This is a genomic window from Kutzneria kofuensis, assembly GCF_014203355.1.
In the GTDB taxonomy this organism is placed as follows: Bacteria; Actinomycetota; Actinomycetes; order Mycobacteriales; family Pseudonocardiaceae; genus Kutzneria; species Kutzneria kofuensis.
Window position 1 is genome coordinate 6,062,292 of record NZ_JACHIR010000001.1, and the last position, 56,989, is coordinate 6,119,280.

Below are 56,989 nucleotides of genomic sequence, written 5' to 3' on the forward strand. Positions count from 1 at the left end.
CGCTTCGGCGGCGAGGAGTTCAGCATCCTGGTGCCCGGCGTGCACAGCCAGACCTCGTTGCTGCACACCGGCGATCGCATCCGCCGCACGCTGGAACGCCTGACGGTGGCCATCACTGCCGACGAGGGCGATCCCGCTGTCGTCGGCGTGACCGCGTCGGTGGGCGCGGCCCTGTTCCCGGACCACGCGGTGAACCTGGACGACCTCCTGCGCACCGCGGACACGGCGCTGTACGCGGCCAAGCGCGGCGGACGGAACCGGACGTGTCTGGCGGGGCAGCTGGACGTGCGACCGGCGTGAGGATCGAGATCGGCCGGCCTACGGCCCGATCGCCTTCCCCGAGATAGGGCGAGACCCCCGTCCCAGAGGGGGGAGGTGGACGGGGGTCTCGCTAAACCCGCTACCGGGGGGAGGAGTAGCGGGGTGTCTGTGGTTGTCGGTGCTGCGTCCTTCTGGCAACAAGGTTAGAGCAAGATCGTTGTTACTAGAACCGCACCGTTTACGACTCTACGTTACTTGGCCGCCGGCTGAAAGCCCAACCGCCGAAAGTGTTGCGACTTGTTGCCCACGCCCACGTTCTGACCAGGCGATTCCGTCGGGGTATGAGTCACGTTTCGCTCGGATGGCTGTTGAATGTGAACGTCCGTCGCGCCCCTCACACCGCCACCTTGCTGCCCGTGTTGTCACGCTGTCGGGGGAGTGCCCGTTCCTGCTCGGCCGTGACCACCCCGTTCCACGCCAGCATCGCCCGCGCCGCGAGGCGTCCCGGCGTGGCGTCCACGGGCAGCCGGGCCAGCAGCTGGCCGGCGACGGGCTCGCCGTCGGCGTCGCGCAGCGGGAAATGGTGCGGGTCGGGCAGCATCTCCTCGAACACCAGGCCGGATTCCGGGTCGTCGGCAAGGAGTTTGTCCAGCGCCCGCACCGCGGACAGGCAGTCGAGGTCCACCGGCCGCGGCTGGTGGCCGCCCTGCGAGCGGGCGAAGACCCAGCGCGGGATGCCGGTGCCGATGCGCAGCGCGGCGATGGCGCGGATCCGTTCGCCGGGCGGCAGGTCCGCCGCCGGCAACTGGTCACGGGCGATCCGCCACTGCGCGCCGGACAGCACCAGCCCGCCGGCGAGAACCAAGCGGGGCAATCGATTGCGGCCGGGCAGCGCGGCCACCGGGTTGCCCAGCGCCACCGGCCCGGCCAGGCGTCGCACGGGCGACGCGGCGGTCAGCAGGGTCACGAGTAAGCCCCACGGCGCGAGCGGTGCTCGCGCGGAGTGGTACATCGGCCACAGGGCAAGGCCGTCCGGCCCGTCGGAGTCCTCGGCGACGATCCGGTCCCCGACGCGGCGCACGGTGATCCGGTCCAGCGCCAGGTACCGCCCGCCGGCCGGCTGGTACGCGGACGAATCGGCGTCGCCGGTCCACATCGGACAATACCGGGGCCGACGCACCGCGCCCGCGGCCTGCGGATCCTGCGGCGGCACCAGGATCTCCACCGTCTCGGCCCCACAGCGCCGGCCGAGCTCGTCCAGAAACGCCCGATACGCCGTCACGTGGGGAAGTTCGCCGTGCAGATGTCGAAGCGCTTCGACGAACCGGGCGTCCACCACGCCCGCCGGCGCGGCGCCCTCCAGCACGGCCCCGTGACCGCCGCCGACGCCGATCGGTCGCACCAGGCAGTCCACCGGCCACGCCGGGGTGGTCGCCGGCGGCGCGCCGATCTCGTCCAACAGTTGCGGCGTCAACGTGACCTGGTCGGCGTCCGTGTCCAGCAGCGCCAGCAGCCGTCCGTACGGGGTGTCCACATCGGACGGCGGCGCCGGCCAGCCGGGCCGCTGCCGGGGCAGGCCGCTGTCCCACTCCTGCAGCGCCGGGTCGCGGGAGTCCTCGTGCTTGCCGAGGAACTCCGCCAGCACCTCGGTCACGGGCCGCGGCTGTGGGCCGACGAGCGCAAGGATGGGGTGTTCCGGGGCGGGCATCGCGGCGCTCGCCAGCACAGCGCCGACCCGGCCGGCCTGCGCCAGCAGGTCCTGCAGCCGTGAGGCGGCTTCGGTCGCCATGGTGCCGCCGGCCTTGCGGTACACGTCGACGAAGCCGGGCTTCGGCGGCGCGGCGGCGGTCGGCCCCCATCCGGTCAGCTCGCTGCTCGGTGGCGCGGACACGACCAGCACGCCGAGCGCGGCCAGGTGTCGCAGATAGCCGCGCAGCACGTCCGGGGCGTCCGGCGACAGCCGCATCACCAGTTCGTCCGCCTCGTACGCACCGGTCGAGAGGGTGCGTCGAATCGCGTCCAACGCGGGCGTGCGACGAACCTTCACCCGGCGCATCGTGCCGCTGTCGACGGCGTCCACCACCCAGCAGCACAGGTGGTCGCCGTCGACCCAGTTCAGCCCGGTCATGGCCACGGTCGCGCCGACGAGGTCCGGCAGCGCACGGTCACCACGCACCGCGGCGACGCGGTTGGCCGCGGACTCGCCGACAGTCGTCCATGCGCCGGCCCGTCGCCCGACGCCGAGCAGCGCCACGTGCCCGAGCCAGTCCCGCGGCGTCGGCTTCGCCGCGCCACGGGCGAGGACCCGCAGCAGGTAGTCGGACCGGTGTCGCAAACGCTTGCTGTCCCAGGTTTCGCCGAACGACAGGCGGCGCTTGATGTCCTCCACCATGCCCGGCGCCGCCTCGGTGACGGCGCGCATGGCGAACTCCGACGAGTTCACCAGTCGCCACGGCAGATCGGACAGGCGCTCACGTTCCGCCACCAGCGCCCGCTCCGCCTCCTCCTGGCGCGCCACCATCGCGGTCGACCAGTCGCCGGCGTGCGTGAGGTCGTCGGCCAGCTCGGGGGACAGGCCGACCACCGCGCCGGCCACCCGGTAGCAGTCCTCCTCCGGCACCGGCTCGCCGCGGTGCAGCAGCCGGCGCAACGCCAGCAGCTCCGCCCGTTCCTCGGGTTCGAGGTACGGGTGCGGCACCAGCTCCGCGCCCAGTCGCCCGGCGAGCGTGTCCGCGAACCGTGCGTACGAGGACTGCTCACACTCCCGCTCCCGCAGCAGGGTGAACAGCTCGGGATTGCCGGCCGCGGTCCACAGCCGGGCGGGCAGGCCGGCGATGCGCAACAGGCCGCCGGCGCCGATCGTCAGGATCTCATCCGGCACGGCGACCGACCAGTGCGTCCAGGATCCGCGCCTGCCGCGCCGACCCGAGCCTCGCTCGGTTCCAGTGCTGCACCACGTGGTACGCCGCCGCCTCGCGCGGCCCGACTCGGGCCTGGTCGGTGGCGAAGTACTCGGCGCGCCACCGCTCCAGCACCGGCGCGACCCGCTCCCGGTGCTGTTCCAGCAGCTCACGGGTCGGCTCGGGCAGCCGGCCCAGCAGCTCGTCGTCGCCGGTCCACCAGCCGGCCAGTTCCTCCGACGCCGGCCCGGGCTGGCCGCCGGTGATCTCCCGCACCCGCGCCCACACGTCGCGGTCCTCCCAACCGGTGATCTGCAGGCCGTCGAACACGGCCCGCAGCATGCGCAGCGACACCACCCAAGCCGGTGTGTTGTCCCCGAGGGACCCACAGGAATTGGCACTGTGGTGACGCAGCCAGATCACCGAGTCGACGGTGAACAGCTGATAGGCGTGCCGCATCGAATCCGGACCACCGAACAGGTGCGCCTCCGGCTCGTACACGCCGGGTACCGCCTCGGCCACGAGCCCGTGCCGCCGCCAGCGCGCGGCCAGCCGGCGCACCTCGGCCCGCACCTGGGTGGCCCGGCCCGGGGCGGCGGCGAACCGCACCCGCATGCCCGGCGCCCCGTGCGTGAACAGGAAGTCGGTGATCTCGCCGTCGGCGAGCAGCTGCTCGACCGCGTCCCGCAGCGCCGGGTACAGCCCGGCGGCGATGCCGGCCAGGCCGACCTGCGTCCAGCGCGGCGCGCCCGCGGTGCGCAGCGCGTCGAGCCCGCCGGCCAGGAAGGTCAGCCGGGCCGCGACCAGCTCCTCGTCCCCGGCGGGGTCGAGGCAGTCGGCCAGGAACTCGGCCAGCGGAACGCGCCGGCCGGCCACCGATACCATGGGTTCGATCGACCCCACCCGCACATCACCTTTCTCGTCACCCCGTGATGACGGTAAGTGATGTTCGCTGGATGGAGACGGTCCGTCAGTCGAAAGAGTTGCCGGGCACCCACTCCGGGGGTGACCCGTACTCCGTCATGTCCCCGGTTATTCGTCCGGTTCCCGGCGACGGCGGCGCTGATCCCGCAGGCGGGCGGCCTGTTCCACGGTCACCCCGTTGGCCCGGTGCCCGGCTGCCTCGTCCGGTCCGAGCCCCGCGCCCAGCCAGTCGGCGACCTCCTCGAACGGGATGCCGACCCGCCACCATTCGCGCAGCTCCGTCACCGGCCGGCGGCCGGCGCGGGCCAGCTCGCCGCCCTCGGCCGGGGTCAGGCCCAGCTCGCGCCAGCCCATCGCGTCGGCCGCGTCCACGCCCTGCCGGGCCCACTCCAGCGCCTGCTCGTCCAGCCACTGCCGCAGCAGGTACGAGCTGAGCACCGGCCCCGCCACGCCCGCCTCGCGGAACCGCTGCACCACCTCGACGTCCGCCGGGTTGTCGGTGCCGTGGGTGCGCTGCGACCACGCCTGCTCCGGCGTGATCCCGCGCGACCGGAACTCGGCCGCGGCCCGCAGGCCCACGCCGAACTCGTGCCAGCGCACCGCGTCCGCCGGGCTGATGCCCGCGTCCCGCCAGCCCGCCACCGAGCTCGGCGTGACGCCCGCGATCGCCCACTGCGCCGCCGTCAGCCCCGTCGTCACGCCGGCCGATATCCAGGCCCGCGCCGTCGCCACCGTGAACCCCCAGCGGCGCCAGACAGCCGCCTCCCCCCGGGCGAATCCCGCGTCCACCCAGGCGTTGAGGTCTTCCGGTCGAGGCTCCACAGCGGTCCCATCATCCCCCAGGGGCGGTCACGGGTTCTGCCGTTTGATCGTTGCGATGGCCGATGTCGCAACGTTTTCCGCCGAATGGCAGGCGTTGTCACCCCTTGTCTCGGCCATCAGCCGCTGGTGGTCCGCGACGACCACCCAAACGGTGCAGTCCTTCGGCCCGGGCCTCTCGAGCGCCGGATAACCGGCCACCTTCGTGTGGTCGTCGGTCTTCGGGGCCGTCGCCCTGGTCTCCAGGTGCACGATGGCGCCGAAGGCGCCGGGGTCCTTCGCGGACAGCACACACACGCTCAGGTTCGGCTGCTCGGGGCGCTCGACCGGCCGGGTCAGGCCCAGATCGGACAGCTGGTCGGCGTCGAACAGCGAGCACGGTTTGCCCATGTACGGCGTCAGGTCCAGGTCGTCCAGCTTGACCGGCGCCGGGGTGGGGGCAGGCGCCGAGCAGCCCGCGAGCACAAGCGCCGCCAGCCCGACCAGCGGCAGCCCTCTCACGCCCGCCACACCGCCGCCGGCTCGCCGGTGGCCAGCTGCTCGCCGGTCAGCACGCGGACCCGCCACGGGTCCAGCCGGAGCACGGAGAACGCGGGTGAGGAGGGGCCGTCCCAGCCCGGGACGCCGATGCCGCCGGGGTCGTAGCCGAGCGGCTCGGGGGCGTCGGCGAACAGGTTCCACACCCGCTCCTTGACCGCCGGATCCTGCTCCCAGCTCGCGCGGCATTCAGCCAGACAGGTGTCATGGCTCTGGGCCCAGTAGTTGCACGCCGTGAACGGGCTGTGCTCGAGGTGAGCCTTCTTCGGTCCCGTCTGCATGGTGGCGATCCAGCCGGTCAGCCGCTCCCCGTCCCATTCCCAGAACGGGTGCAGCACGCGGGAGCGGGGGCGGTTGGCACCGTCCACGGTCGACACCGTGCACCACACGATCCGGTGAGCCATCTCCACGAATGCGGGTGCGATCTCACTGAGCGCAAGCATGCCGACGAGTATCGCAGCTCACTCCGGCGATCCGGTGACCGTCCGCAAGGGCAGCGTGTGTCGAGGATGACAATGGATCGTGATATTCCGACGTGACGCGGGGCACGCGGCCCAATAGAGTCGGTTGCCGTGGGCAACCAAGCAGGTGGGACGGCGATTTCCGACCGACACGATGCCGACGTGGCGGCGCTGCGGGCGCAGTACGCCGCGCTGCCGCCGGGCACGCCGGTGCGGCTGGCCAAGCCGACCACGAACCTGTTCCGGTTCCGCGACGCCAACGCGCACCCCGGCCTCGACGTCAGCCGGTTCAACCGGGTGCTGAGCGTCGACCCGGCCACGCGCACCGCGCAGGTCGGCGGCATGACCACGTACGAGGACCTGGCCGACGCCACCCTCGAGCACGGCCTGATGCCGCACGTGGTGCCCCAGCTGAAGACCATCACCCTCGGCGGCGCGGTGTCCGGCCTGGGCATCGAGTCCTCGTCGTTCCGCAACGGCCTGCCGCACGAGTCCGTCCGCGAGATGGAGATCCTCACCGGCGACGGCCGGGTCGTCGTCGCCCGCGCCGACAACGAGCACGCCGAGCTGTTCGCCGGCTTCCCCAACTCCTACGGCACGCTCGGCTACTCGCTGCGGCTGGAGATCGACCTGCAGCCGGTCAAGCCGTACGTGCGGCTGCGGCACGTCCGCTTCGGCAACGCCCGCGACTGCGCCGCCGCGATCGCCGAGATCTGCGCCGACCGGTCCTACGCCGGCGAGCCCGTCGACTTCATCGACGGCACCGTGTTCAGCCGCGGCGCGATGTTCCTGACGCTCGGCGACTTCGTCGACACCGCGCCGCACACCAGCGACTACACCGGCCAGCGGATCTACTACAAGTCGATCCCGTTCACCGAGGTCGACTACCTGACCGTGCGGGACTACCTGTGGCGCTGGGACACCGACTGGTTCTGGTGCTCCAAGGCGCTGGGCGTGCAGGACCCGTGGGTGCGCCGGCTGTGGCCGCGCAAGTACCTGCGCTCCGACGTCTACCGCCGGATCGTCGCGATGGACCGCCGCTACGGCCTGAGCCGGCGTGTGGAAACCCTGCTGCACGGGTATCCGAGCGAGCCGGTGATCCAGGACATCGAGGTGCCCGTCGACCGGCTGCCCGAGTTCCTGGAGTTCTTCGACAAGGAGATCGGCATCAGCCCGGTGTGGCTGTGCCCGCTCCAGGTCACCGACGACCGGCCGTGGCCGCTGTACCCGCTGGACCCGAAGACGCTGTACGTCAACGTAGGGTTCTGGTCCGCCGTGCGGCTCGGTTTCGGCGAGGAGGAGGGCGTCTACAACCGACGCATCGAGCGGGTGGTCGCCGAGCTGGGCGGACACAAGTCGCTGTACTCCGACTCGTACTACCCGCCGGAGGAGTTCTGGCGGTTCTACAACGGGGACGCGTACCGGCGGCTCAAGCGGGACTACGACCCCGCCGGCCGCCTGCCCGACCTGTACGACAAGTGTGTCCGAGGGCGCTAGCACCCGGGGGCGTGGAAGAGAGGGGTCGCGCATGCGGCTAGCGGAGCTGTTCAGCCGGACGCTCAAGGCGGACGGGCAGATCGAGTTCGTCGCCTACGACGGCAGCCGGTCCGGGCCGGCCGACGCCGAGGTCCGCATCGAGATCAGGTCCCCGTTCGCGCTGTCCTACCTGGCCTCGGCGCCCGGCGAGCTGGGGCTGGCGCGGGCGTACGTGACCGGGCACCTGGAGGTGGTCGGCGACCTGTACCGCACCTTCCACCTGCTCGGCGACATCGAGCTGGGCAAGCTGGACGCCAAGACCACGCTGGACCTGGTCGGGCTGCTGGCCAAGCACCGGTTCTGGTGGCCGGTCAGCCCGCCGCCGCACGAGGCGCGGCCCAAGGGCTGGCGGCACTCCAAGCGCCGGGACGCGCAGGCCATCTCGCATCACTACGACGTGTCCAACCGGTTCTACGAGTGGGTGCTCGGGCCGTCCATGGCCTACACCTGCGCGGTGTACCCGACCGACGACGCGTCGCTGGAGACCGCGCAGTTCACCAAGCACGACCTCGTCGCCCGCAAGCTCGGGCTGACCGAGGGCATGCGGCTGCTCGACGTCGGCTGCGGCTGGGGCGGCATGGTCATGCACGCCGCCGAGCACTACGGCGTCAAGGCGCTCGGTGTGACGCTGTCCCGGTCGCAGGCCGAGTGGGCGCAGAAGGCCATTGTGGAGCGTGGCCTGCAGGACCTGGCCGAGGTCCGGTTCATGGACTACCGCGACGTGCCCGAGAACGGCTTCGACGCGATCAGCTCCATCGGCCTCACCGAGCACATCGGCGGCGCCAACCTGCCCTCGTACTTCTCGTCGCTGTACTCGAAGCTGCGGGACGGCGGCCGGCTGCTCAACCACTGCATCACCCGGCCCGACGACAACTTCCCGTTCAAGGCCGGCGGCTTCATCACCCGCTACATCTTCCCGGACGGGGAGCTGGAGGGGCCCGGCTACCTGATGTCCCGGATGAACGACGCGGGCTTCGAGATCCGGCACTCCGAGAACCTGCGGGAGCACTACGCCAAGACCCTCGGCGGCTGGTGCGCCAACCTCGAGGAGCACTGGGACGAGGCCGTCGAGGAGGTCGGGCTGCCCAAGGCCCGCATCTGGCGTCTCTACCTGGCCGCGTGCCAGTGGGGTTTCGACATCAACAACATCCAGCTGCACCAGATCCTCGGCGTCAAGCTGGACGGCACCAACTCGCACATGCCGCTGCGCCCGAACTGGGAGCCGCCGCAGGCGTGAGCCGTTTTCAGCAGCCCCCAATCAAGCCTAGCCCCGCGAACCTGGCAGCCGAGGTCGCCGCGCATCGGGCCACCCCGGCCTGCCAGGTTCACCTGGTTGGATTGATTCGGGGGCTGCTCATTTCGATCATGTTCCGGAGGGGGCCATGTCGCTGATCCACCGCACCACGCTGACACCGTCGAAACTGGAGCTGCTGACCGACTGGCTGCCCGGCCAGCCCTGGTACCGCGGCGCCGGCGCGCCGGAGTTGGCCAAGGCCGGCGGGTTCCGCCTGGACGACCCGGCCAACGTGGTGGGCATCGAGTTCGCCGCGGTCGCCGATGGCGACGTGACCTATCACGTGCCGATGACCTACCGCTCGGAGCCGCTCGAGGACGGCGAGCAGGCGCTCATCGGTGTCACCCAGCACGGCGTGCTGGGCCGCCGGCTGGTCTACGACGGCGTGCACGACCCCGTGCTGGTGCGCACCCTCGTCGCGCTGTTCAACGGCGAGGTGCGGCCGCAGATGCAGAGCGTCAACCACACCGTGGACGAGACCGTGACGGCGACCGGTGGCCCGATCGAGCCCGAGACGTGGACCGTCACCGCGAACACCGCCGACGGCACGGACCTGCGCTTGCGGCCCGACCTGGTGCTGCGGATCCGCCGCTGCCTGGCCGATCCGCTGCCCGCGCACGTCGGCGGGGTGACCGCGACGGTCCTGGACTCCGCCCGCGACGAGACACAGGCGCCGCTGATCCTGCTGCTCGGCTAGTTGCCGGTGACCGCGTTCCGTGGGGTCTCGTCGACGTGCAGGCTGAAGACGTCCGGGCGGGCGTAGTGGCCGACAGCGTCGAAGTCGAAGCGGGCCCGGGCCAGGTCGTCGAGGTCCAGCGTGGCGGCGAGGATGCCCTCGCCGTCGCGCAGCGGCCCGGCCAGCACCTCGCCCAGCGGTGACACGATCACCGAGCCACCGCCGATCAGCACCGTCTCCGGGGCGTCGCCCTGCACCGGGCGCAGGTCGGCCGGCAGTGCGTCGCGGCGCAGGAACTGGTTGGCGCTCAATACGAAGCATCGGCCCTCCAGGGCGATGTGGCGCATGCTCGCCTGCCACTGGTCGCGATCGTCCACGGTGGGCGCGCACCACAGGTCGACGCCCTTGGCGTACATGGCCGTGCGGAACAGCGGCATGTAGTTCTCCCAGCAGATGGCCGCGCCGATCCGCGCTGAACCCGTGTCGATCACTGGGAGCGTGGAGCCGTCGCCCTGGCCCCACAGGAAACGCTCGGCCGCCGTGGGCATCAGCTTGCGGTGCAGTCCCAAGTAGCCGGTCGGCCCGAAGAACAACGCCACGCAGTACAGCGTTCCCCGCTGGCGCTCGACCGCCCCCACCACCGCGTGGCAACGCAGCTCCTGGGTCAGCGCCGCCAGCGCGTCCACTTCCGGACCGGGCACTTCGATCGCCGACGCGTGGTAGCGGCGGAACAGGTCGCGGCCCGCGTCGGTGCGGCGGCCCACCGTGATGTCGAAGTCCAGGCCCTTCGGGTAGCCGCCCAGGAACGCCTCCGGCAACACCACGATGTCGGCGCGCGCCTCCCGGATCAGCATCTTCGCCTTGGACAGCGCCGCCGGCGTGTTGAACAGCGGCGCGGCGGCCTGGACGACGGCGGCATTCACGGTAGCCATGCCCGCGACGCTAGGAGCTCAAGGTCGTTGTGGCAATCTAGTGTCGGAACACATGATCGACGTACCGAAGGCTTTTGCCCACGCGACGGCTCTCCGCGAAGGCGACGCGGGCCGGGCCTGGCTCAGCGAGCTGCCGGCCATCGCGGACGAACTGCTGCAACGCTGGGACTGTGTGCCGGACGGGCCGGTTTCGCACGGTGCCGTCGGGATCGTGCTGCCGGTGCGGCGTTCCGACCTGCCGTCCGCGGCGATCAAGATGTCCTTTCCGCACCCTGGCAATGTTCACGAACCCGACGCGTTCGCCGCCTGGAACGGCCGCGGCGCGGTGCGTCTGTTCGACCGTGACGACGCGCGGTTCGCGATGCTGCTGGAACGTGCGGGTCCCGGCACGCTCGCCGACGTCACCGACAACGACCAGGCCGTCGGCGTTCTTGGCGAGTTGTCCCGGCGCCTGGCCGTCGAGGCGCCGGCCGGCCTGCCGCGGCTGCGCGACCAGGTCGCCGGCTGGGAGGCCGAGATGCTCGCCGACTCGGCCGAACTCGGGCATCCGCTGCCCCGGCGGGTGCTGGACGCGGCCACCGCCGCCATGCGGGAGCTCGACCATCCCGAAACTCTGGTCCACGGCGACTTGCACGACGCCAACGTGCTGGCCGGCGACCGCGAACCCTGGTTGGCCATCGATCCCAAGGGCGTCGTCGGCGATCCCGCCTACGACGCCTTCACCGTGATCCACAGCCCGCGGCTGCTGCTCACCTCCGAGCACGAGCGCTCGCTGGAAGTCTTCTGCGAGGCGGCCGGCATCGACCGCGAGCGGGCTCGCCGCTGGGCCCTGGTCCGCGCGGTGCGATCCGCGCTGTGGGACCGTCTGCACGACGCACCGAACTGGCTGGTCCAGGGCACTGAACGCCTCATCGACACGCTCGGCGAATGATCCCGCAGGCGGGACACTCCGCCGACATCGGCCGGCTGGCCTTCTGATCCGTCAACCGGACCAGGCTCGCCGCAGGCTCTCGCCGACGTGCAGCGGCGTGGGCCAGAGCGCGCCGGCTCTCGCCGACGGGTCGACTGAGCGGCCGGAACAGCAAAGCCCCCGTTTCAATCCAACCACACGAACCTGGCAACGCGGCCCCGGCGACGCTCGCTGCGCCGGGGCTCCCAGCTTCACCTGGTTGGATTGATTCGGGGGCTGCTCATTTCGATCATGGACCGCGACGTGTCGGCGCTAGGCGGTAGGCCGGATTTGGGGGCTGCTCAACCTGATCATGTTCCACGACAGCGCCGGCAGCTCGGCGGTCAGCTCACCGTCCACAACGGACGCGCCGTCGACCCGCCGCGGCAGCACCCGGTCGGGCTCGGCGACGGTGTTGGTCAGGGTCCGGTCGTCCGAGGCCAACACCACGTGCTCCACCACCGACAACCCCGGCAGCGCACGGACATTCGCGGTCAACGCCAACGAATCCTCCACCGACCGGTTCACGGCGAACAGAACCACCTCGTCCCCGTCCTGGGTGGCCACGGCCTCCAGCAAAGGCACGTCGCCGAACCGGGCGGTGTCGTAGCGCGGCGAGTCCGGCTCGACGCGCAGCACCCGCCCCCGCGCATGCCGGGCGGCATGGGCGAACGGGAAGAAAATGGTCTGCCGGCACGAACCGCCGCCCGGCTCGGTGAGGATGGGTGCGATGACGTTGGCCAGCTGCGCCTGGCAAGCCACGCCGACACGATCGGCGTGCCGCAGCAAGGTGATCAACAACGAGCCGACCACCACGGCGTCGGCCACGTGGTAGTTGTCCTCGATCAGGCGCGGCACCCGCTCCGCGGCGAGGTTCTTCTCGCCCACGAAACGGCCCATGTACCAGACGTTCCACTCGTCGAACGACAGCCGGATCCGCTTGCGGTTGCGGAGTTTCGCGCCGACGTGGTCGCAGGTGGCCACCACGGAGCCGATGAAATGATCCATGTCGACGGCGCTGGCCAGGAAGCTGCCGAGGTCGCCGTCGTGCTCCTCGTAATACGCGTGCAGCGACACGTAGTCGACGTTGTCGTACGTGTGCTCGAGCACGGTCGCCTCCCACGACCCGAACGTCGGCATCCCGCTGTTCGAGCTCCCGCATGCCACCAGCTCGATGCTGGGGTCGACCATGCGCATCGCCTTCGCGGTCTCGTTGGCGAGCCGGCCGTACTCGTGCGCCGTCTTGTGCCCGGTCTGCCACGGGCCGTCCAACTCGTTTCCCAAACACCACAACGAGACCCCGTGCGGCTCCGGATGGCCGTGCTTGGCCCGCAGGTCGGAAAGCGCGGTGCCGCCGGGGAAATTGCAGTACTCCACCAGGTCCGCCGCCTCGCGCACGCCGCGCGTCCCGAGGTTGACGGCCATCATCGGCGCCACGCCGGCCTTGCGCGACCACGTCATGAACTCGTTCAGCCCGAACTCGTTCGTCTCGATCTGCCGCCAGGCCAGGTCGAACCGGCTCGGCCGCTCGCCGCGCGGCCCGACCCCGTCCTCCCACCGGTAGCCCGACACGAAATTGCCGCCGGGATAGCGGACCACCGTCACGCCCAGCTCCCGCACCAGCTCCAGCACGTCGGCGCGGAAGCCGTCCTCGTCGGCGGCCGGGTGGCCCGGCTCGTAGATGCCGGTGTACACGCAGCGGCCCATGTGCTCGACGAACGAGCCGAACAGCCGCGGGTCCACCTCGCCGACGGCGAAGCCGGGGTCGAGCGTCAGTCGTGCCTGTCGCACCGTGTTCTCATCCTTTGATCGCGGTCACCAGCTGCCGCTGGAACGCCAGGAACAGGGCCACCAACGGCAGCCCGCCCAGCAGTGCGGCGGCCAGCACCTGGGCGTACCGGACTCCGTAGGAACTCTGCACGGTCGCCAGCCCCACCGGGAAGGTCATCAGATGCGGGTCGCTGACGGCCACGAACGGCCACAGGAAGTTGTTCCACGTGGTGACGAAGGTGAAGATGGCGACGGCGGCCAGCGCCGGCCGGGCCAGCGGCAGCATCAGGCTCCAGTACACCCGCAGCCGTCCCGCGCCGTCGATCACCGCCGCCTCCTCCAGCTCCCTGGGCACACCGTCGAAGAACTTCTTCAACACGTACACCATCGCCGGCAACACCACCTGCGGCAGCACCAGCGCCCAGTACGTGTCGGCGATCCCGAGGCCCACCATCTCGGCGAACAGCGGCACGATCAGCACCTGCGGCGGCACCACGACGCCGGCGACCAGTAGCGCCAGCACGAACGAGCGGCCGCGGAACCGGGTCCGGGACAGGCCGAAGGCGGCCAGGCTGGTCACGGCGACGGTCAGCACCGTGACGGCGACGCCGACCAGCAGGCTGTTGCCGAGCCAGGCCAGCACCTCCCCGTCGCCGAACACCCGCCCGAACGCGTCCAGGCTCATGCCCGGCACGAACCAGCTCACCGGGATCCGCGTGGTCTCCGACTCCGGCTTCAACGCCGTGTCCAGCGTCCACGCCAGCGGCACCAGCCAGATCACCGCCAGCACGGCGGCCAGTGCCCTCATCGCTTCTCCGCCGTGAGCCGGAAGTGCACCAGCGCGATCACAGCGATCAGCGCGAAGAACACATACGAGATCGCCGAGGCGTATCCGACGCGGAACCGGGTGAAGCCGCTCTCGTAGATGTACTGCACGATGCTGCGCACGCCCGGGATGCCGCCCTGGCCGCTGAGCAGGTAGATCTGGTCGAACACCTTCAGCGACGCCAGGATCTGCAGCACGATCACCAGTTGGTGGGTGCGGGACAGCAGCGGCATGGTGATCCGGCGCAGCTGCTGCAACGGCGTCGCACCGTCCAGCGCCGAGGCTTCATAGAGCTGCCGGGGGATCTCCTGCAGCGCCGCCAGATAGAGCAGGAATCCGAAGCCGGCGGTCCACCACACCGTGGTGATCACGATCGAGGTCATCGCCATGCCGTCGGTGGACAGCCAGCCGACCTCACCCAGTCCCAGTCGGGTCAGCAGGTCGTTGATCAGGCCGAAACCGGGCTGGTAGAGCCAGTTCCAGATCAGCACCACCACGGACACCGGCAGCAGGTACGGCGCGAAGAACGCCAGCCGGTACAGCCAGCGCTCCGGCACCGCGCGGTTGGCCAGCAACGCCATGCCCAGCCCGACGAGCACGATCGCCGGCGTGCTGGTCACCGTGAAGATCAGTGTGTGCCACAGCGAGCTCCACACGGCCGGGTCCCGGAACAGCTCCAGGTAGTTGGCCCCGCCGACGAACTTGGCGTGGCCGGTGATGCCCTGGTCGGTGACGCTCGCGCCCAGGCCGACCAGCATCGGCACGACCAGGAAGGCGACGTAGAGCACCAGGAACGGCGCCACGAACCAGAACCCCGACCGTTTCATGCCGGCTTCGGCGTGTTCCGGAGGCGTACCAAGGTCGCCTTGAGTTCACCCAGCGCCACCTCGGGCGACTTCGTGCCGCCCAACACGGCCCCGATCGTCGCGCCGGCTGCGCTCTGCAGGTCCGACGCCGCTCCGGCGAACCACACCGGCGGATCCAGTTCGACCTCCGCCGCCGCTGACCGGTAATTGGCCTGCGGTAACAGCTTGAGGTACGCCTGCGAGGCGGCGACCGGCTGATAGGCCGGGATGTGGCCGCCACGGGCCCAGGTCAGGCTCTGGCCGATGAGCTCGGCCACGGCGGAAATCGTTTGCGCCGTTAGCTGCGGATCCCTGCTTCGCTGGTGCGGCAGCACGAACGCATGCGAGTCGGCGTGCACCGCCGGCCGGTCGTAGACCTGCGGGAACGGGGCCACGTCGAACGGCGTGTGCTGGGTCTGGAAGGTCGGCAGCTCCCATTCACCGTTCCAGAAGAATCCGGCCTGGCCGCTGCCGAACAACGCGACCGCCGCGTTGTTGTCGGTGAATCTCGTGGTGGCGCCGATCTTCCCGAGTAATCGCAGGGCCGTCAGCGCCTTGGCGTCGTCGAGCAGGCCCTGGCCGTTCTGCTGGCGGTACAGCGTCCAGAACAGCCGCCACGGGTTCACGTCCCGCGCCGCCGCGAGCGCGAGCCCGGCCTTGTCGAACGCCGCCAACAGCTGCTCGGGGCCGCGGATCGGCCTCAGGCGGCCGTTTTCCAGCAGGCCGGCCTTGCCGCACAGTTCCGTGTTGTAGAAGAGCACCAGTGGATGCGTGTCCAGCGGCACGGCGTAGGTCCGGCCGTCGGAGCGCGCACGGTTCCAGACCGCCGGTGGGAAGCGGTCCTGGGTGAGGCCGTGCGCCGCGAGCAGGTCGTCGTCGAACGGGTCGAGCAGGCCCATCGGCGCGAAGCCGGGCAACCGGGACAGGTGCAGGATCGCCAGGTCCGGGGCGCGACCGCCGGCCGCCGCCATGGCCAGCTTCGTGTAGTACGGCGTGCCCCAGGCCAGCGTGACCGCGTCGAGCCGGGTGCCGATCGCCCCGACCATGTCCATCATGCGGCTGCCGTCGCCGCCGCTGAACAGGTCCCAGTAGGCCAGGCCCGCCGGCCCCGAGCAGGCCGCTGTCGCCAGCGCCGTGCCGGCCAGGATGAACGTGCGACGGTCCACGGGCGGCCTCCTCGGTTTGCAACGTTGTAAACCCGCCCCTGACGAGGGTAGCCGTACAGTCGGGCACAGGGAAGATGACCTCGGTGCGAGGAGGTGCGGGTGGGCGCCAGCCTGAAGGACGTGGCCAGACTGGCCGGGGTCTCGGTGAAAACCGTCTCCAACGTGGTCAACGACTACCGGCACGTCAGCGAGGCCACCCGCAGCCGCGTCCGCGAGGCCATCGACCAGCTCGGCTACCGCCCCAACCTGACCGCCCGGCACCTGCGCTACGGCCGGTCCGGCATCATCGGCCTGGCCCTGCCGGAGCTGGGCATCCCGTATTTCGCCGAACTGGCCGAGGAGGTCATCGGGGCCGCCGAGCGGGAATCCTGGTCGGTGCTCATCGACCAGACCGGCGGCCGCGGTGACCGTGAGCGGCTCACCTCCTCCGCGGCCCGGTCACGGACCATCGACGGCCTGATCATCAGCCCCCTCGCCCTGGACGCCGAGTACCTGGCGGCGATGCGCGCCGACCTGCCGCTGGTGCTGCTGGGGGAGCAGGTCGGGCCCGGCACCGCCGACCTGGTCGCGATCGACAACGTGACCGCCGCCCGCGAGGCCACCGAGCACCTGCTGAGCCTCGGCCGGCGGCGCATCGCCGCCATCGGCGACCAGCACGTGTCCGCCGCCGGCACCGCCAACGTCAGGCTGCAGGGCTACCGGGACGCGCTGGCCGCCGCCGGCATCGAGTTCGACCCCGAGCTGGTGGTGCCGGCCGAGTCGTACCACCGGCCCGACGGCGCCGCCGCGATGCGCCTGCTGCTGTCCCTGGCCGAACCGCCGGACGCCGTGTTCTGCTTCAACGACCTGCTGGCCCTGGGCGCCCTGCGCACCCTGCTCGCGGCAGGGTTGCGCGTGCCCGAGGACGTCGCGATCGTCGGCGTCGACGACATCGAGGACGGCCGGTTCAGCACGCCGACCCTCACCACCGTCGCCCCCGACAAGGCACAGATCGCCGAGGCGGCGGTCACCATGCTGCTGGAACGCGTCAACGGCCTGGACGCGCCGCCCCGCGAGATCACCGCCCGCCACACCCTCCAGATCCGCGAGAGCACGGATCTCGGCCAGTCACGCGCGAGGACGGCATAGCGCCCCGCACGGCGCGACCGCAGCCACACAGCCGGCGAGAACCAGGCACACCGCCCACATAGCGGGACACCGCGCGTCGCCCTGGCTAGGGTGATCACCGTGCTCCGCGCGCTGCTCGCCCTGACGCTGGTCGCCGCCCTCGCCGGCTGCTCGGCGGGCTCGACCGCCTACTCGTCGCCGAGCGCCGACTCGATCACCATCGGCTTCTCCGCCGCGCCCGCCAACCTGGACTTCACCCGTACCGACGGCGCCGCGATCCCGCAGGCCCTGCTCGACAACGTCTACCAGGGCCTGGTTCACCTCGACGCGAACGGCGCGATCGTGCCCCAGCTGGCCACGTCCTGGACGGTCAGCCCGGATCGCCGCACCTACGACTTTCAGCTCCGCCCGGGCGTGACGTTCACCGACGGCGAGCCGTTCACCGCCGACACGGTCAAGTTCAGCATCGACCGCGTCCGCACCGACTGGACCATCTCGCTGAAGTCCGCGATGACCGTGGTCGACCACGTCGAGGCCGTCGACCCGAGACACGCGCGGGTGGTGCTGAAGCAGCCCAGCAACGGCTGGCTGTTCACGATGGCCAGCCGCGTCGGCGCGATGTTCGCGCCGAACGGCGTGCGCGACCTCGCCACCACCCCCGTAGGCACCGGCCCGTACCAGCTCGACCGCTTCAACCGCGGCGATTCCCTCGTGCTCAAGGCCAATCCCGGCTACTGGGGCCCGAAACCGGCCTACGGCCGGGTCGTCCTGAAGTACTTCCAGGACCCGACCGCCCTGAACAACGCCTTGCTCAGCAACGGGATCGACGTGATCAGCTCCGTGCAGGCGCCCGACTCCCTGGCCCAGTTCGCCAGCGACGAGCGGTTCACCACGATCCAGGGCACGACCACCGCCGAGGTGGTCCTGTCGTTCAACAACGCCAAGGCGCCGCTGAACGACAAGCGGGTCCGGCAGGCGCTGACGTTCGGGATCGACCGCAAGGCCCTGCTGGACACCGCGTGGGCGGGCAAGGGCCTGCTGATCGGCAGCATGGTCCCGCCCTCGGACCCCTGGTACGAGGACCTGTCCACGGTGTATCCCTACGATCCGGCCAAGGCGAAGCAACTCCTGGCCGACGCCGGCCAGCAGCACCTCACCCTCCGGCTACGCATCCCGAACCTGCCCTATGCTGTCGACTCGGCCCAGGTGATCCGCTCCCAGCTCGCCGCGATCGGCGTGACGGTGAGCATCGAGGAACTGGACTTCCCCGCGGTCTGGCTGAAACAGGTGTTCACCGGCCACGACTTCGACATGTCGATCGTCGCCCACGTCGAGGCCCGCGACATCGTGACCTTCGGGAACCCCAAGTACTACTGGGGCTACAGCAACCCGACCGTCACGCAGCTGCTGGCCGAGGCCGACACCGGCACGCCCGAGCAGCAGATCGCCGACATGAAGCAGGTGGCGCGGACGATCAACGCCGACGCGGCCGCCGACTGGCTGTTCCTGCTGCCCAACCTGATCGTCGCCAAGAAGGGCATCACCGGCCTGCCGCCCAACCAGGTGGGCGAGGCGTTCGACCTGTCGGCACTGGGGAGGGCCTGATGGTGGTACTCCGCAGGACCGGCATCTTCCTGCTCACATTGGCAATCGCCTCCATCGTCGTCTTCGCGTTCATGGCGGTCCTGCCGGGCGATCCCGCACAGGTCGCGCTGGGCGTCAACGCCACCCCGGAACTCCTGGCGCAGACCCGGCACGCCTTCGGCATCGACCGGCCCCTGCCGGTGCAGTACGCCGACTGGATCGGCGGCCTGTTCACTGGGAACTTCGGGCGTTCCTACGTCACCGGCGACGCGATCGGCCCGCAGCTGGTCGACCGGTTCGAGGTCACGCTGTGGCTGGTCGGCGCGGCCACCGTGGTGGCGGTGATCGTCGCCGTCCCGCTCGGCACGCTCGCGGCCGCCAGGCACCGCAGGGCATCCGGCACGGTCGTGTCCGGCCTCAGCCAGCTCGGCGCGGCGATTCCCGCTTTCCTGGCCGGCATCGTGCTCGTCGAGATCTTCGCTGTGTCGCTACGGATCCTCCCTTCTGGTGGTTGGACGCCGCCGGACGCGGATCCGGTGGCTTTCCTGAAAGGCCTGGTGCTGCCGGCACTGTCGCTCGGGCTCGTACAGGCAGCGGTGCTGACCCGGTACGTGCGCTCGGCGGTGCTCGACGTTCTCCGTGAGGACTACCTCCGTACTGCGAGGGCGAAGGGCCTTCGACCGGCGCAAGCCCTGATCCGGCACGGGCTTCGCAACGCGGCCGTGCCCGTGGTGACGGTGCTCGGCCTGCAACTGGCGACGCTGCTCATCGGCGCCGTGGTCGTGGAGCGGGTGTTTGTCATCCCCGGACTGGGCAGCATGCTGCTCGATGCCGTCGGCAGCCGCGACCTGATCGTCGTGCAGGACGTGGTGATGGTGCTGGTGGCGGCGGTGCTGGTGGTCAACCTCCTCGTCGACGTGCTCTACACCGTTGTCGACCCGAGGCTGCGGAGGGCGCGGTGAGGAACCTCGTGATCGGGGCCGTGCTGGTCGGGCTGATCGTGCTCGCGGCGCTGATCTCCTTTCTGTGGACGCCGTTCGACCCGACCCAGGTCGACGCGGCGCTGCGGCTGCAAGGCCCGAGCGGCGCCCACTGGCTCGGCACGGACCGGTTCGGTCGTGACCTCGTCAGCCAGCTCATGGTCGGCGCGCGGACCACGCTGTACGTCGGCGTTGTCGCGGTCGGCGTCGCCGCGATCATCGGCACCCCGCTCGGTGTGTTCGCGGCGACCGGACCCCGGTGGCTCGGCGAGATCGTGTTGCGGGCCAACGACATCGTGCTCGCGTTCCCGGCGCTGCTGCTGGCGATCATGTTCGGCGCCGCGTTCGGGGCCAGCACGCTGACCGCCATGATCGCCATCGGCATCGCCACCGTGCCGTCGTTCGCCCGCCTCGCCCGCGGCTCCGCGTTGCAGGTGCTGAACACGGAATACGTGCTCGCCGCCCGCTCCGCCGGCCGCACCGGCCTGGCGATCTCCGTGCGGCACGTGCTGCCGAACATCGCCGGGCTGATCATCGTGCAGTGCTCGGTGTCGTTCGGCATCGCCGTGCTGGCCGAGGCCGCCCTGTCCTACCTCGGTCTCGGGACGCAGCCGCCGACACCGTCCTGGGGTCGCATGCTGCAGGAGTCGCAGGAACTCCTCGCCGTGCAACCGAGGCTGCTGATCGTGCCGGGCGTGGCGATCGCCGTCGCGGTGTTGGGCTTCACTCTGCTGGGCGACGGCCTGCGCGATCGCTTCGACCCGAGGTTGGAGGGCCGGCGTGCTCAAGGTTGACGGTCTCAACGTCGCGTTCGGCGAACTGCCTCTGGTCAGTGACGTCTCCTTCACGGTCGGCGGTGGGGAACGGGTCGGGCTGATAGGCGAGTCGGGCTCGGGTAAGTCGCTGACGGCGTCGGCGGTGTTCGGTCTGCTGCCGGACGACGTCAGTGCGGCGGGCTCGGTCCGGCTCGATGGCGTGCGCGAAAACCTTGTCGGAGCACCGGAAAGCCTCCTTTCCACGCTACGTGGATCTCGGTTGGCCATGGTGTTCCAGGAGCCCATGACCGCGTTGAATCCCTCGATGCGGGTCATCGACCAGGTCGCGGAAGCCCGGTTGATCCACCGCACGGCAAGGGATCGCGCCGCCGCGCACCGGGATGCCCTACGGTTGCTGGAGCAGGTGCGCCTGCGGGATGTCGCTGAACTGGGAAGGGCCTATCCGCACCAACTTTCCGGCGGGCAACGGCAACGCGTGCTGTTGGCCATCGCTCTCGCCAATGACCCGGATGTGCTGATCTGCGACGAGCCTACCACCGCGCTGGACGTCACGGTGCAAGCGCAGCTACTCGACCTGATTGTCAAGGGAGCCAAGGAAAGAGGCGCCGCGCTGCTGTTCATCACGCACGATCTCGCCGTGGTGGCAACTGTTTGCGAGCGCGTGCTGGTGATGTACGGCGGCCGGATCGTCGAGTCCGGTCCGGTCGCCGAGGTGCTGACCGCACCGAAACACCGGTATACCAAGGGTTTGCTCGACGCCTCCGATTTGGAGGCTGTCGACATGCACGGCCGCCTGCACGCCATCGCCGGCTCCGTGCCGGCCGCCGGCCAGTTCCCCAGCGGGTGCGTGTTCCGAAACCGCTGCCCGCGCGCCGACGACCAGTGCCGCGTGCAGCCACCCTGGTTCGGCGAACCGGAACATGGACACGCCTGCTGGCACCCGGTCGGAGGCGACGAATGATCAAGGTGGAGAACCTGGGCCGCGTCTACCGCCGGTCGCGGACCTCGGCGTTCGGGCCGCGGGCCGAGGTGGACGCGCTGCGGGACGTGTCGTTCGAGATCGAATCGGGCCGGCGGTTCGGCATCGTCGGCGAATCCGGCTCCGGGAAGTCGACGCTGGTCAGGCTGATTGCCGGCCTCGACCAGCCGACCGCCGGCACGGTGACGTTCGACGGCCAGCGTGTGAACGGCCGGTCCGAGCGGCAGCTGTCGTTCCTGCGGCGCGACCTCCAAGTCGTGTTCCAGGACCCGATGGGCTCGCTCGACCCGCGGATGCGGGTGCGGGACATCATCGCCGAACCCCTGATGGCACAACGGATCCCGGGGCGGGACAAGCGTGTTGCCGAGTTGCTGGAAGCCGTCGGGTTGCCGGCGGACGTCGGTCAGCGGTTCCCGCACCAGTTCTCCGGTGGACAGCGGCAACGCATCTCGCTGGCCCGCGCCCTGGCGCCGCAGCCTCGCGTCCTGGTGGCCGACGAACCCGTGAGCGCGCTGGACGTCTCCGTGCGGGCGCAGATCTTGAACCTGTTGGCGGACCTGGTCGACCAGTTCGCGTTGACTCTCGTTTTCGTCTCCCACGACCTGTCGGTGATCCGGCACGTCTGCGACACCGTGGCCGTGCTGCGGTCGGGCGAGCTGGTGGAAATCGGTGATGTGGAACGGGTTTACCGCGAGCCGCAACATCCGTACACACAGCAGCTCGTGCAGGCGGCTCCAACGCTGCGCGGTGCGCTGTCGGGCGTCACGACGGCGGACCTCATCAGCGAACGAAGGCGGCCTTGAGTGCGGCAGCGCCAGCAGTGACCGCATTCGTACCGGCCGTCCAGGACGTTCCGGCCGGCAACTCGGTCATGATGGCCACGGCGTAGGGCATCGTCGGGCCGAGGCCGACCATGCCGGTGGTGTCGAGGACCGTCGTCGACATGAGCAGCATCCAGCCCTGCTTGATCGCCCACGAGCTGCCCGGCAGGCCGTTCGGGATGCCGAAGTACTGCTGGAATCCGTCTGCAGCGGTCGCGGCCGCCTTGGTCATGCCGGTCATCAGCACGTCCTGCGCCGGCGCGGGGATGTCGTCCTGGATGAACTGGTACGTCTTGACGACGTCCTGCGCGGACATCGTCGCCTCGCCCCACTGCGTCGGGTCGTCCGGCGGCTGCGTGCCGGTGAGGCCGATCAGCGAGGCCATCCGCGGTACGATCGAGTTGCCGCCGTCCTCGTCCCACAGGTCGTCGGCGATGTCGTCGTCGCTGTAGGAGATCATCTGCTCCAGCGTGGCGGCGGTCGCGTCGTCCGGCGCCCAGTTCTGGCTGTGCAGCACGTCGATGGCGATCAGCAGCTTCACCACGGACGCGGTGTACATCGGGGTGGTCGCGTCGTAGCTGGCGACGGGCTGGTCGCTGTCGGTGTCGACGGCCAGCACACTGACGCGGGTACCCGGGACGACGCTGTTGACGGCCTTGTCCACCAGCTCGCCGATCGTCTCCGGCGGCACGGTCGGGGTTGTCGTCGTAGTGGTGGTGGTTGTCGGCGCTGTTGTCGTGGTTGTGGTGGTCGTGGGCGGCGGCATCGTCTCGCGCTCGGCGGCGAGCGTCGCCGTGGCCGGGGTCGACGCCAGCAGCGCGGTGCCCACCGCGACGGTCGCCGCGAGCAGAGCCAGCGTGGCTGGAAGACGTCTCATGCCTGGTCAAACGGGGTGCGGACGTCGTCCATCCCCGTCGACCGGGAACCGACAGAGACATTTCACGATGCTCTCAGGAAGCGCCCGGGCCGGAATTGTCAGACCCCTCTGCGAGGGTGGGCCCATGGACGAAATGATCCGAGGGACCGCCGCCGGAGTGCCGTTCCTCGCCCGCCCGCCGGAACGGCCGACCGACGCCACGCCGCTGGTGGTCGGCTGGCACCTGATGGATCCGCCGCGCAGCGAGGCGGCGATGGCAGCCGCGCTGCCGATGGCCGCTGTGCCGGCCTGGCGGGTCTACTTGCGACTGCCCGAGTACGGCGAGCAGCGGGAGGTGACCCGCCGCGCCGCCGAGGACTACGTGCTCAAGCTGATCGACCCGATCGTCAGCACCGCGTCCGGTGAGTTCCCGGCCGCGTTGGGCCAGCTGCGGTCACAGTTGGGGACCGATGGACCGCTCGGACTGTTCGGTGGCTCAGCGGGTGGCGCCGTGGCGTTGCAGGTCCTCACCGAGCAGGACGTCGACGTGATCGCCGCGGCGCTGGTGAATCCGGTGGTGCAGCTGGAACGCGTCACCGACGGCGTGGCGAAGTGGTTCGGCAGGCCCTATCCGTGGACCGATGAGTCGCGAGCCGTCGCGGCGCGGATGGACTTCGTCGCACGCGCCGATGAGCTCCGCAAGCGGCATCCGGATCTGGCCTTGCTGCTCGTCCGCGGCGAGGAGGACGAGCCCGAGTTCCGCGAGCCGCTCGGCCGGCTCGCTACCGTGTCCAATGCTGAACTGATCGACATTCCCGGCATGGAGCACGCCCTCGCCGCGGAGCCGGGCATCGAGCCGGCCCCGCAGAACGAGGACGCCCGCCGCGTGGACGAGGCGTTCAGCGACTGGTTCTCGCGCTATCTGTCTACTTGAAGCCGCCGTTGCTGTAGAGCAGTTGGCCGTTGATCCAGCCGCCCTTCGGCGAGCACAGGAACGTCACGAGGTTCGCACAGTCCTGTGGGGTGCCGACCCGGTTGAGCGGGGTGACCTGCTCGACGTCGCTCAGCTGTTTCGGCGTCATCCAGCCCGTGTCCACCGGCCCCGGGTTGATCACGTTGGCCGCCACGCCCAGGTGCGCGAGCTCGTGGGTCGCGGCGAGCGTGATCCGGTCGAGCGCGCCCTTGCTGGCCCCGTAGGGCATGTTGCCGGCGGTGTGATCGCTGGTGAAGGCGAGGATCCGGCCGGTGCCGTGCGGGCCGCGGAAGCGCTGCCCGTACTCCTTGATCAGCAGCCAGGTCGCCCTGGCGTTGACCGCGAAATGGAGGTCGAAACTCTCAACTGAACTGTCGAGCAACCCCGAGTCGACCGACTCGCAGTGGCACATGACCAGGGCGGTGACGACGCCCAGCTCGCGTTCGACCTCGTCGAACAGCCGGGCCGGGGCGGCCGGATCGCTCAGGTCGGCCTCGATCACCGCCGACCGCGCACCCGCGGCCGTCATCCGATCGGTCAGTTCTCGCTGTGCGTCCTGATCCGCCCCCCACGGCATCTTCTCGTCGTAGGGACGCCAGTGGCTGATCGCGACGTCCCAGCCGGCTTCTGCCAGGTCAGCGGCCACCGTCGCGCCGATCCCGATCGTGCGCCCGACGCCCGTCACCAGCACTGTTCCCAGTTCGGTCATGCGGCCAATCTGGATCACAGGGCCGGCGTCTGGCGACCGGTTTTCCGTGGGTCAACCCTGAGGATGATCTCAGCGGCGCGGACGCGAGACCGGGGTTTGACGCGAGCACAGCGCGGGACCGGGCACCATGGTCGGCATGACGCAGCCGTTCCATGACCTCCGGGTCTTCCTCGGGGCCGTTCGCCGCCAACCGGCCGCAGTCGGCGCGATCGCCCCCAGCGGACCCGCGCTCGCCGGCCTCCTGGCCACGGTCGTGCCCAGCACCGGCGCGCCCACCGTGGTCGAGCTGGGGCCGGGCACTGGATCGGCGACGAAGGCCGTGCAGCGCCGGATCCCGGCGGGCGGCCGGCACCTGGCCGTGGAGCTCGACGGCACGCTGGTCGAGCACCTGCGGTCCACTTACCCGCGGCTGGACGTGGTCCACGGCGACGCGTCCGAGCTGGGCAAGCTGCTCGCCGACCGCGGTGTCGAGCAGGTCGACGCCGTGATCAGCGGCCTGCCGTGGGCGTTGTTCCCGGAGGACCTGCAGCGCGCCATCCTGCGCCAGGTCGGCGCGGTGCTGACGCCCGCGGGCGCGTTCACCACGTTCGCGTACGTGCACGCGCTGGGCATGAAGCAGGCGCGGCGGTTCCGCGCGCTGCTGGACCGCAGCTTCGACGAGGTGATCGTGTCCCGGGTGGTGTGGGCCAACGTGCCGCCCGCGATCAGCTACGTCTGCCGGCGGCCGACCATGGGCGACGATGCTGGCTGACCTGCTCGTCGGCCTGCCCGGCCCGCTGTTCGTGCTGGCGATCGGCCTGCTCGTGGTCGCCGAGGCGGCCCTGGTCATCGGCGTTGTGCTGCCCGGCTCCAGCGCCCTGCTGACGCTCGGTGTCGTCGCCGACAGCGGCGTGGTCCCGCTGTCGGTGGCGCTCGCCGTGGGCATGGTGGCGGCGCTGGTGGGCAGCAACCTGTCCTTCGCCGCCGGCCGCTACCGGCCCGGGGCACTCAGCAGTCGCTGGCTCACCAGCGCCAAGGGACAGCGGGCGCGGGCCGTGCTGGGCCGGTTCGGCGGCTCCGCGGTGCTGGTCGGGCAGTGGGTGGTCGGGGCGCGGACGCTCACGCCGCGGTTCGCCGCCGCTGCCGGCCTGCCGTACCGGCGGTTCCTGCCGTGGAACCTGCCGTCCGCGGCGACGTGGGGCCTGGTGTGGGTGGCCGTCGGCTACGGCGCGAGCGAGGCGTACCAGCGGTGGTCCTGGCTGGCCGCCGTCGCCGCCGTAGTGCTGCTGGCCGGCCTGCTACTGCTCGGACGCCGCGCGCTCGACCGCATCGATGCCCTCGAGCAGGCGTGACCTCGTCTGCTCCGAGCAGAACGCCGCTCGCGCCGCGTTGCGCGCCAGGTCCGCCAGTTCGGACCGGCCGAGCCCGAACACCTCGTGGCACAGCAGGTACTCGCGGTTGAGGTCGGTGCCGAACATGCCCGGGTCGTCGGTGTTCAGCGTGACCGTCACGCCGGCGTCCAGCAGCCGCGGCAGCGGGTGCTCGGCCAGCGACGGCACCGCCTTGGTGCAGACGTTCGACGTCAGCGACACCTCCAGCGGGATTCCGGTCTCCGCCAGGTGCTTGAGGAGCTTCGCGTCGCTGGTCGCGCTGACGCCGTGCCCGATGCGCTCCGCACCGAGATCCCGCAGGGCCGCCCAGATCTCCTCGGGGCCCGTCGTCTCACCCGCGTGCGGCAGGCTGCGCAGCCCGGCGGCTTTCGCCTCCTGGAACGCCGCCGTGAAGCTCTTGCGGGGGTACGGCGCCTCCAGCCCGGCCAGCCCGAGGCCCACTGTGCCCTCCGGCCACTGGTCGAGCACGTACTCCAGGGTGCTGTAGCCCTCGCGGTGGTCCGACGGCATCGGCACGTCGAAGATCCACGCCAGCTCCACGCCGTGCTCGGCGAGAGCCTTCTTCCGGCCGGCCACCAGCGCCTCGGACAGCGCGTCCGGGCCGATGCCGTGCCGGAAGTGCGCGACCGCCGACACCGTGAGCTCGGCGTACCGGACGTTGTTCGCCGCCAGGTCGCGCGCGATGCCGAGCAGCATTGTCTGCACGTCCTCGGGCGTGGTCACCAGCTTGTTCACCGCACTGTAGACGTTGATGAAGTGCGGGAAGTCCGTGAACTCGTAGTACCGCGCCAGTTCGTCGCGGTCCTTCGGCACCTGGGTCAGGGGATGACGGCGCGCCAGCTCCAGCACCGTGTCCACCGATGCCGCTCCCACGAGGTGCACGTGCAGTTCGGCCTTCGGCAGGGCCGCGATGAACGCCTCGATGTCCACTCAGTCCGTCACCAGGCCCGTCTTGTACGCGTACGCCACCGCCTGCGCCCGGTCACGGAGGTTGGCCTTCGCGAACAGGTGGTTCACATGCGTCTTCACCGTCGCCTCGCTTACCACCAGCTTGCGGGCGATCTCCGTGTTCGACATTCCCGCCGCGATCAGCCTCAGCACATCGATCTCCCGCGGCGTCAGCCCGTCCGCCGGCTCCGCGGTCGGCCTGCTCGGCTGTGCCCCGCCCGCCGCCGCTTCCACCAGCCTGCGCTGCACCTCGCCGTCCAACGTGGACTGTCCCGCCGCCGCGGCGTGCAGCGCCCTGGCGATCGCCTCCGCGTCCGCGTCCTTGGTCAGGAACCCCCTTGCCCCCGCCCGCAACGCCGACAACACGCTGTCGTCGTCGGTGTACGTCGTCAGCACGACCACCTCGGTCTGCGGGTACTCAGCCCTCACCCGCCGCGTGGCTTCCACCCCGTCGCACCTGGGCATCCGCAGATCCACCAGCAGCACGTCCGGCCGGTGCTCCGCCACCAGCGCGACCGCCTGCTCCCCGTCCGCCGCCGCCCCCACGACTTCCACGCCCGGCAGCAGCCGCAGCAGTGTCACCAGCCCCTCGCGGACCACCGTCTGGTCGTCGGCGAGCACCACCCGCAGATCACTCACGCCGGCACCACCAGACGCACCCGCCACCCGTCCTCCATCGGCCCCGTCTCCAGTTCTCCGCCGATCAGCTCGGCTCGCTCCCGCATCCCCAACAGACCGTATCCGCCGCTGGTGACGTGCGCGGGCGGCTTCCCCGGGTGATCGGTGACGGTCAGCACCGTGCGGCCGTCCTCGAAGTCCAGCACCGCGTTCACCGGCGCCCCCGGCGCGTGCTTGCGCGCGTTGGTGAGCGCCTCCTGCGCCGTGCGGTACAGCGCCGACGCCGCCTCCGCCGGCAGGTCGCGCGGCTCCCCGTTGACGATAAGCTCCGCGGTCGCGCCCGACTCCAGCCGGAACGCCGTGACGAGGTCGGCGATCGCGCGTGCGTCCGGCACCTTGTCCTCACGCAGCGCCGCGACGGCCCGCCGTGCCTCCGCGAGACCGTCCGCAGCCAGTTTCTGCGCCTTGGTCACCTGGTCGATGACCTCCTGCGACGCGTTGTCCCGCTGCAGCATCAGACGCGTGCCCTGCAGCGTCAGGGACAGGCCGGCCAGCGAGTGCGCCAGCACGTCGTGCACCTCGCGTGCGATCCGCGCCCGTTCCGCCAAGGCCGCCGCGCGGGCGTGTTCCTCCACCACCTGCTGCCGCCGCGCCACCAGCAGCTCCGCCTGCTCCAGCCGCTCCTCACGGCCCTGGCGGTTGGCCGTGAGGAGCACCAGCGCCAGCACACCGAGCGCGATGCCCAGCCCGGCCAGCCACTGGAAGTCCTTGAGCAGCTGCGGAAGCCCCGCGCCGACCATGGACAGTCCTATCACGACGTAGCTCAGCGGCCCGCGATAGCGGACCGCCAACCGCGCCGTCCAGAACGGCAATGCGTACACCACGCCGTTCGGGTGCAGGAGCAGGATGCCGCACGAGGCCAGCGTGACGGTGAGCAGACCGACCTGCGGCACCATCGGCGACCAGGAGAACGGCAGCAACAGCACGTTGCCGGCGACGACGACCAGGGCCAGCACGATCAGCCACGGCAGGTGTTCCGGCAGGACGGGCGTGCCGCCCAGCACCCACTTCTGGGGCAGGAACAGCGTCAGCGCGAACACCGACGGCAGCAGCCGGACCGCCGACAGGGCCCCGTACCTCCGGTCCCGGGGTACGAAGCCCTGATCGTCGAACATGGTCGTCATCATCGCAGGTTCTAGCGGCGGGGCGCGGTCGCCGCGAGCGGCAGCCGCTGCTGCTGCGCCCGGAAGTAGATCACCGCATTCTGGGCGGCGATGGTGACGCCGAACAGCAGCAGCGCGGTGGCCGCGGTCAACGCTCCCTCGACGCCGAGCGCATGGCCGAGGAAGCCGGCGCCGACGCGCACCGCGATCGTGGTCAGCCACAGCACGATCGTCAGCGCCGTGCCCTTCTGGAACAGCCCGCCGTCACGCATGCTGAGCCGCGTGGTGGCGCCGCGAGCCATGCCCAGTAGCACTACGACCACGGCGTCGACCAGGAAGAACAGGATCTCACTCGGCCGGGCGACGGTGATCGCGGCGGCCGCCGAGCCCAGCCCGATGACGATCAGGACGGCCGGCATCAGGGCCAGCGACTTCGCGGTGACGAACGACCCCGTCAGCTGCTTGCCGAGCACCCGCAGCACCACCAGCGCGCCGACCAGGACCAACACCAGCGTGGACATTTGCTCTCTCCTCGATCTCCCCGTGCCGCTCCGGCACGGGTCAAAGACTCGTCCCCAGCGGCGCGGATTTCGTCGGTCCGCAGGTGGGAGCCGGGTTGAATGCGGTATCAACCCCTGGGTTGAGGCTGGGAGGCGGCAATGGCATACGAGCGGTTGAGGGTGGCCGCGTACGCGGTGTGCGTGCGGGACGGCGCCGTGCTGCTGGCCCGCTGGGTCGGGCCGGAGGGCAAGCTGTGGACGCTGCCCGGCGGCGGCATCGAGCACGGCGAGGACCCGTTCCACGCGGTGCGGCGTGAGGTCGCGGAGGAGACCGGCTACCGCGCGGAGGTGCAGAGCCTGCTCGGCGTGCACACCATGCGGCGGCGGTACGCCCGGAGGTTCGGCGGCGAGACGGATTTCCACGCACTGCGCATCGTCTACGAGGCCAGGATCGTCGGCGGCGAACTGCGGGACGAGATCGACGGCTCGACCGACAAGGCGGCCTGGGTCCCGTTACCCGAGGTGACCGCGCTGGCCCGCGTCGACCTCGTCGACACCGGTCTTGAGCTGCACCGATCCCGCCCGTCCACCGGACACCTGGGCGTATAGCACACCCCCTCGGCCGAATCGGCCCGAAAAGCTCTCCAGCGCCGGCCTGTGGACAAAATCCGAGTTGTCCACATCTCGATCTTCGCCGCTCCCACCGCGTCCCGCCCGCGAGCAATGTGGCCGCATGGACACCGCCGCACGCCCCAACCCGGCCCAGCCCAACCCGGCGCAGCCCGAGTCGGACCGGCCCGACTCGGATCGAATCGTCACGCTCACCGACGCCGGCGCGCTCATCGCCGCGATCCCGTCGCTGATGGGTTTCCACCCCAAGGACTCGTTCGTCGTGGTCACCGTCAAGAACGGTCTGGTCGGCCTCACCGCGCGGATGGACCTCGTGCCGCCGCCGTTGTACGGCTCACTCGTCGGACGCGTGACCAGACCCGTACGGCAGAACGACGCGGACGCCGCCGTGTGCCTTCTGGTGTGCGACAAAGCCGATCCTCGGCACGAGGACCTCATGCGGCGCGCGGTCGCCGCCCTGGAGGGCATGAAGGTGCCCGTGCTGCACGCCCTGTGGACGCCGTCCGTATCCGGCGGCGTGCCCTGGCGTTGCTACCTGCACGAGAACTGCGAGGGCGAGGTACCGGACAGCGCCGCCAGCGAGCTCGCGGCCGAGATGGCCCTGGCCGGCAACGTGACCTTCGACAGCCGTGACGACCTGATCCGGCTGCTCGAACCGCCCGATCCGGTCCGCATGATCCGGCTCAGCGGCCTGCTCGACACCGCCAGCCGGGGCGACCGCACCACCAGCGTCCAACACCTCGCCACGATTCGCGCCGCCATCGCCTCCGGCACCATGCCCAGCACCGACGAGGAGTTCGTGCGCCTCGCCATGGCCCTGTCCGACTACCGGGTCCGGGACGTGTGCCTCAGCTATGCACTGGACCGTCAGGTCGCCCCCGCCGCCGAGAAGGTCTGGCTCGAACTCACCCGGTGTCTGCCCCCGCCCGAACGGTCGGAGGCCGCCGTTCTCCTCGCCGCGTGCGCGTACCTGCGTGGCGACGGCGCCATGGCCAACGTCGCCCTTGAGGAAGCGAGGTCCGCCCTGCCCGGCCACAACCTCGCCGGTCTCCTCTACGGCGCCATCGCCTATGGAATCCCCGCCGAACAGGTCCGGCAGGTCCTGGCCGACGCCGCCGAGGACGCCCACATCGACATCGAGGGCGACGACACCGAGGAGGCGCCCGACATGTCCACCTGAGCCCCCTGACCGCCTGCCGGCCGCGCGCCCCGGCAGGCACCGCCCCGAGCCGCGTCCGCCCGCGACCACACGGCCAGGTCGCCGCGAACGGCCCGGGGCCGGCCGGGACCCGTCCCCGCCAGACGGGTCCCGGCCCCTTACCTCTCGGCGAGCACCCCTCGGATCGAGCCCCGGCGCTGGACTCTCTGCCCGCCCCCACTGGCAGAGGTGGCTTGGCCGACCGGCCGCTGATCGTTTCGGCAGCGCGTCCGGTCAAGCACAACAGTCGGACGGCCGCGGTCCCTTGTCATGGCGAGGGTTCGGCTTGGGGTGAGCGATGCGCGCATCGAACCCGTTGCCCAGCCGTCACGGTGACTACTTGCGGATCGGTTGCCGCTGGATGTTCCAGTCGGCCGTGGACCTGTGGTGCTCGGATCGACCGTGTCACGGCCGTTATGCCGTCTGTCGGTCTGCTCCGCCGGCAGATGTGGTCCCGAGCCTGTGGCCACCGGCGCCCCTTCGCCGGTGTGTCCGGTTCGGGCCGGCGGGGATCCCGTGAAGTGCTGACGCGGGATCCCCGCCACCGCTCCCACCTAACTCGTGGGATCGCTGGAGAGCGTGGTGAGTGGTCCTCGGATCGCTACTCGACGCTGTGATGTCTTCTGCCGGCCTGGTCAGCCGGCAGACGAGTCCCGGATCCGTGGCCGCCGGCCACCCCCTCGTCGGCGCAGCCGGTCCGGGATGGGTGGGGATCCCGCGAATCAGTGGGCGCGGGATCCCCACCGCCGGTAGCCCTTCGACGCCGGTGTCGAAAGGGCTTGCGTGACTGGAGTTGTCTTCCTGGCCTGGTGGGTCCGAACCCCGCCTGCCGGGCCAGGCCCGGAACGCCGTCGCTGCTGCTGCTCTCCGTGCCGAGTCGGCGGACCGGTGGGCTGGGGCCGGGCCGTTCAGCCGACGGTCTCAGCCCGACTGCTCGGCCCTCGCCGTCATCCCTTCCCCGAATCGCGACGACGGGCCGAGACGGACCGGGGCCCGTCCGATGTGGACGGGCCCCGGGTACTCGTGAGAAAGGTGGTGGTGCGTCAGGAGAACAACTCGGCGACCTTGCGCACGGCGGTCGCGTCCCCCTGCACCAGCAGGGTGGTGATCACGGTCTCCTCCCAGGCCGGCAGCTCGTCGCGGATCTTGGCGGCGGGGCCGATCAGCGCCAGGTCCTCGACCATCCCGGTGGGCACGGCGGCGATCGCGGACTTCTTGTCGCCGGCCAGGTACAGGTCCTGGATCCGATCGCATTCGGCCTCGTAGCCGAGTCGGGCGATGGCGTCCCGGTGGAAGTTGGCGCCCTTCGCGCCCATGCCGCCGATGTAGAGGGCGAGCATGGGGCGGATGAAGTCCGCGGCCTGCTCCACGTCGTCGTGCACCAGCACCGGCACGCTCGCGGCGACCTCGAAGTCGTCGAGGGTGTGCCGGGCGCCGGGGCGGGCGAAGCCCTCGGCGAGCGCGGCCCGGAAGAAGCCGTCGACCTTGGGCGAGTAGAACAGCGGCAGCCAGCCGTCGGCGATCTCGGCGGCCAGGGCCACGTTCTTCGGGCCCTCGGCCGCCAGGAAGATCGGGATCTCGGTGCGCAGCGGGTGCACGGTCGACTTGAGCGGCTTGCCGAGTCCGGCGCCGCCCGGATAGGGCAGCTGGAAGAACTCGCCCTGGTACTCGACGGTCTCGCGGGCGACGACCTTGCGCACGACATCGATGTACTCGCGGGTGCGGGCCAGCGGCCGCGGGTAGGGCTGGCCGTACCAGCCCTCCACGACCTGGGGGCCGGAGGCGCCGAGGCCGAGCACGAAGCGGCCGCCGGACAGGTGGTCCAGGGTGATCGCGGCCATGCCGGCGGCGGCCGGGGTGCGGGCCGACATCTGCATGATGTTGGTGGCCAGCTTGATGTTCTTCGTGGCCGCGCCCCACCAGGCCAGCGGGGTGAGCGCGTCGGAGCCGTAGGCCTCGGCCGTCCACACCGAGTCGAAACCGAGGCGGTCGGCCTCGATCACGGCCTCGGCGACGCCCGCCGGCGGGCCGGACGACCAGTACCCGGTGTGGTACCCGAGCTTCACTGCTGACCTCCTGACTGCGCGGCGGGCACGACGCCGTCGGCGACGAGGCCGGCGAACACGGCCTCGCTGAGCGCCGTTGCGGCCGACTGCGGGCGGATCATCACAGTGAATGTGGCGATCCTGCCCTCGTCGTCGAACTGGAGCATGTCGACGCCGTGGATCTGCTTGTCGCCGACCCGGGCGCGGAACACCAGCACGCGCGAGTCCGCGTCGCCCTCCAGGTCACCGGTCAGGTCGCCGACGTAGCGGAAGTCCTCGAACGTGCGCATCAGCACCGCGAACAGGGCGCCGACCGTGGCCAGGCCCTCGAACGGGCGGAACTTCACGGGGCTGTGGAACACGATGTCGTCGCGGAACAGGGCGACGATCGCGGCGTGGTCGCCCTGCTCGACCGCCGCGCGCAGCCGGGCGACCGTCCGGTCCGCCGGCGTGCTTGCCGCCGAGGAGTCGGCGGCCTGGGTCTCGACCGCTGGGCTGGTGGACACGGTTGGCCTCCCTGAGCGACGGCGCTAGTCATAAAATTGACTAATCGCAGTCTTGCCTAGGGTGGGGTTCTCGGTCAAGGATCGGGACGGCCGAGGATGGGCACGGCTCGGAGACGGGTGCCGGGATACCGGCGCGGCTCGGAGATGGCTACGCCCGGCGGCGGGCTGCGCCTGGAGGCGGCTGCGACCGGGAGGTAGGCGTGGCCTGGCGGCAGCTGCGGCTGGGGTATGGGCGTGGCCTGGCTGCGGCTGGGACATGGGCATGGCCCGGAGATGGCTGCGGCCGGAGATGGGCGTGCCGGGAAACGGGTGCGGTGGGGATGCGTGCGGGTTGGGAGACGGGAGGGCGGCACGATGGCGTTGCGGCATGCGGTGCTTGCCGTGTTGCTCGGCGGTGAGTTCAGCGGCTACCAACTGGCCAAGGTGTTCGACACCGGAGTGGCCAACTTCTGGTACGCCTCGCCGCAGCAGCTGTACACCGAGCTCACCAAGCTGGAACAGGCTGGTCTGGTCGACGGGCGGCTCGTCATCCAGCATGATCGGCCCAACAAGCGCGTCTACACCGTCACCGAGGCCGGGGTGGCCGAACTGACCCGGTTCGCCGAGGCCGAGGCCAAGCCCGCCGTCATTCGGGACGACCTGCTCGTCAAGGTGCACGCCGTCGACCGCACCGGCGCTCCGGCCGTCGTCGCCCGGCTCGAGGAACGGGCCCAGCAGGCCGCCGCCAAGGTCGAACTGTTCGACGGCACGCTGCGCACCCTCCGCGGTGACCTCGACGAGGAGGCCTTCCTCGCCACCGGCGACCGCATCGGCCCCTACCTGACCTGCCTGCGCGGCAAGCGATTCGAGCAGGAGAACTTGGACTGGTGCCGTCGCAGCGCCGAGCTGATCCGCACGCGCTGGGCCGCCGAGATGCGGGATCCCGGCGCGGACTAGCCGGCCCGCCACGCGCCCGCCGCGGTCGGAAATGTGCGCCGGCCACGGTCGGAAATGGTTGCCGGGCAAGGACGGAAATGGTTGCCGGGCAAGGGAGAGCGCTGCTGCTGGTTGGGGAAGGGGTGGCTGCGGCGGTGGCGGTCGTGGCTGCGGGCATAGACGAACGCGGGGCTGGTCGAAGCTTGCCGAAGGTCGCTGCCGCCTGAACAGCAAGGCCCGCCGGCGGTGTGCCGGCGGGCCTGGGAGTTGCGTGGGTCAGACCAGGGCGGGGCGTTCCCACTTCTCGCCGAGGACGTGTTCGGCCAGGAAAGCGAAGATCGTCTCGTACCAGACCTTGGCGTTGCCGGGGGTGAGGATCCAGTGGTTCTCGGTGGGGTAGTACAGGAACTTGGCGGGCACGCCGTGGCGGACCAGGTCGAAGTACAGGCGGATGCCTTCGCCGATGGGGACGCGGTAGTCCTTGTCGCCGTGGATGACGAGCATGGGGGTGCGGATGTCGGACACCCGAAGGTGGGGGGAGTTGGCCAGGATGCGCTCGGTGGAGCGCAGGGGATCGGTCATCTCCCGCATCCAGTAGTACGACGCGTCGGTGGTGCCGGTGAAGGCATCCAGGTTCCACAGGGAAGCATGGGTGACGATGGCGTCGAAGCGCTCGGTCTGGGTGGCGATCCAGTTGGCCATGTAGCCGCCGAAGGAACCGCCCATGGCGGCGGTGCGGCCCTCGTCGATCTCGGGACGTTCGACGGTGACGTCGGTGATGGCCATGAGATCCGTGTACGGAGCGCCGCCCCATGAACCCCAGCCGGCCTGGATCATGTCCCGGCCGTAGCCGGTGGACAGGGCGGGGTCGGGCAGCAGGACGGCGTAGCCCCGAGCGACCATGAGCCACGGATTCCACCGCCACGACCAGCCGTTCCAGCTCATCATGGGACCGCCGTGGACCCAGAGCAGGAGCGGGGCGGGGGAGCCGGCGGAGGCGCCGTCGGGAAGGGCGAGCCAGGCCCGAACGGTGCGACCGTCGGCGACGGTGGTGGAAACCTCGGTGAGGGTGCCGGGAAGCGACTCGATGACGCCGGGGGCGGGCAGGAAGTCGGGGTCCTGCTCCGCGGCGACGGGGTCGAGCCGGACGGGCTGGGGCGGGTGGGCGACGGAGTCGCGCAGCGCATAGAGCGCGGAACCGTCGGCGGCGACGCAGAGCTCGCTGTAGTGCCCCTCGCCGGTGAGCCGGGTGATCTCCCCGGACGCCAGCTCGAGCCGCCACACGGGCCGCCGGCCGGAGAGGTTGCTGAGGAAGTACACGGCCTGCCCGTCGGCGGAGACGACGGGCTCCTCGCCCCAGTTGGGGAAGTCGGGCATGAGCGGCCGAACGGCGCCATCGGCCAGGGTGATGAGCACGAGCTCGTAGTGCGGGCACTCCTGCTCGGTGGACTCGGTGCCCCGGATGGCGACGATGCCGGAGGAGTCGGGCAGCCACACGGCGTGCGAGTAGCTGTGGGCGGGACCGTCGCCGAGGTTGCGGTCGGCGGCGAGCTCGCGGTCACCGGTGCCGTCGCTGCGCACGACCCGCAGGAAGCTGCGCTCCCCGTAGGCGGCGGACAGCACCTCGTCGACGACGTAGACGACCCACTGGCCGTCGGGGCTGACGGCGGCGCCGGACACGGGGTGCGGCACGTCCCGGGTCAGCTCGACGACGTCGGTGACGCGTTCTTCGCCGGTGATGGCGGGGGCGGCGACGATCCGAGGCTTGTCGGGCCCGAGGTCGTGGTCCCAGAACCGGATCGGGTAGGCCTCATGCAGGATCGCGGTCACGCCGGCGTCCTCACGGGCCTTGCGGCGCTCCTTGTCCTCGTCGCCGACGCCGACGCCGTGCAACGCGGCGGTGGTGACGACGAGCGTGCCGGTCTCGCGGGCGACGGACACGCCGGAGACGCCACCGCGCGGGGCGTAGACCTGCCGCGCCTCACCGGTCGGCGGCAGCAGCCACAGCGCCGAGGACTCCTTGTCGTCACCGGGCTTGGACTCGGCGTCGGTCCGGGAGGTCACGAACAGCACGGAGCCGTCGGGCGTGAACACGGGCGACGACTCGCCCTTGGCGGCCCGGGTGAGGCGGCGCGCCGGGCGCGAGCCGGCCGGGTCGACCTCCCACAGCGCGGACTGCCAGCTCTTGCCGTCCGGCGCGAGCTCGGCGACGGTGGCGACCAGCCGCGTGCCGTCCGGGGACAGCGCGAGCGATCCGATCCGCGGCAGCTTGGCCACGGCGTCCAGGTCGGTGAAGTCGGTCATGGTTCAGTCCCCCCGCCCGGCGCTGGCGAACGCCCACGCGTCGCCGACGATCGACGCCAGGTCCTCGTGCTTGGGCTGCCAGCCCAGCTCCTGCCGGGCCCGCTCGCTGGACGCGACCAGCACGGCGGGGTCGCCGGCCCGCCGCGGCGCCACCTCGGCCGGGATCTCGTGCCCGGTGACCCGGCGGCAGGTGTCGATCACCTGCTTGACCGAGAAGCCGAAGCCGCTGCCCAGGTTGTAGATGCTGTGCCGCCCGGGCTTGGCGTTCTCCATGGCCAGCAGGTGGGCCTCGGCCAGGTCCAGCACGTGGATGTAGTCACGGATGCAGGTGCCGTCCTCGGTGGGCCAGTCGTCGCCGTACATCTGGACCTTCTCCCGCCGGCCGAGGGCGACCTGCAGCACGATCGGGATCAGGTGCGTCTCGACGGTGTGCCGCTCGCCGTACGCCCCGTACGCGCCGGCCACGTTGAAGTAGCGCAGGCTCACGCCGGCCAGGCCGTGCGCGTTGGCGAAGGACGTGATGGCGAAGTCGATGGCCAGCTTGGTGGCGCCGTAGGTGTTGGTGGGCCGGGTCGGCGCGGTCTCCACGATCGGCACCTGCTCGGGCTCGCCGTAGGTGGCGGCGGTCGAGGAGAACACCAGCCGCTGGGTGCCGTTGTCCCGCATCGCCTCCAGCAGCCGCAGGGAGGTGACCACGTTGCCGTTCCAGTACTTGGCCGGGTCCTGCATGGACTCGCCGACCAGCGACTTGGCCGCGCAGTGCAGCACGCCGTCGAAGCCCTCGGCCAGCAGCGGCCCGGCCACCTCGGCGATGTCGCCCTCGACGAAGCGCACCCCCTCGGGGACGGCGTCGGCGTGCCCGGTGGACAGGTCGTCCACCACAACAACCTCGTGGCCGGCCTCCACCAGCCGCGCGGCGCTCACGCTTCCGACGTAGCCAGCTCCGCCGGTGACGACCAGCTTCACGCGTCTCTGCCTCTCGATTGAAGTGTGGGGGAAATAGAGGAGATCTACTCGTCCCGGCCGGCGCCGGGCGAGGGGACGCCGACGAACAGCCGGGGCGGGGTCAGGGACCGGGCGGCGTAGGCGTCCATCACCGACTGCTCGACGGCGGGGCGGTCGCCGGCGCGGACCAGGGCGATCGCGGAGCCGCCAAAGCCGCCGCCGATCATGCGGGCGCCGAGGGCGCCGGCGGCGAGGGCGGCGTCGACGGCGACGTCGAGCTCCAGGCAGGAGACCTGGTAGTCGTCGCGGAGGCTGGCGTGGGAGGCGGTCAGCTCGGGGCCGATCTGGTCGAGCCGGGCGGACCTGAGCTTGTCGACGACGGACAGCACCCGGGCGTTCTCGGTGACGACGTGGCGGACCAGGGGCTGAAGCTCGTCGGGGAGTTGGGCCAGGGCGGCGTCGAGGTCGGACACCTCACGGAGCGACTCCAGGCCGAGCAGCGAGGCGGCGCGTTCGCAGCCGCGGCGGCGGTCGCCGTAGCCGGAGTCGACGAGCGCGTGCTTGGCCCGGGTGTCGATGACGAGCACCTCCAGCCCGGCGGCCTCGGCGTCGAACGGGACCTGCTCGGACTCGCCGGAACGCACGTCCAGGAACAGCACGTGCCCGGCGATGCAGCACAGCGACGCGGTCTGGTCCAGCAGGCCGGTCATGGCGCCGACGAACTCGTTCTCGGTGCGCTGGACCAGGCGGGCGATCTCGGGCCGGGTCGGCGCACCGGGCTGGTCGACCTCGCGACCGGCCAGGCCCAGCAGGGCCAGGGCGGTGGCGCACTCCAGGGCGTGCGACGAGGACAGGCCGGCGCCGGTCGGCACGTTGCCGGAGACGACGAGGTCGGCGCCGGCCAGCTCGATGCCGTGTTCCCGCAGCGCCCAGGCGACGCCCGCCGGGTACGCGGCCCAGCCGGAGACGGAGCCGGGTTCCAACTCCGCGATGACCGCCGGGTCAGCGGCCTGGAGCTGGCCGTCGTCGCCGAGCGTGGCGACGGTCAGCACGCCGTCGGTACGCGGCGAGGCGGCGACGGCGGCCCGATAGGGCAGCGCAAAGGGCGCCACGAAGCCGTTGTTGTAGTCGGTGTGCTCGCCGATGAGGTTGACGCGGCCGGGCGCGGACCACACCCCCACGGGGGCGTGGCCGTGCAGCTCGGTGAACGCCTTCGACGCCTTTTGCACGACGGGGGTCTGGGGGCCCGGCCCCCAGGTGTTACCAGGGCGAGCGCTCTGGTTCGCGCTCTCCGCGAACAGACCTCGGCCAGCGTTCGCCCCGCTCACCGGGCGGTGACCAGGACGGCGTGGGCGACGGCGGCGTCGATCTTGGCCACGGCGCCGAGGCCGTGCACCTCGATCACCGCGGCGGCGGCGGGGCCGCCCTGCACCTGCACGGTGTTGCCCGGGATCAGGCCGACCGTCTTCAACTCCGCCATCAGCTCCTCGTCGATCTGCACGTGCTCGGCGATGCGCCGGACCTCGACCTGCCCGCCGCCGCGCCGGGCCACCTCGTCCACCCGGACCAGCCCGGGCTCGGGCGACGGCGCGGGCTTGCCGCCCTCGCCCAGCTTGTCCAGCCCCGGGATGGGGTTGCCGTAGGGGGAGGTGGTGGGGTGGCCGAGCAGCGCCACCAGCTTGCGCTCGACGGCCTCGCTCATCACGTGCTCCCAGCGGCACGCCTCGGCGTGCACCTGCTCCCACTCCAGGCCGATCACGTCGACCAGCAGCCGCTCGGCCAGCCGGTGCTTGCGCATGACGGCGATGGCCAGCTCGCGGCCGGCGTCGGTCAGCTCCAGGTGGCGGTCGCCGGCGACGACGAGCAGGCCGTCGCGCTCCATGCGGGCCACCGTCTGGCTGACCGTGGGGCCGCTCTGCGCCAGCCGCTCGGCGATCCGGGCGCGCAGCGGGACGACACCCTCTTCTTCCAGCTCGTAGATGGTGCGCAGGTACATCTCGGTGGTGTCGATGAGGTCGTTCACCAAGACTCCAATCGGCGGAGGCTGCGGCCTGCAGGCCGGGCAGGAGCCGATCCGATGGTAACTGGCCGCCGGGGCGGCCGGGACTGTCGGTGGCTGCGGTCGATGCGCTCGGGGTGGGCGGCAGGGCGGCGTCGTGGGTGTGTCATCGGGCCGCCTCCGTTCCGCTTCTCGGGCGTGGGCGCGCCCCCATCTTCCGGGGTCGCGAGGTCGCCACAGCCGTTCCCGCACGTGTGACGTCAATATTAGTGGGTGCCACCGACAAGGACGGTGGCGTATCCGGCGCGTTACCTGGTGGTGGCCTACCGCCACCGGGCAGGATGACGGGTGTGCGTGCCTTGATCACCCCCGCCGAGCTGGCGGGTCTCGAGCCGGCCCCGGTGCTGTTGGACGTCCGCTGGCGGCTGGCCGGGCCGCCCGCCGTCGAGGACTACCGGGCCGGGCACCTGCCGGGCGCGGTGTTCATGGACCTGGACCGGGACCTGGCGGCGGAGCCGGGTGAGGGCGGCCGGCATCCGCTGCCGACGCCGGAGCGGCTCCAGCAGGCGCTGCGGGCCGCGGGCGTGCGGCGAAATCACCCGGTCGTGGCGTACGACGCCGGCGACGGGTCCACGGCGGCCCGGGCGTGGTGGCTGCTGCGCTGGGCCGGCCACGACCAGGTGGCGGTGCTCGACGGCGGCTACGCGGCGTGGACGGCGGAGGGCCGCCCGGTCAGCACCGACGTGCCGACCCCCGAGCCCGGTGACATCGAGGTCGTGCCGGGCAACATGCCGGTGCTGGACGCCGACGAGGCGGCCGAGCTGGCGCGCACCGGCGTGCTGCTGGACGCCCGCGCGCCGGAGCGGTACCGCGGCGACGTCGAGCCGATCGATCCTCGGGCCGGCCACATCCCGGGCGCGGTCAACGCCCCGTTCGCCGGCCACATCGGACCGGACGGCCGGTGGCGCACGCCGGAGGAGCTGGCCCAGCGGTTCGCGGACCTCGACGTCAAGCCCGGCCAGGTCGGCGCGTACTGCGGGTCGGGCGTGACGGCGTCCTCGGTGGTGCTGGCGCTGGAGGTGGCCGGCCTCGGGCCGGCGCCGCTGTACGCCGGGTCGTGGTCGCACTGGTGCGTGGACCCGGAGCGCCCGGTGGAAACCGGTTGACCCGGCCCGCACCATGGAGATGTGAGCGGCCAGCGGCGATTTCGACGCCCCTCGGTGTCCCGGGGGCGTTGAGTCGCGCGTTCTGACGGGAGCCGAGGGGGCTGTGACATGGGCCGCGTTCCGCGGCCGGCGAGGCCGCTCTGATCCGGTGCCTTCCCTTGCCGCATTTCGACCGCCGCGTCAGCTCAGTGGTGGGGCGCGTCATGTGGCGGCGCTCGAAATGCGCCAACCGGTCCAGGCACCGGCGCGGCCTCGCGCCACCTTCGCCCAGCTCACGTCAGGACCTGCCATGAAGCTGATGACCGCCGACCAGGTGCGCGCGGCGCTGTCCGTGCGCGACCTCACCGACCCCAACCATGGCCCGCACGCGATGCAGCTGCTGCTCGCCGAGATCGAGCAAGCCGTGTCGGACTGGGCCGGACTGCCGCCGAACCGGCACCGCGGCAATCCCGTGGTGCCGGTCGCGGACAACTACGACCGTCTCGGCTACCCGGCTGACGCCGTGGCGCGGGACGCCCGCTATTCCCGTTACCTGAGGCCGGATCTGATGCTGCGGGCGCACACCACCGCGATGATCCCGCCGCTGCTCGACGACCTCGACGGCGAGGCGCTGCTGAGCTGTCCCGGCCTGTGCTACCGCCGCGACGCCATCGACCGCCAGCACGTCGGCCAGCCGCACCAACTGGATCTCTGGCTCGTCCGGGAAGGCTTGTCCGACAACGACTTGCATGACCTCGTGGCAACAGTCGTGCGAGCGGCGGCGCCCGGCGCCGACTGGCGACTCGACCCGTCCGATCATCCGTACACCTTGCGGGGCAAGGAAATCATCGTCGACGGCGTGGAGGTGGGCGAGTGCGGACTGGCCCGGCCGGATCTGTGCCACGGGCTGGCGATGGGGCTGGGCCTGGACCGGCTTCTCATGCTGCGCAAGGGAATCGACGACATCCGCCTGCTGCGCTCGGCCGAGCCGAGGATCGCCGAGCAGCTGCTGGACCTCACGCCGTACCGAAGGGTGTCCACCCAGCCGCCGATCCGCCGCGACCTGTCCGTGGCGGTGGCCGCCGACATGGACGTGGAGCAGCTCGGCGCGGCGGTGCGGGAGGCGCTGGGCGCGGACGCGCACGTCGTCGAGGAGGTGACGGTGCTGGCCGAGACCGCGGGCGAACTCCTGCCGCCGGTCGCCCGGGACCGGCTGGGGCTGCGCGCGGGCGAGAAGAACGTGCTGCTCAGGGTCGTGCTGCGGGACCTGGAGCGGACGCTGACCGACGCCCGGGCGAACGCGCTGCGCGACACCGTGCACCGCGCGGTGCACGGTGAACGGTGAAGTGCGCCGGTGGGCCGGGCCGGCCCACCGGCATCCAGCAGCGGACTAGTTGCCTGACTGTGCCCGTTCTCGCAGCGCGATCGGCGCGCCGGCCAGGTCCTCCTCGTTGCAGAGCAGCTTGACGTCGTAGTACGGCGCGTTCTCCGAGTCGTCGTAGTCCAGGTGGATGGCGATCACGTCGATCGGCTCGCCGAGCCACTCCTGTGCCTGCCGCAGCCAGGCCGCGGCCCGCTCCAGGGCCGCGGGCAGATCGTCGTCCCGGAACTCGACGGGACGGTAGGGGACCCCTTGCACCTGGTCCTTCTGATTCTTCGGGCGGGGCAGGTCGACACCGACGCCGGAGTCATCGAGATCCAGGCGGATCAGTTCCTCACTCACCCCTCAAGAGTCCACCAGGCAGGCACACCCGGGCAACCCCGGCGCGTTACGCCTACCTTGTGGTCATGGGCAAGCTTGCCGGAGTCGTGTGGGACGACACGCTGCTGGGCTACGACATGGGGGCCGACCATCCGCTGAATCCGGTCCGGTTGGACCTGACCATGGGCCTGGCGCGGGCCCTGGGCGTGCTGGACGGCGTCGAGCCGGTCAAGCCGGCCCGGGCCACCGAGGACGAGGTCTTACGGGTTCACTCGGCCGAGTACATCGCCGCGGTGAAGGCCGCCCCGGAGTCGCCGGTCGACGTCGGGCACGGCCTGGGCACGCCGGACAACCCCGTGTTCGCGGGCATGCACGAGGCCGCCAGCCTGGTGCTGGGCTCCTCGCTGGCTGCCGCGGAGCTGCTGCTGTCGGGGGAGACGGACCGCGTGGTCAACATCGGTGGCGGGCTGCACCACGCGATGCGCGACGGGGCGGCCGGCTTCTGTGTCTACAACGACTGCGTGGGGGCGATCGACCGGCTGCTGGACCGCGGCATCGAGCGGGTGGCCTACGTCGACACGGACGTGCACCATGGCGACGGCGTGCAGGCCGCGTTCTACGACGACCCCCGGGTGCTGACGATCTCCCTGCACCAGCATCCGGCGACGCTGTTCCCCGGTACCGGTTACGCCCGTGAGCTGGGCGCCGGCGACGGGTACGGCATGTCCGTGAACCTGCCGCTGCCCCCGGGCACCACCGACGAGCACTGGCTGCGGGCGTTCCACGCCGTGGTGCCGTCGTTGCTGCGTGCGTTCCGGCCACAGGTGCTGGTGACGCAGTGTGGCGTCGACACGCACCGGGACGACCCGCTGGCCCACCTCGGGCTGACGGTCGACGGCCACCGGGCGATCTACCAGGCGCTACGCGAGCTGGCGATCGAGCACGGCGGCCGCTGGCTGGCCGTGGGCGGTGGCGGCTACCAGCTGAGGCGCGTGGTGCCGCGCTCCTGGACGCACCTGCTCGCCACGGCGCTGGACCGCGACCTCCCCGTGCGCACGGAGCTGCCGGGCGACTGGGCGCAGCGGCTGGGCGTGCCGGACATGACCGACGGCGGCGGCACGTCGTTCCTGCCGTGGTCCGGCGGTGGCGGCGATCCCGTGGACATGGCGGTGCTGGGCACGCGCCGCGCGGCGTTCCCGCTGTACGGGCTCGACCCTGACGACCCAAGAGACTGAGGCCGAGAGACCGAGATGGACCCGTACGACTACCCGAAGCACTGGGAAGCCGATGTCGTGCTGTCCGACGGCGGCACCGTCCACCTGCGACCGATCACCCCGGACGACGCGGACCGGCTGCTGGCGTTCCACGGCCGGCTGTCCGAGCGCACCCGCTACTTCCGCTACTTCGGGCCGTATCCGCGGATGCCGCAGCGCGACCTGGAGAGGTTCAGCACGGTCGACCACTGCGACCGGGTGGCGTTCGTGGCGATGCTGGGGCACGACATCGTCGCCGTCGGCCGCTACGACCGGCTCCACGACACCGACTCGGCCGAGGTCGCGTTCGTGGTTGAGGACGGCCACCAGGGCCGGGGGCTGGGCTCGATCCTGCTGGAGCACCTCGCGGCGGCGGCCCGGGAGAGCGGCCTGACCCGGTTCGTGGCCGAGGTGCTGGCGGAGAACGGCCAGATGGTGCGGGTGTTCCGGGACGCCGGCTACCAGATCGCGCGGTCGTTCGAGGAGGGCACGCTGCACCTGGAGTTCGCGCTGGACCCGACGGCGCAGTCGGTGGCGGTGGCGCGCTCCCGCGAGCAGGCGGCGGAGGCGCGCAGTGTGCGCAACCTGCTCACGCCGAGGTCGGTGGCGCTGATCGGGGCGTCCACGGACCACGCCAAGATCGGCCACGCGGTGCTGACGAACCTGCTGGTCGCCGACTTCGCCGGGCCGGTGTACCCGGTCAACCCGGAGCACCGGTCGGTGCGCGGCGTGCGGGCGTACGCGTCGGTGCTGGACATCCCCGACGACGTGGACCTCGCGGTGGTGGCGATTCCCGCCGCGGGCATCGAGGACGTGCTGGACGCCTGTCTCGCCAAGGGCGTGAAGGCGCTGCTGGTGGTGTCGACGGTGATGGACCGGGACGCGGAGCGGCACCTCGTGGCGGAGGCCCGTGCGCACGGGATGCGGGTCGTGGGGCCGAACGCGCTCGGCGTCGTGAACACGGATCCCGAGGTGCGGTTGAACGCCACGCTGGCGCCGAAGTTGCCGGGTCGCGGCCGTACCGGCTTCTTCTGCCAGTCCGGCGCGCTCGGCATCGCCATTCTGGCCACCGCCGCCGAGCGTGGCCTCGGTTTGTCCACGTTCGTGTCCGCCGGCAACCGCGCCGACGTCTCCGGCAACGACCTGCTGCAGTACTGGGCCGACGACCCGGCGACCGATGTCGTGCTGCTGTACCTGGAGTCCTTCGGCAATCCGCGCAAGTTCGCCCGGCTGGCTCGGCGGCTGGGGCGGCACAAGCCGATCGTGGCCGTGAAGACCGGCCGGCACGCGATCAACACCGGGCTGACCGGCACGGTCGCGGTGGACGAGGCCAGCGTGCAGGCGTTGTTCGAGCAGACGGGTGTGATCCGGGTCGAGACGCTGGGGCAACTGTTCGACACGGCGTTGTTGCTGGCGCACCAGCCGCTGCCGGCGGGGCCGCGGGTGGCGGTCGTCGGCAACTCGACGGCGATCGGGCTGCTGGCCGCCGATGCGTTGCTGGCGCAGGGTTTGGAGCTCGCCCGCGAGCCGGTCGACGTCGGCGCGCATGCGGGACCGGAGGAGTTCGCGGAGGCGGTTCGGTCGACGGCGCAGTGCGAGGACGTGGACGCGCTGGTGGTCGTGTTCGTGCCGCCGATCGCCATGCCGGCCGCCGGGTACGCCAAGGCGCTGCGCGAGGCAGTCACCGGAAAGCCTGTGGTGACAACGTTCCTCGCGGTCGAGGGCGTGCCGGACGAGCTGGCGGTGCCCGGCCCGGACGGGTCGCCGTCGCGGGGATCGGTGCCGTCCTATCCGAGCCCGGAACGCGCGGTGTCGGCGCTGGCCCGGGCCACTCGATACGCCCAGTGGAAGTCCCGGCCTCGCGGCGAGTTCGTGCGGCCGGCCGGCATCGACACCGAGCGGGCGCGTGAGCTGGTGTTGAAGACCTCGACCGACGAGGAAGTCGTCGCCTTGCTGGCCTGCTACGGCATCGAGGTGGTGTCGTTCCACACCGTGTCCACTGTGGACGAAGCCGTCGCGGCGTGCGAGGAGCTGGGCTTCCCGGTGGTGCTCAAGTCCACCAGCGAGCAACTCCGGCACCGCACGGATTTCCTCGGTGTGCGGCTGGATCTGGGCAGCGCCGACGCGGTCCGCTCGGCGTACCGGGACCTCGTCGAGGTCTCCGGATCGACGGAGATGTACGTGCAGCGGATGGCGCCGAAGGGCGTCTCCTGTCAGCTGGGGCTGCAGGACGACCCGTCGTTCGGGACGCTGGTCAGCTTCGGGCTCGGCGGCGTGGTCAGCGACCTGCTCGGCGACCGCGCGTACCGGTCCGTGCCGATGACCGACGAGGACGCCGCCGCGCTGGTCCGCGCGCCGAAGGCGGCCCCGCTGCTGGCCGGCTACCGTGGCGGGCGGCCGGCCGACCTGGCCGCGCTGGAGGACCTGGCGCTGCGGCTGTCGGCGCTGGCCGAGGACCTGCCCGAGGTGCGGCAGCTGGTGTTGGAGCCGGTGCTGGCCTCGGCGGCGGGCGCGTTCGTCAGCTCGGCGCGGATCACCGTCGGCGAACCGCCGTCGCAACCGGACACCGGTCCCCGCCGCCTACGGCCGCTCGCCACGGACTAGATCCGGCGCAGCCCTTCGGCGATGTCCAGCCCGCTCACTCTAAGCTTCAAGTCGTGCCCACGCCGTCACACCGCGCAGGGGAACCGGTCCGCGCCGGCATTCCCGAGCACGGCCGCGTGCCCCGGTACTACGCGGTCAAGACGCTGCTGCTGGCGCTGATCGAGGAGTTGGGCGAGGGCGTGGCGCTGCCGTCCGAGCGTGAGCTGGCGGAGCGGTTCGAGGTGTCGCGGGTGACGTTCCGGCAGGCCGTCAGCGAGCTCGTGCTGGAGGGGCGGCTGGTGCGCCGGCAGGGTTCTGGCACGTTCGTCGCGCCGCCGAAGCTGGTGCAGCCGCTGGCCTTGGTCAGCTACACGGAGGGCATGCGCAGCCAGGGCGTCGAGCCGAGCCGGTACCTCGTCACCAGCGAGTACATGGCGGCCGACGAGCGGCTGGCCGCCGACCTCGGCATCGAGCCCGGCGATCCGGCGCTGCACATCGAACGGGTGCTGCTGGCCGATTCGGAGCGGATCGGGCTGGAATCGACCTATCTGTCGGCTCGTCGTTTTCCCGATCTGTTGTCCGTGTTCGATCCGGCCACGTCGTTGTACGCGTATTTGACACAGCAGGTCGGTATCGTGCTGGCACACGCCGAGGAACGGGTGGAGACGGTGCTCGCCACCCCGCGGGAAGCGCTGCTCATCGGCACCAATCCGGCGGTGCCGATGTTGTTGCTGCACCGGTTGACCAGGGACGATGCGGGCGTGCCGGTGGAACGTGTCCGTTCTCTCTATCGCGGTGACCGTTTCAGCTTCGTAACGCAGCTGAATTTGTGACTTCGTTTCCCTAAGGTCGGCGGCAGGACCTTCAGGGGAGAGCTGTGAGCAGAACGAAGACATCCGCGCCGACCACTCGCGGCCGGCGTGTGCCCAAGAACTGGAAGCCGGTGGGAACCCGCGCGATCGTCGCGTCCGCGCTCATCGCGCTGGTGCTCGTCACCGACGTGCTGGAGACCGTCGCCGACGTCAGCGGCGCCGCCGCGCTCGACGCCGTGCTGCTGTGGGTGAACGCCGGCGCGCTCGTCGTCGCCGCCGTCGCGTTCATCATGTGGCTGTGGCGGGCGCGGGCCAACGCCGAGCTGCTCGTCGGGCCGCACGGGCAGCGGCTGACCCGGGAGTGGGTGATCGGCGCCTGGATCTGCCCGGTGGTCAACCTGTGGTTCCCGTACCGGGTCGTCGTCGACGTGTGGCGGGCCAGCGCCCCCGACCGCGGGAACATCCGCGACGGGCTGGTCGTGTGGTGGTGGATGACCTTCCTGGTGTCGTGGTTGTTCACCCGGTACATCACGCTGGCCGGCATCGTCGACGCCGGGCCGCTGGTCGTCTCCTGCGCGCTCGACGTCGCCTCCGGCGTGTTCGCGCTGCTGGTCGTGCGCCGGATCAGCGACTGGCAGGCGCTGGCCCGCGGATAACCGGGTCGATCCGCGACCTCCGTGGTCTTCGTGCGCGGGCAGCTCGTGCTGGAGGGCCTGTTGGTGCTGGGCCACATCATCGCGCTGGCCGGCGCCGCGGTGCCGTCGGGGAGGGACGTGGCACACCTGCCGTATGGCCGCCCACCGAGCGACTCTCGGTTGCCGGTTCGGGCCGTGCACAGCCTGCGCTGCCGCGCCGTCAAGGACGGCGCTAGCGGCAAACCGCCCGAAAAGGCACCCCCCGTTGGTGGAGTGATCTTCCTACCTTCGTAGGGAGCGTTCACACGTGAGAGTTACGCACACTTCGCTTCCAGTCACTTCGGGTGACGGGATCCCTGCGGAGGTGTGTGAGTGTCACGCAATCGAGTTATCACGGGTGCGATGGTCGCCGGTGCGACCGTCGCCGCCATGGCGGCCAGCACGGCCGTCGCGGCGGGCCCGGCCGTCGCGGCGCCCGCGATGCAGCAGCTTGCCGCGCAGTCCATGCCCTTCGGCAGCGTGGTCCGCTACCAGCAGACGATCGCGGGTGTGCCGGTGTTCGGCGGCCAGCAGATCAAGGTGCTGGACCAGCAGGGTCAGGTGGTCGCCACCCACGGCCGCACCACGCAGCGCACCGCCGGGCAGTTCCCGGCCACCGACGCCGGCGCGGTCGACACGGCCATCGCCGACGTCGCGAAGCGCACCGGCAAGCCGGCCGCGCAGCTCATCGCCGACGCGCCGAAGGCGTACTGGTACGACGCCACCCTCGGCGGCGCCAAGGGCGAGCCGGTCGCCGTGCCCACCTACCAGGTGGTCGTGCACGGGGCGTCCATCGAGGACAAGTGGACCGAGGTGGTGAAGGCCGGCACGCAGCAGGTGATCGCCTCCTGGTCGGACGTCCACGAGGCGCTCAACCGCGACGTCTGCGACGCCAACCGCAAGGTCGTGTCCGGCACCAACAACTCGGTGCGCTGCGGCACGTCGTTCAAGATCAGCCGCAAGGAGGGCGGGTCCGCGTCGTCCGTTCAGGACGTCAACAACGTCTACAACTTCTTCGGCGACGCTTCGACCTTCTACAAGAACACCGTCGGCGTCGACCTGACGTCGCTGATCGGCGCGGACTACCGCGATGGCACCGGCAAGGCGCTGCGCGGCACCGTGCGGATCTGTGTGCGGGACGAGGACTGCCCGTTCCTGAACGCCTTCTGGGACGGCGAGCAGATGGCCTTCGGCGAGGGCGTCACCACCGACGACATCACCGGCCACGAGCTGACCCACGGCGTCACCCAGCACACCTCCGGGCTGGAGGGCGGCCAGGCCGACTCCATCAACGAGGGCCTGTCCGACGTGTTCGGCCAGTTCATCGCCTGGTCCGCGAAGGACCCGAACGTGCAGGGCGCGAACCGCTGGCAGCTGGGCGCCGGCTCCGCCATCGGCGCCGTGCGCAACATGAAGGACCCGCGCTCGTCCAAGAAGCCGCAGCCGGACCGGGTCAACGGCCCCGGCTGGGACACGAACAACCCGGACGTGCACATCAACGACGGCGTGATCAACAAGGCCGACTACCTGATCACCGACGGCGACACGTTCAACGGCCAGACCGTGCGCGGCCTCGGCCAGGACAAGGCCGTGCAGATCTGGTGGGGCGTGGAGAACACCCTCACGCCCAGCGCCACCTTCCACGACGTGGGCGACGCGCTGAACTCCTCCTGCAAGGCCCTGGCCCGGGCCCACACCGCCGGCATCACCAGCGACGACTGCACCCAGGTCGGCAAGGCGGTCAAGGCGACGCAGCTGGACCAGGACGCCAGGTAGCCCCGGTGTTGTGAAAGCTCCCTTCCACGCATCCAGTGCGTGGAAGGGAGCTTTCACCACATCCGGATAGTTAAGCCTTGACTTGAGTATCGTCGGGGTGGACACTCAAGTGTGTGCTTAACCATGAGCTGGACCGGGTGTTCCAGGCGCTGGCTGACCCGACCCGGCGCGGCCTGGTCGACCGGCTGACCCGCGGCCCGGCCTCGGTCAGCGAGTTGGCGGCGCCGCTGCCGATCACGCTCGCCGCGGTCGTCCAGCACCTGCAGGCGCTGGAGGCGTGCGGACTGGTCCGCACCGAGAAGGTCGGCCGGGTCCGCACCTGCCGGATCGACCCGGCGGGCCTGCGGGCGGCCGAGGACTGGCTGCACGAGCGCCGCACCGCCTGGGAGCGGCGGCTGGACCGGCTCGCCGACGTACTGGACGAAGGGGACAGGAAATGACCGTCAAGCACTCGACGTTCACCATCGACCGGAACTACCCGCAGCCGCCCGGAAAGGTCTTCGCCGCCTGGGCCGACCCGGCCGTGAAGGCCAGCTGGCTGATGGCCCCAGGGCACCACCACGAGCTGGATTTCCGCGTCGGGGGCAGGGAAGTCGCCAGCGGCGGGCAGTTGCGGTTCGAGGCCACGTACCGGGACATCGTCGACGGCAAGCGGATCGTCTACTGCGCCACGCTGCACGACGGGGACAAACTGTCCACGGTCTCGCAGACCACCGTCGAGTTCATCGCCGACGGCGAGGGCACTCGGCTGGTGCTGGCCGAGCAGGGCGCGTACCTGGACGACATGGAGCAGCCGGAATGGCGTGAGCAGGGCGTCAACTCCCAGCTCGACACGCTGGCCAAGCTGCTCGCCGAGTGACGCCGGCGCGGCCGTCCACAGTGGACGACCGCGCCGGCGGGAACTCCTGTGGTTCTGGCTACTTGCCGAAACCGGCCCGGCGAAGCGCGTCGGCCATGGAACCGTTGGCCGGGCGCTCCTCACGCCGCTGCTGGCCACCGCCACCGCCGCGCTTGGCGCCGCCGCGGTCCTGACGACCACCGCCACCGCGCTGGCCACCACCCTGCCCGCCGGACTTGGCCTGCGGGCCACCGCGCTCGGGCTCGTCCTCCAGCCGCAGCGTCAGCGAGATCCGCTTGCGCGGGATGTCCACGTCCAGCACCTTCACCCGCACCACGTCACCGGACTTGACGACGTCCCGGGGGTCCTTGACGAAGGTGCGCGACATCGCCGACACGTGCACGAGGCCGTCCTGGTGCACGCCGATGTCGATGAACGCGCCGAACGCGGCCACGTTGGTGACCACGCCCTCCAGCACCATGCCCGGCTTCAGGTCGGCGATCTTCTCGACGCCGTCGGCGAAGGTCGCCGTCTTGAACGCCGGCCGCGGGTCGCGGCCCGGCTTCTCCAGCTCCTTGAGGATGTCGGTGACGGTCGGCAGGCCGAACGTGTCGTCCACGAACTCCGCCGGCTTGATCGTCTTCAGCTTGGCGCTGTTGCCGATGAGCTCGGTCAGCGTCAGGTTGTTGGCGGTCAGGATCCGCCGCACCACCGGGTAGGCCTCGGGGTGCACGCTGGAGGAGTCCAGCGGGTCGTCGCCGCCGGGGATGCGCAGGAAGCCCGCGCACTGCTCGAACGCCTTGGGCCCCAGCCGCGGCACGCCCTTGAGCGCCTCGCGGGAGCGGAACGGCCCGTTGGCCTCGCGGTGCTGCACGATGTTCTCGGCCAGGCCGGCGCCGATGCCGGACACCCGGGTCAGCAGCGGCGCGGAGGCCGTGTTCAGGTCGACGCCGACCGCGTTCACGCAGTCCTCGACCACGGCGTCCAGCGACCGGGACAGCTTGGCCTCGGCCAGGTCGTGCTGGTACTGGCCGACGCCGATGGACTTGGGGTCGATCTTGACCAGCTCGGCCAGCGGGTCCTGCAGCCGGCGCGCGATGGACACGGCGCCGCGCAGCGACACGTCCATGCCCGGCAGTTCCTGCGAGGCGTAGGCGGACGCGGAGTAGACGGACGCGCCGGCCTCAGAGACGACGATCTTGGTGAGCTTCAGCTCGGGCCGCAGCTTGATCAGGTCGGCGGCCAGCTTGTCGGTCTCCCGCGACGCCGTGCCGTTGCCGATCGCGATCAGCTCGACCTTGTGCTCGGCGCACAGCTTCGCCAGCGTGGCCAGGGACTCGTCCCAGCGGTTGGCCGGCTGGTGCGGGTAGATGGCGGTGGTGGCGACGACCTTGCCGGTGGCGTCGACGACCGCGACCTTCACGCCGGTGCGGAAGCCCGGGTCCAGGCCCATGGTGGCACGGGTGCCGGCCGGCGCGGCCAGCAGCAGGTCGCGCAGGTTGGTGGCGAACACGCGCACGGCCTCGTCCTCCGCCTCCTGGCGCAGCCGGGCGCGCAGGTCGACGCCGAGGTGCACGAGAATGCGGGTGCGCCAGGCCCAGCGCACGGTGTCGGTCAGCCACTTGTCGGCCGGGCGGCCCTGGTTGTCGATGCCGAACCGGGCGGCGATGCGGACCTCGTAGTCGGACGGCTGGCCCTCGACCTGCTCCTCCGGTTCGAGGCTGAGGTCGAGCACCTCCTCCTTCTCGCCGCGGAACATGGCCAGGATGCGGTGCGAGGGGAGCTTGGTGAACGGCTCGGAGAACTCGAAGTAGTCGCTGAACTTGGCGCCGGCCTCCTGCTGGCCCTCGCGGACCTTGGACACCAGGCTGCCGCGGGTCCACATCTGCTCGCGCAGCGCGCCGATCAGGTCGGCGTCCTCGCCGAAGCGCTCGACCAGGATGGCCCGCGCGCCCTCCAGCGCGGCGGCGGCGTCCGCGACGCCCTTCTCCGCGTCGACGTACTGCGCGGCGGTGGCCTGCGGGTCCAGCGTCGGGTCCGCGAGCAGGCCGTCGGCCAGCGGCTCCAGGCCGGCCTCGCGGGCGATCTGCGCCTTGGTCCGCCGCTTCGGCTTGTACGGCAGGTAGATGTCCTCCAGCCGCGCCTTGGAGTCGGCGGTCATGATCTGCTCGCGCAGCGCGTCGTCCAGCTTGCCCTGCTCGGCGATGGACTCCAGGATCGCGGTGCGCCGCTCCTCCAGCTCGCGCAGGTAGCGCAGGCGCTCCTCCAGGGTGCGCAGCTGGGCGTCGTCCAGGCCGCCGGTTGCTTCCTTGCGGTAGCGGGCGACGAACGGCACGGTGGCGCCGCCGTCGAGCAGGCCGACGGCCGCGGTCACCTGCCCGTCCCGCACGCCGAGCTCGTCGGCGATCCTCTGCTCAATGGACATCACGGCGTCGATTCTGCCGTCTTGGTGGGAACGCCCTCGCGGTCGGGTGAATATAACGTAATGGTAACTGCTCTAGTCCATGGTACGGTCGGGCCGTGCGAGTACTGGTCGTCGGTGGAGGCGTGCTCGGGACGATGCACGCATGGCAGGCCGTTCGGCGCGGCCACGAAGTCCTTCAGATCGAACGGGAACGGCAGGCCAGGGGCGCTTCCGTGCGCAACTTCGGCCTGGTCTGGGTGGGCGGCCGGGCGCCGGGCGAGGAGCTGGCGACCGCGCGCCGGTCCCGCGAGCTGTGGGAGGAGATCGGCCGGCAGGTCGAGGGCATCGGCTTCCGGGCCAACGGATCCCTCACCGCGCTGCGGACGCCGCTGGAGATGGCGGTCGCCGAGGAGGTCGTCGCCCGGGACGACGCCGCCGATCGCGGACTGAAGCTGTTGGCCCCCACCGAGGTTCGTGCCGTGAACCCGGCCCTGCGCGGTGCCGTGCTCGGCGCCCTGCACTGCGAGCGGGACGCCGCCGTCGAGCCGCGGCTGGCGCAACCCGCGCTGCGGCAACACCTTCTCGCCTCGGGCCGCTACACCTGGTTGCCGGGCCGGGAGGTTCGGGCGTTGCTGGCTCATGGCGTACGCGATGATCACGGCGACGTGCACGAGGCGGATCTTGTGCTGCTGTGCACCGGGGCCGCGTTGGGCGGCCTGGTGCGGGAGATCGCCGGCGAGGTGCCGGTGCGGCGGGTGCGGCTGCAGATGACGCAGACCGACCCGCTCGACGAGCCGCTGACCACGTCCGTGGCCGACGGCGACAGCTTCCGCTACTACCCGGCGTATCGCGGCGACGCGCTGGACGCCTTGAACCTTGAGCAACCCCAGCCGCCGGTCGCGGCCGAACACAAGATGCAACTCCTTCTCGTGCAACGGCTCGACGGCTCGCTCACCATCGGCGACACCCACTCCTACGACGAGCCGTTCGCCTTCGACGTCGACTCCGCGCCCTACGAACACCTCGTCGAGGTCGCCGAATCCCTGCTGGGTCGGCCGTTGCCGCCGATCCGGCGGCGCTGGGCCGGCGTGTACGCGCAGCACATTGATCCGGCCGCGGTCGTGCACCGGGCCCGGGTCGCCGACAACGCCTGGCTGGTCACCGGACCCGGTGGCCGGGGCATGACCTGTTCGCCGGCGATCGCCGAGCGCACCGCGACGGAGGCCGGACTGTGACGATCAGTTTGGCAGTACTGGACATGGCCGGCACCACCGTCGCCGACGACGGCCTGGTGGAGCGGGCCTTCACCGAGGCCGTCGCCGCGGTCGAAGTGTCCGAACAGGACGGTCGCTTCCCGGCGATGCTGGACCACGTGCGTCGCACGATGGGCCAGTCCAAGATCGTCGTCTTCCGGGCTCTGCTGCCGGAAACCGAGGCGCAGCAGGCGAACACGGCGTTCGAGGCCGCGTACAGCCGGCTCGTCGAGACCGGCCGCTGCGAGCCGGTTCCCGGCGCCGAGCAGGCGATCAAGGATCTCCGGGCCGCCGGGGTTCGGGTAGCCCTCACCACCGGCTTCGCCCGTCCCACCCAGGACGCCATCCTCGCCGCCCTGGGCTGGCACGACCTCGTCGACATCGCCCTCACCCCGGCCGATGCCGGTCGCGGCCGACCCTTCCCCGACATGGTGCTCACCGCCGTACTGCGCCTCGGCATCGACGACGTCCGCGACGTCGCCGTCGTCGGCGACACCCCGTCGGACGTGGTCAGCGGCCTCCGTGCCGGCGCCTCCATCGCAGCGGGCGTGCTCACCGGCGCCGGCACACGCACCGAATTCGAGGCCGTCAAAGCCACGCACGTCCTGGAGTCCGTGCGCGACCTGCCGGCGTTGCTCAGCTGAGCGCGAGCGCCACCGTCCATCGGGACTGGCCGGTTGGCCTCCAACGCCTGAACGGCAAGGCCTACACGTCGAAGGTCCTCGGCTACAACGCCCAGTACAAACCGGTTTCCATCCAGCTCACGGTGCCGGACAGCGAGGGTCTGCTGGCCGGGACCTACACCTACGGCACTAAGTACAATGTGGACGGTAGCGTCTACGCCAGCAACTACGCGGCCGCCGGCAACCTGCCGGCCGAGTCGGTGCTGTACACGTACAACGATCTCGGCGGGCTGCAGAGCAGCAGCGGTGGCTACGACGGCAACACCTTCGAGTACGTCACCGACACGCAGTACACCCGCTACGGCGAGGTCGCCCGCACGCAGCTGGGCGAGCCGGGCAAGCGGGTGTGGCTGTCGAACTACTACGACGACCACACCCGCCAGGTGAACCGGATGATCGTCGACGCCGAGGTGTCGGCGCCGATGCAGGCCGACGTCCACTACACCTACGACCACGCCGGCAACGTCACCTCGATCGCCGACACGCCCCAGGGCAAGCCGGCCGACATCCAGTGCTTCACGCTGGACTACCTGCAGCGCATCACCGAGGCGTGGACGCCGAGCGGCGGCTGCGACCAGGCGCCGGCCGTGGCCACGCTGTCCGGGCCGGCCCCGTACTGGCAGTCCTTCGCGTACGACAAGGTCGGCAACCGCCTCGCCGAGACCGATCACACCGCCGCCGGCGACACGGTCAGCACCAGCGCTTTCCCGCCCACCGGCCACACCCTCAGCGGTGTGTCCAGCACCGGGCCGGGCGGCGCCAAGTCGAGCCAGTACGTCTACGACGCCAGCGGCAACACCATCACCCGCAAGCTGCCCGGTGCCACGCAGCAGCTGGACTGGGACGCCGACGGGCGCCTGGCGAAGGTCACCGAGGGCAGCAATGTCACCGACTTCGTCTACGACGCCGACGGCAACCGCCTGATCCGGCACGACAACACCGGCGCCACGCTGTACCTGGCCGGCGAGGAACTGCGCATCACCAAGGCCGGCGCGGCCGAGGCCACCCGCTACTACAGCTACGGCAAGAGAACCGTTGCCGTGCGGGACGGTTCCGGCCTGTCCTGGCTGGCCGGCGACATACAGGACACGTCGCAGATCGCGATCGGCAGCGACTCGCAGCAGGTGACCCAGCGCCGGCAGTTGCCGTTCGGCGCCCCACGCGGCGGCTCGGCGCTCTTCCCGGGGCAGAAGGGTTTCGTCGGCGGCACCATCGACTCCTCGATCGGCCTGACCCAGCTGGGCATCCGCGAGTACGACCCGACGCTGGGGCGGTTCCTGTCCGTCGACCCGGTGGCCAACCAGGACGACTCGCAGCAGCTGCACGGCTACACCTACGCCGACAACAACCCCATCACCAAGATGGACCCGTCCGGCGCCGACTGGTTCACCGACTACCTCAACATCATCACCGGGCCGCCGCCGGCGCCGCCGGCCGCCGGGGCCCGCCGCTGCCGATCCCGATGGGACCGATGCAGACGCCGGCGCGGCCGCCGACAGTGAAGAACCAGAAGCTCAACAAGATCGTCCAGGGCTCCTACGCCAGGCCGCAGGTCTCCCAGGCGATCGGCCGCGGCACGGTGGCCGACGCGCTGCGCTACGAGCTGCACAACGGCGTCCAGGTCAACAACAAGTGGCACTACCAGAAGGCGGCCGACCAGTTCAACCGCCTGGCCCAAGTGGCTGGAGGACGTGCGCACCAACAAGGAGATCGCCGACGAGGCGGACATCAACGTGGCCAAGGCCGAAGCCGAGGACCTGGGGGACGCGCTGAACACGGGCGACCGGTCCGGCGCCGTGATCAACGAGATCAGGGCCAAGGACTCCAGCGGCAACCACGACTTCCGCAACGCGATCGAGAACTCCTACGGGCTGACCGGCGTCAACGACAGCGTCAAGAAGATCACCGGCGCCGACTTCGACTACCCCGAGCACGGCCGGCCGCGACTGAAGGCCGCGCCCAAGTTCGTCGCCCGCGGCGTCGGCGCGCTCAACGTGCTCTCGTTCGGTTCGGACGTCGTCAACCAGGGCTGGAAGGAAGCCAC

54 protein-coding genes (2 of these 54 only partly in view) are annotated in these 56,989 nt (G+C 71.1%); 30 read left to right on the top strand and 24 right to left on the bottom strand.

Annotation, left to right across the window (positions count from 1 at the left end; genetic code table 11):
* A protein-coding gene (locus BJ998_RS28065; protein ID WP_184866366.1) for a GGDEF domain-containing protein crosses the window boundary here: on the top strand, positions 1–300 show its 3' portion. 984 nt of this gene lie to the left of the window's left edge; 300 of the gene's 1,284 nt are visible here — the last part of the coding sequence; the start codon falls outside the window, past its left edge; it ends in the stop codon at positions 298–300.
* Positions 301–655: 355 nt separating this feature from the next.
* Here the strand turns inward: BJ998_RS28065 and BJ998_RS28070 are convergent, their stop codons facing one another.
* The 5 genes from BJ998_RS28070 to BJ998_RS28090 all read right to left on the bottom strand — a co-directional run bounded on the left by BJ998_RS28070 (position 656) and on the right by BJ998_RS28090 (position 5,884).
* Complete coding sequence (locus BJ998_RS28070; RefSeq protein WP_184866367.1) at positions 656–3,142, bottom strand: hypothetical protein; 2,487 nt, start codon at positions 3,140–3,142, stop codon at positions 656–658.
* Positions 3,132–4,064, bottom strand: coding sequence for a thiopeptide-type bacteriocin biosynthesis protein (locus BJ998_RS28075; RefSeq protein WP_184866368.1), 933 nt, complete (start codon positions 4,062–4,064; stop codon positions 3,132–3,134). The genes BJ998_RS28070 and BJ998_RS28075 overlap by 11 nt, the downstream gene beginning before the upstream one ends.
* 129 nt (positions 4,065–4,193) lie before the next feature.
* Positions 4,194–4,907 (bottom strand): hypothetical protein, encoded by a 714-nt coding sequence (locus tag BJ998_RS28080; protein ID WP_184866369.1) that lies wholly within the window; start codon positions 4,905–4,907, stop codon positions 4,194–4,196.
* Positions 4,908–4,934: 27 nt separating this feature from the next.
* On the bottom strand, positions 4,935–5,405 hold the full coding sequence (locus tag BJ998_RS28085; RefSeq protein WP_184866370.1) for a DUF3558 family protein: 471 nt from the start codon (positions 5,403–5,405) through the stop codon (positions 4,935–4,937).
* Positions 5,402–5,884 carry a pyridoxamine 5'-phosphate oxidase family protein gene (locus tag BJ998_RS28090; RefSeq protein ID WP_184866371.1) on the bottom strand — a complete coding sequence of 161 codons (483 nt, stop codon included), beginning with the start codon at positions 5,882–5,884 and terminating at the stop codon, positions 5,402–5,404. The genes BJ998_RS28085 and BJ998_RS28090 overlap by 4 nt, the downstream gene beginning before the upstream one ends.
* A 129-nt stretch (positions 5,885–6,013) precedes the next feature.
* On the opposite strand from BJ998_RS28090, the gene BJ998_RS28095 reads away from it, so the two are divergent.
* The 3 genes from BJ998_RS28095 to BJ998_RS28105 all read left to right on the top strand — a co-directional run bounded on the left by BJ998_RS28095 (position 6,014) and on the right by BJ998_RS28105 (position 9,429).
* The gene (locus tag BJ998_RS28095) at positions 6,014–7,399 is read left to right on the top strand and encodes an FAD-binding oxidoreductase (RefSeq protein ID WP_312890368.1); all 1,386 of its coding nucleotides are present in this window, start codon (positions 6,014–6,016) and stop codon (positions 7,397–7,399) included.
* A 31-nt stretch (positions 7,400–7,430) separates the two neighbouring features.
* Positions 7,431–8,675 (top strand): SAM-dependent methyltransferase, encoded by a 1,245-nt coding sequence (locus BJ998_RS28100; RefSeq protein ID WP_184866372.1) that lies wholly within the window; start codon positions 7,431–7,433, stop codon positions 8,673–8,675.
* A gap of 145 nt (positions 8,676–8,820) precedes the next feature.
* On the top strand, positions 8,821–9,429 hold the full coding sequence (locus tag BJ998_RS28105) for a maltokinase N-terminal cap-like domain-containing protein (RefSeq protein ID WP_184866373.1): 609 nt from the start codon (positions 8,821–8,823) through the stop codon (positions 9,427–9,429).
* On the opposite strand, the gene BJ998_RS28110 is transcribed toward BJ998_RS28105, so the two are convergent.
* Positions 9,426–10,340, bottom strand: coding sequence for a nitrilase-related carbon-nitrogen hydrolase (locus tag BJ998_RS28110; RefSeq protein ID WP_184866374.1), 915 nt, complete (start codon positions 10,338–10,340; stop codon positions 9,426–9,428). The genes BJ998_RS28105 and BJ998_RS28110 overlap by 4 nt on opposite strands.
* A gap of 52 nt (positions 10,341–10,392) precedes the next feature.
* On the opposite strand from BJ998_RS28110, the gene BJ998_RS28115 reads away from it, so the two are divergent.
* Positions 10,393–11,271: an aminoglycoside phosphotransferase family protein gene (locus BJ998_RS28115; protein ID WP_184866375.1), complete on the top strand. Its 879-nt coding sequence runs from the start codon at positions 10,393–10,395 to the stop codon at positions 11,269–11,271.
* A gap of 291 nt (positions 11,272–11,562) precedes the next feature.
* Here the strand turns inward: BJ998_RS28115 and arfA are convergent, their stop codons facing one another.
* Genes arfA through BJ998_RS28135 form a run of 4 tightly spaced genes read right to left on the bottom strand, consistent with a single transcriptional unit; the run spans position 11,563 to position 15,896 of the window.
* Complete coding sequence (gene arfA / locus BJ998_RS28120) at positions 11,563–13,080, bottom strand: arabinosylfuranosidase ArfA (RefSeq protein ID WP_312890369.1); 1,518 nt, start codon at positions 13,078–13,080, stop codon at positions 11,563–11,565.
* 7 nt (positions 13,081–13,087) lie between these two features.
* Complete coding sequence (locus tag BJ998_RS28125) at positions 13,088–13,867, bottom strand: carbohydrate ABC transporter permease (RefSeq protein ID WP_184866376.1); 780 nt, start codon at positions 13,865–13,867, stop codon at positions 13,088–13,090.
* Positions 13,864–14,712 (bottom strand): carbohydrate ABC transporter permease, encoded by an 849-nt coding sequence (locus tag BJ998_RS28130; RefSeq protein WP_184866377.1) that lies wholly within the window; start codon positions 14,710–14,712, stop codon positions 13,864–13,866. Before BJ998_RS28130 ends, BJ998_RS28125 begins: the two co-directional genes overlap by 4 nt.
* Positions 14,709–15,896: an extracellular solute-binding protein gene (locus BJ998_RS28135; RefSeq protein WP_184866378.1), complete on the bottom strand. Its 1,188-nt coding sequence runs from the start codon at positions 15,894–15,896 to the stop codon at positions 14,709–14,711. The genes BJ998_RS28130 and BJ998_RS28135 overlap by 4 nt, the downstream gene beginning before the upstream one ends.
* Positions 15,897–15,995: 99 nt before the next feature.
* Between BJ998_RS28135 and BJ998_RS28140 the strand changes: the two genes are divergently transcribed.
* From BJ998_RS28140 to BJ998_RS28165, 6 genes are all read left to right on the top strand, one after another.
* Complete coding sequence (locus tag BJ998_RS28140; RefSeq protein WP_184866379.1) at positions 15,996–17,024, top strand: LacI family DNA-binding transcriptional regulator; 1,029 nt, start codon at positions 15,996–15,998, stop codon at positions 17,022–17,024.
* Between the two features lie 93 nt (positions 17,025–17,117).
* On the top strand, positions 17,118–18,608 hold the full coding sequence (locus BJ998_RS28145) for an ABC transporter substrate-binding protein (RefSeq protein WP_312890575.1): 1,491 nt from the start codon (positions 17,118–17,120) through the stop codon (positions 18,606–18,608).
* Entirely contained in the window at positions 18,608–19,549 is a 942-nt protein-coding gene (locus BJ998_RS28150; protein ID WP_184866380.1) for an ABC transporter permease, read from the top strand. The genes BJ998_RS28145 and BJ998_RS28150 overlap by 1 nt, the downstream gene beginning before the upstream one ends.
* Positions 19,546–20,361 carry an ABC transporter permease gene (locus BJ998_RS28155; protein WP_184866381.1) on the top strand — a complete coding sequence of 272 codons (816 nt, stop codon included), beginning with the start codon at positions 19,546–19,548 and terminating at the stop codon, positions 20,359–20,361. Before BJ998_RS28150 ends, BJ998_RS28155 begins: the two co-directional genes overlap by 4 nt.
* On the top strand, positions 20,348–21,304 hold the full coding sequence (locus BJ998_RS28160; RefSeq protein ID WP_184866382.1) for an ABC transporter ATP-binding protein: 957 nt from the start codon (positions 20,348–20,350) through the stop codon (positions 21,302–21,304). The genes BJ998_RS28155 and BJ998_RS28160 overlap by 14 nt, the downstream gene beginning before the upstream one ends.
* On the top strand, positions 21,301–22,125 hold the full coding sequence (locus tag BJ998_RS28165) for an ATP-binding cassette domain-containing protein (protein WP_184866383.1): 825 nt from the start codon (positions 21,301–21,303) through the stop codon (positions 22,123–22,125). Before BJ998_RS28160 ends, BJ998_RS28165 begins: the two co-directional genes overlap by 4 nt.
* Here BJ998_RS28165 and BJ998_RS28170 read toward each other — a convergent pair.
* Positions 22,103–23,020 (bottom strand): serine hydrolase, encoded by a 918-nt coding sequence (locus tag BJ998_RS28170; RefSeq protein WP_184866384.1) that lies wholly within the window; start codon positions 23,018–23,020, stop codon positions 22,103–22,105. The genes BJ998_RS28165 and BJ998_RS28170 overlap by 23 nt on opposite strands.
* Before the next feature lie 124 nt (positions 23,021–23,144).
* Here BJ998_RS28170 and BJ998_RS28175 point away from each other — a divergent pair, with 124 nt between their 5' ends.
* Positions 23,145–23,933 (top strand): alpha/beta hydrolase family protein, encoded by a 789-nt coding sequence (locus BJ998_RS28175; protein WP_184866385.1) that lies wholly within the window; start codon positions 23,145–23,147, stop codon positions 23,931–23,933.
* On the opposite strand, the gene BJ998_RS28180 is transcribed toward BJ998_RS28175, so the two are convergent.
* Positions 23,926–24,681 (bottom strand): SDR family oxidoreductase, encoded by a 756-nt coding sequence (locus BJ998_RS28180; protein WP_184866386.1) that lies wholly within the window; start codon positions 24,679–24,681, stop codon positions 23,926–23,928. The two genes, BJ998_RS28175 and BJ998_RS28180, sit on opposite strands and share 8 nt — an antisense overlap.
* A 136-nt stretch (positions 24,682–24,817) precedes the next feature.
* Here BJ998_RS28180 and BJ998_RS28185 point away from each other — a divergent pair, with 136 nt between their 5' ends.
* Complete coding sequence (locus tag BJ998_RS28185) at positions 24,818–25,432, top strand: class I SAM-dependent methyltransferase (protein WP_246488672.1); 615 nt, start codon at positions 24,818–24,820, stop codon at positions 25,430–25,432.
* Positions 25,422–26,012 carry a DedA family protein gene (locus BJ998_RS28190; protein WP_184866388.1) on the top strand — a complete coding sequence of 197 codons (591 nt, stop codon included), beginning with the start codon at positions 25,422–25,424 and terminating at the stop codon, positions 26,010–26,012. Before BJ998_RS28185 ends, BJ998_RS28190 begins: the two co-directional genes overlap by 11 nt.
* Here the strand turns inward: BJ998_RS28190 and add are convergent.
* Genes add through BJ998_RS28210 form a run of 4 tightly spaced genes read right to left on the bottom strand, consistent with a single transcriptional unit; the run spans position 25,959 to position 29,301 of the window.
* Positions 25,959–26,981 carry an adenosine deaminase gene (gene add / locus BJ998_RS28195; protein WP_184866389.1) on the bottom strand — a complete coding sequence of 341 codons (1,023 nt, stop codon included), beginning with the start codon at positions 26,979–26,981 and terminating at the stop codon, positions 25,959–25,961. The two genes, BJ998_RS28190 and add, sit on opposite strands and share 54 nt — an antisense overlap.
* Positions 26,982–27,638: a response regulator gene (locus BJ998_RS28200; RefSeq protein WP_312890370.1), complete on the bottom strand. Its 657-nt coding sequence runs from the start codon at positions 27,636–27,638 to the stop codon at positions 26,982–26,984.
* Positions 27,635–28,792: a sensor histidine kinase gene (locus BJ998_RS28205; RefSeq protein WP_246488673.1), complete on the bottom strand. Its 1,158-nt coding sequence runs from the start codon at positions 28,790–28,792 to the stop codon at positions 27,635–27,637. The genes BJ998_RS28200 and BJ998_RS28205 overlap by 4 nt, the downstream gene beginning before the upstream one ends.
* A 20-nt stretch (positions 28,793–28,812) precedes the next feature.
* On the bottom strand, positions 28,813–29,301 hold the full coding sequence (locus tag BJ998_RS28210; RefSeq protein WP_184866391.1) for a hypothetical protein: 489 nt from the start codon (positions 29,299–29,301) through the stop codon (positions 28,813–28,815).
* A 138-nt stretch (positions 29,302–29,439) separates the two neighbouring features.
* On the opposite strand from BJ998_RS28210, the gene BJ998_RS28215 reads away from it, so the two are divergent.
* Both BJ998_RS28215 and BJ998_RS28220 read left to right on the top strand, forming a co-directional pair.
* On the top strand, positions 29,440–29,889 hold the full coding sequence (locus BJ998_RS28215) for an NUDIX domain-containing protein (RefSeq protein WP_184866392.1): 450 nt from the start codon (positions 29,440–29,442) through the stop codon (positions 29,887–29,889).
* 124 nt (positions 29,890–30,013) lie between these two features.
* The gene (locus BJ998_RS28220; protein WP_184866393.1) at positions 30,014–31,090 is read left to right on the top strand and encodes a DUF4192 domain-containing protein; all 1,077 of its coding nucleotides are present in this window, start codon (positions 30,014–30,016) and stop codon (positions 31,088–31,090) included.
* 1,061 nt (positions 31,091–32,151) lie between these two features.
* Here BJ998_RS28220 and BJ998_RS28225 read toward each other — a convergent pair.
* Positions 32,152–33,174, bottom strand: coding sequence for an LLM class F420-dependent oxidoreductase (locus tag BJ998_RS28225; protein WP_184866394.1), 1,023 nt, complete (start codon positions 33,172–33,174; stop codon positions 32,152–32,154).
* On the bottom strand, positions 33,171–33,659 hold the full coding sequence (locus BJ998_RS28230) for a nuclear transport factor 2 family protein (protein WP_184866395.1): 489 nt from the start codon (positions 33,657–33,659) through the stop codon (positions 33,171–33,173). Before BJ998_RS28230 ends, BJ998_RS28225 begins: the two co-directional genes overlap by 4 nt.
* A gap of 324 nt (positions 33,660–33,983) precedes the next feature.
* On the opposite strand from BJ998_RS28230, the gene BJ998_RS28235 reads away from it, so the two are divergent.
* Complete coding sequence (locus BJ998_RS28235) at positions 33,984–34,595, top strand: PadR family transcriptional regulator (protein ID WP_312890372.1); 612 nt, start codon at positions 33,984–33,986, stop codon at positions 34,593–34,595.
* 255 nt (positions 34,596–34,850) lie between these two features.
* Here BJ998_RS28235 and BJ998_RS28240 read toward each other — a convergent pair whose 3' ends face one another.
* The 4 genes from BJ998_RS28240 to BJ998_RS28255 form a co-directional block, all read right to left on the bottom strand.
* Positions 34,851–36,878, bottom strand: a complete 2,028-nt coding sequence (locus BJ998_RS28240; protein ID WP_184866396.1) for a S9 family peptidase — start codon at positions 36,876–36,878, stop codon at positions 34,851–34,853.
* A 3-nt stretch (positions 36,879–36,881) separates the two neighbouring features.
* The gene (gene galE / locus BJ998_RS28245) at positions 36,882–37,844 is read right to left on the bottom strand and encodes a UDP-glucose 4-epimerase GalE (RefSeq protein ID WP_184866397.1); all 963 of its coding nucleotides are present in this window, start codon (positions 37,842–37,844) and stop codon (positions 36,882–36,884) included.
* Positions 37,845–37,888: 44 nt separating this feature from the next.
* Complete coding sequence (gene galK / locus BJ998_RS28250; RefSeq protein WP_184866398.1) at positions 37,889–39,052, bottom strand: galactokinase; 1,164 nt, start codon at positions 39,050–39,052, stop codon at positions 37,889–37,891.
* A 95-nt stretch (positions 39,053–39,147) separates the two neighbouring features.
* On the bottom strand, positions 39,148–39,846 hold the full coding sequence (locus BJ998_RS28255) for an iron-dependent transcriptional repressor DtxR (protein WP_184866399.1): 699 nt from the start codon (positions 39,844–39,846) through the stop codon (positions 39,148–39,150).
* A gap of 326 nt (positions 39,847–40,172) precedes the next feature.
* On the opposite strand from BJ998_RS28255, the gene BJ998_RS28260 reads away from it, so the two are divergent.
* Both BJ998_RS28260 and srmL read left to right on the top strand, forming a co-directional pair.
* Positions 40,173–40,988, top strand: a complete 816-nt coding sequence (locus BJ998_RS28260; protein ID WP_312890373.1) for a sulfurtransferase — start codon at positions 40,173–40,175, stop codon at positions 40,986–40,988.
* 289 nt (positions 40,989–41,277) lie between these two features.
* Positions 41,278–42,312 carry a PheS-related mystery ligase SrmL gene (srmL, locus tag BJ998_RS28265; RefSeq protein ID WP_184866401.1) on the top strand — a complete coding sequence of 345 codons (1,035 nt, stop codon included), beginning with the start codon at positions 41,278–41,280 and terminating at the stop codon, positions 42,310–42,312.
* Between the two features lie 45 nt (positions 42,313–42,357).
* On the opposite strand, the gene BJ998_RS28270 is transcribed toward srmL, so the two are convergent.
* Positions 42,358–42,690 (bottom strand): hypothetical protein, encoded by a 333-nt coding sequence (locus BJ998_RS28270; protein WP_184866402.1) that lies wholly within the window; start codon positions 42,688–42,690, stop codon positions 42,358–42,360.
* Positions 42,691–42,755: 65 nt separating this feature from the next.
* Here BJ998_RS28270 and BJ998_RS28275 point away from each other — a divergent pair, with 65 nt between their 5' ends.
* From BJ998_RS28275 to BJ998_RS28305, 7 genes are all read left to right on the top strand, one after another.
* Entirely contained in the window at positions 42,756–43,904 is a 1,149-nt protein-coding gene (locus BJ998_RS28275) for an acetoin utilization protein AcuC (protein ID WP_184866403.1), read from the top strand.
* A gap of 15 nt (positions 43,905–43,919) precedes the next feature.
* Positions 43,920–46,526 carry a bifunctional acetate--CoA ligase family protein/GNAT family N-acetyltransferase gene (locus BJ998_RS28280; RefSeq protein WP_184866404.1) on the top strand — a complete coding sequence of 869 codons (2,607 nt, stop codon included), beginning with the start codon at positions 43,920–43,922 and terminating at the stop codon, positions 46,524–46,526.
* Between the two features lie 53 nt (positions 46,527–46,579).
* Positions 46,580–47,338, top strand: a complete 759-nt coding sequence (locus BJ998_RS28285) for a GntR family transcriptional regulator (RefSeq protein ID WP_184866405.1) — start codon at positions 46,580–46,582, stop codon at positions 47,336–47,338.
* 44 nt (positions 47,339–47,382) lie between these two features.
* Positions 47,383–47,973, top strand: a complete 591-nt coding sequence (locus BJ998_RS28290) for a DUF4328 domain-containing protein (protein WP_184866406.1) — start codon at positions 47,383–47,385, stop codon at positions 47,971–47,973.
* A gap of 381 nt (positions 47,974–48,354) precedes the next feature.
* On the top strand, positions 48,355–49,767 hold the full coding sequence (locus BJ998_RS28295; RefSeq protein WP_184866407.1) for a M4 family metallopeptidase: 1,413 nt from the start codon (positions 48,355–48,357) through the stop codon (positions 49,765–49,767).
* 113 nt (positions 49,768–49,880) lie between these two features.
* Positions 49,881–50,207, top strand: a complete 327-nt coding sequence (locus BJ998_RS28300; protein WP_312890374.1) for an ArsR/SmtB family transcription factor — start codon at positions 49,881–49,883, stop codon at positions 50,205–50,207.
* On the top strand, positions 50,204–50,626 hold the full coding sequence (locus BJ998_RS28305) for an SRPBCC family protein (protein ID WP_184866408.1): 423 nt from the start codon (positions 50,204–50,206) through the stop codon (positions 50,624–50,626). The genes BJ998_RS28300 and BJ998_RS28305 overlap by 4 nt, the downstream gene beginning before the upstream one ends.
* 58 nt (positions 50,627–50,684) lie before the next feature.
* Here the strand turns inward: BJ998_RS28305 and BJ998_RS28310 are convergent, their stop codons facing one another.
* Positions 50,685–53,030 (bottom strand): Tex family protein, encoded by a 2,346-nt coding sequence (locus BJ998_RS28310; RefSeq protein WP_184866409.1) that lies wholly within the window; start codon positions 53,028–53,030, stop codon positions 50,685–50,687.
* Between the two features lie 95 nt (positions 53,031–53,125).
* On the opposite strand from BJ998_RS28310, the gene BJ998_RS28315 reads away from it, so the two are divergent.
* From BJ998_RS28315 to BJ998_RS28330, 4 genes are all read left to right on the top strand, one after another.
* The gene (locus tag BJ998_RS28315; RefSeq protein ID WP_184866410.1) at positions 53,126–54,244 is read left to right on the top strand and encodes a TIGR03364 family FAD-dependent oxidoreductase; all 1,119 of its coding nucleotides are present in this window, start codon (positions 53,126–53,128) and stop codon (positions 54,242–54,244) included.
* The gene (locus BJ998_RS28320) at positions 54,241–54,906 is read left to right on the top strand and encodes a phosphonatase-like hydrolase (RefSeq protein WP_184866411.1); all 666 of its coding nucleotides are present in this window, start codon (positions 54,241–54,243) and stop codon (positions 54,904–54,906) included. Before BJ998_RS28315 ends, BJ998_RS28320 begins: the two co-directional genes overlap by 4 nt.
* A 122-nt stretch (positions 54,907–55,028) precedes the next feature.
* On the top strand, positions 55,029–56,447 hold the full coding sequence (locus tag BJ998_RS28325) for an RHS repeat-associated core domain-containing protein (protein ID WP_184866412.1): 1,419 nt from the start codon (positions 55,029–55,031) through the stop codon (positions 56,445–56,447).
* Positions 56,448–56,636: 189 nt separating this feature from the next.
* Positions 56,637–56,989, top strand: partial view of a hypothetical protein gene (locus BJ998_RS28330; RefSeq protein WP_184866413.1) — the 5' portion only. 85 nt of this gene lie beyond the right edge of the window; 353 of the gene's 438 nt are visible here — the first part of the coding sequence; the start codon lies at positions 56,637–56,639; its stop codon lies beyond the right edge, outside the window.

What these genes read in the sequence shown, in the direction of transcription:
- BJ998_RS28310 (WP_184866409.1), bottom strand. Translation starts at nt 53,030, where the DNA reads ATGTCCATTGAGCAGAGGATCGCCGACGAGCTCGGCGTGCGGGACGGG.
- BJ998_RS28180 (WP_184866386.1), bottom strand. Translation starts at nt 24,681, where the DNA reads ATGACCGAACTGGGAACAGTGCTGGTGACGGGCGTCGGGCGCACGATC.
- BJ998_RS28280 (WP_184866404.1), top strand. Translation starts at nt 43,920, where the DNA reads ATGGACCCGTACGACTACCCGAAGCACTGGGAAGCCGATGTCGTGCTG.
- BJ998_RS28125 (WP_184866376.1), bottom strand. Translation starts at nt 13,867, where the DNA reads ATGAGGGCACTGGCCGCCGTGCTGGCGGTGATCTGGCTGGTGCCGCTG.
- BJ998_RS28170 (WP_184866384.1), bottom strand. Translation starts at nt 23,020, where the DNA reads ATGAGACGTCTTCCAGCCACGCTGGCTCTGCTCGCGGCGACCGTCGCG.
- srmL (WP_184866401.1), top strand. Translation starts at nt 41,278, where the DNA reads ATGAAGCTGATGACCGCCGACCAGGTGCGCGCGGCGCTGTCCGTGCGC.
- BJ998_RS28130 (WP_184866377.1), bottom strand. Translation starts at nt 14,712, where the DNA reads ATGAAACGGTCGGGGTTCTGGTTCGTGGCGCCGTTCCTGGTGCTCTAC.
- BJ998_RS28175 (WP_184866385.1), top strand. Translation starts at nt 23,145, where the DNA reads ATGGACGAAATGATCCGAGGGACCGCCGCCGGAGTGCCGTTCCTCGCC.
- BJ998_RS28165 (WP_184866383.1), top strand. Translation starts at nt 21,301, where the DNA reads ATGATCAAGGTGGAGAACCTGGGCCGCGTCTACCGCCGGTCGCGGACC.
- BJ998_RS28240 (WP_184866396.1), bottom strand. Translation starts at nt 36,878, where the DNA reads ATGACCGACTTCACCGACCTGGACGCCGTGGCCAAGCTGCCGCGGATC.
- BJ998_RS28295 (WP_184866407.1), top strand. Translation starts at nt 48,355, where the DNA reads ATGGTCGCCGGTGCGACCGTCGCCGCCATGGCGGCCAGCACGGCCGTC.
- BJ998_RS28105 (WP_184866373.1), top strand. Translation starts at nt 8,821, where the DNA reads ATGTCGCTGATCCACCGCACCACGCTGACACCGTCGAAACTGGAGCTG.
- BJ998_RS28205 (WP_246488673.1), bottom strand. Translation starts at nt 28,792, where the DNA reads ATGTTCGACGATCAGGGCTTCGTACCCCGGGACCGGAGGTACGGGGCC.
- BJ998_RS28275 (WP_184866403.1), top strand. Translation starts at nt 42,756, where the DNA reads ATGGGCAAGCTTGCCGGAGTCGTGTGGGACGACACGCTGCTGGGCTAC.
- BJ998_RS28215 (WP_184866392.1), top strand. Translation starts at nt 29,440, where the DNA reads ATGGCATACGAGCGGTTGAGGGTGGCCGCGTACGCGGTGTGCGTGCGG.
- BJ998_RS28150 (WP_184866380.1), top strand. Translation starts at nt 18,608, where the DNA reads ATGGTGGTACTCCGCAGGACCGGCATCTTCCTGCTCACATTGGCAATC.
- BJ998_RS28190 (WP_184866388.1), top strand. Translation starts at nt 25,422, where the DNA reads ATGCTGGCTGACCTGCTCGTCGGCCTGCCCGGCCCGCTGTTCGTGCTG.
- BJ998_RS28100 (WP_184866372.1), top strand. Translation starts at nt 7,431, where the DNA reads ATGCGGCTAGCGGAGCTGTTCAGCCGGACGCTCAAGGCGGACGGGCAG.
- BJ998_RS28185 (WP_246488672.1), top strand. Translation starts at nt 24,818, where the DNA reads ATGACGCAGCCGTTCCATGACCTCCGGGTCTTCCTCGGGGCCGTTCGC.
- BJ998_RS28090 (WP_184866371.1), bottom strand. Translation starts at nt 5,884, where the DNA reads ATGCTTGCGCTCAGTGAGATCGCACCCGCATTCGTGGAGATGGCTCAC.
- BJ998_RS28115 (WP_184866375.1), top strand. Translation starts at nt 10,393, where the DNA reads ATGATCGACGTACCGAAGGCTTTTGCCCACGCGACGGCTCTCCGCGAA.
- BJ998_RS28305 (WP_184866408.1), top strand. Translation starts at nt 50,204, where the DNA reads ATGACCGTCAAGCACTCGACGTTCACCATCGACCGGAACTACCCGCAG.
- BJ998_RS28220 (WP_184866393.1), top strand. Translation starts at nt 30,014, where the DNA reads ATGGACACCGCCGCACGCCCCAACCCGGCCCAGCCCAACCCGGCGCAG.
- BJ998_RS28210 (WP_184866391.1), bottom strand. Translation starts at nt 29,301, where the DNA reads ATGTCCACGCTGGTGTTGGTCCTGGTCGGCGCGCTGGTGGTGCTGCGG.
- BJ998_RS28110 (WP_184866374.1), bottom strand. Translation starts at nt 10,340, where the DNA reads ATGGCTACCGTGAATGCCGCCGTCGTCCAGGCCGCCGCGCCGCTGTTC.